This is a genomic window from Jatrophihabitans sp. sgz311053, from assembly GCF_056135305.1.
In genome coordinates this window covers 394925-450385 of the sequence record NZ_JBWAXP010000003.1, presented here as the reverse complement: position 1 = coordinate 450385, position 55461 = coordinate 394925, and the positions used below count along the sequence as shown (strand labels likewise).

Here is a 55461-nt window from a genome sequence, read left to right as displayed (position 1 = left end):
CCGCCTGGCGACCTCGCCCAGCGTGCGGCTCATGCTGACGGCATCGCGAAGCTCGGACTCGGTCCAGCGCGTCGGGCGGGGCACACTCGCAACTTAATGAGCTCCTCCGACAGTCCTGTCGGACTCTGTCGGACCCGGACCCTCGACCCCGTCCGACCCGTGATCAAGAGGCGGTTTCGGTCGGGCGGAGCGACCAGAACGGCCTGTTGATCATGAGGGTGAGGCCGGGGGTTCGGGACAGCGCGGGTGCCGAGGTCAGACGGACTCGGCCTCGGATTCGTGGTGTCCCGAGTGCGGCCGGGCCGACTCCGGGTCGTGGGGGACGGCGGGCTCGGCACCGGGCAGCGGCTCACCCTCGGGGGCGCAGCGCAGGTCGTGGCCGACCGAGGTGAGGCACTTGCCGGTGGCGAGCTTCCACTTCCACCCGTGCAGCTGGCAGGTCATCACGCCGTCCTCGACGACGCCGAAGCGCGACAGGTCCGCCTTGAGGTGCGGGCAGCGGCGCTGCATCTCCCAGCCGCCCAGCGTGATCGTCTCGTTGGCCGAGGCCTCGTTCTGCTCCAGGAACCAGCCCTCGGCGTAGTTGAGCCGCTCCTCGGAGAGGCACTTGAAGAAGACGTAGACGAACTCGTTGTACGGGCCGATGCGCTGGGCGGAGAACCGGCAGGAGAGGAACAGCGAGTTCACCCAGTCGATCTCGTGCTCGGCGATGAGCTGCTCGACATAGGCCCGGCGGGTCCGGAACCGGTAGCGGACCTTCTCGTCGGTGTACTCGCGGACCTCGCGTCCGACGAAGTCGATGAGCAGGTCGACGTCACCGCGGTCGGCGTCCTCGAGGGTGAACCGCACTCCCCCGTCGATGCCCTTGGCGATGTGCACCGATTCGGTCAGCAGCGGCGTGAACCACTGCTGCAGCTCAGCGAGGATGTCGATCTCCGGATGCGCCCACGTCGCCTTCGCCGCCTCGACCTCGGGCTGGCGCCGGGCCTGCATGTCGCGCAGGTAGGCGGCCTTGGTCTCGTTCGAGGCGTAGATCGTCTCCGGCTCGTAGGGGTGAACGACCGGGCAGCCGGGCTCGTCGACCGAGGCCACCGAGCCGGGGAGCAGCAGGCGTCCCTCGTCGTGGCCCTTGGACTGCATCCAGTCCAGGTAGACGGTCTGGTCGGGGAAGATGTTCGACTCGTCGCCGAAGATGTCGTTGAAGCCCCAGAGCTCCTCGTCGAGGAAACAGGGCGGCCCGGCTGTCGGGAAGACGTACTTCGCGTCCAGCTCCTCGATGTAGCGCAGCGTGCGGTCGAACTGCCGCTCCCGCTTGGTCTGCCCCATCGCGGCCTTCGCCCGCTGCGGCAGCTCGTAGACCATCGGAAACCAGATCGCGCCGCTGAACTGAATCAGATACGCGTCGACCGGGCCGAGCTCGCGGAACTCCGACAGCTCCGAGGGGCGGGCATCGTTCTGGTTCAGGACCCGGTACTGCCCGTCGTAGAGCCACAGCGACGAGTCGCCGATCGGACCGTCGGTGGGCGAGGTCAGCGCCTGGATCATGACCTGCAGGCCGTCGAGATCCACCACGTCGCCGGAGGCCGGCTTCACGAACGAGGTGAAGCCGCAGTCGCGCAGCGCATCCTCGAGTTCGGAGGTCGGGTATTCCGGCAGCAGCACCGTCGTCTTCTTGCTGATGTGTTTGCGCAGGTGCTCGGGATCGAAGTGATCGCGGTGCAGGTGCGAGACGAAGAGGTAGTCGGCGTTGCCGAGCGTGTCCCAGTCCAGCCCCGAGTTGTCGGGGAAGGGGAACCAGGAGCCGAAGTACGCGGGGTTCACCCACGGGTCGGTGAGGACGCTGCCGTGCGCGGTCTCGATGAGGACGCTGGCGTGGCCGGTACCGGTGATGCGCATGCGATCACGGTAGCGATCCGGCGGGGTGCCAGAATGGACCCCGTCCCGGTAAGGCCGTCCCGACAGGAGCACGAGCGTGGCCCTTAAGCCCGGCAGCGAGCAGCGCGACCTCGCCCTGCCCGACGACTACAGGCACGACCACCCCACCGAGCACCCCGAGGACTGGGGCTGGCACGGCGAGTGGGGCCGCGGCGCCCGTATCGGCGGCTGGGTCACCATCGTCATCCTGCTGCTGATGATGACCTCCACGCACTACAACCTGCAGGGCGTGCTCTTCCTCGGGCTCTCGGCCATCGGGCTGTTCATCATGCTGCTGTGGGACCGCAACCGCCGCAAGAACGCCTGGCGGAAGTAGCCGAACCCCGCCGGGTCACGCGGGCCGCGTCCGTCAGGAGCCCGGCAGCAGCACCGTGCGGCGGAACGGCCCCGATTCACGCGCGGCGTGCCGGACGGCGTCGTTCACCTCGTCCAGGCCGAAGCACGTCACCGTCTCGCGCGACAGGTCCAGCAGCCCGGCACGGACGAGGGCGATCAGCGGTGCGCCCGCCTGCGGTTCACCCATCCACTGCCCCCGCACGGTGACGCCGTTGCGCATCAGCCACGGGTAGGGCAGCGCCAGGTCGTCGCCGCCGAGCATGCCGACCCCGCCCATCAGCACGGCGCGGCCACCCGGTCGGACGGCCATCACCGCCGCGCGAGCCGCGGCCGCGGGCGCCTCGGGCGGCAGCAGGTCGAGGGCGACGTCCACCGGCCCGGCCGCGGCCACCATCGCCGCCGTGTCGGCCTCGGCGTCACCGGACAGCGGCACCGGCCGCACCCGGTCACCGAACCGGTCGTGCAGCTCGGCGAGCACCGCCCGGTTCCGGCCGGGGGTCACCACGGCGGCCGCCCCCATCGCGAGGGCGACGGCGACGCCGGTACCGCCGAAGTTGCCGGTGGCCCCGCTGATCAGCACGGTCTCGCCGGCGTGCAGCCCGGCCGCCCGCAGCCCGCTGTACGGCACGAGCGCGACGGTCAGCGCGGCCCACGGGGCCGGGCCGGTCGGCGCGAGGTCCGCCGACCCGAGCGGGACGAGGTTCTCCGGCGGGACGGCCATCCGCTCGGCGAACGAGCCGTCGTGGAAATGGCGTGACAGCCGCAGGCCGCCCTCGCCCCGCGAGCTCCAGCCCTGCAGCGTGATGTCGGGGGTGGGGCCGCCGTCGCGCGAGCTGACCGTCGGGTCGCACCACACCAGCTGGCCCGGCTGCAGCGAGGTGGTGTCGGGCCCCGACCCCAGCACACGGCCGATCGCACCGACGCCGGGGACGACCGGGAGTTCCAGTGGGTAGCGGCGGCTGCCGTCGAAGACCTCGGCCGCGTAGGGCAGGACGCAGGCGGCCAGGACCTCCACGACCGCCCGGCCCGGCCCCGGCTCGGGGTCGGGCAGCTCACGGATCTCCAGCAGGTGTCCGAACCCGGTCAGGACGGCGGCGCGCACGGTCGTTCTCCTCTGCGTGGGTGACGTGTTCGCCCTCGACGCTACGAACGCAGTTGTCATGCGGCCAACGAGACAACCGCATCTCTGCTATGCGTTATAGGCATGGACCTCACGCTGTCGTCGCTGCGCGTCCTGCGCGAGATCGCCGACCGGGGCAGTTTCACCGCGGCGGCGGGGGCACTCGGCTACACGCAGTCGGCGGTGTCCCGGCAGATCGCCGCGCTGGAGCGTGATGCCGGCGCGCAGTTGCTGCAGCGCCGACCGGACGGCGCACGACTGACCGGCGCGGGCGTCGTCCTGCTCCGGCACGGGCGCACCGTGCTGGACGCCCTCGACGCCGCCGACCGGGAGCTGCACGCGGCGGGCGACGACGCCGTACCCGTGCGGCTCGGTGTCTACGTCAGCGCGGGCGCGGCACTGCTGCCCGCGGTCGTCCACACGGTCCGGCGCCACCATCCCGGCATCGACCTGCGGACCCGCGAGGGCACGACACCGTCGCTGGTGCGGGCCGTCCGGACCGGCACCCTAGATCTCGCGGTCGTGACGTCCCGGCCGCCCCACCCGCCACCGGACGACGAGCTGCCCCGCCTCGCCGTCCGGCAGCTGGACGAGAACGAGCTGCTGGTCGCCGTCCCCGGTCGCGGCCCACTCGGCGACCGGGCCGAGGTCACCAGTGCGCAGCTGCGCGACCTGGACTGGATCGCGAGCCCCGGGACCGGCGGTGATCCCCTTCTCGGGGTGTGGCCGGGGACGCCCCGCCCGCGGGTCGCGCACGTCGCCCGGGACTGGTTGACCAAGCTGCGCCTCGTCGCCGCGGGTGCGGGGGCGACCACGATCCCGCCCAACCTGGCCCCGCTCGTCCCGGTGGGCGTCACCGTCGTCCGGGTCAGTGACGCCGGCCCCGAGCACCGGCGGGCGCTGCGTCTCGTCCGGCTGCCCGACCGCGCGGACCCGGCGGTCGAGGTCGTCGCCCGCGCCGTCCGGGCCGCGGCCCTGCGCCGCCCCGACCCAGCCGGTTGAGTGGGCAGTTCACCCGGTGAGTGGGCGGCTACAACTGCCCACTCAGCGGGCGAAGTGCCCACTCGACACCGGTCAGGGAGCGAGTTCCTGCTGTCCCCAGGGTGAGCCGTACTCGCCGGCGAGCAGGTCGAGGAACGGCACGGCGTCGAGGGCCTCGGGGCCGAGGACGCCGGCGCCGCTCCAGACCCCGGTCGCGATGAGTTCCAGGGCGACGACCGGGTTGACGGCGGTCTGCCAGACGACGGCCTGCGAGCCGTACTCACGCATCGACCACTCGTTGTCGACCACGTGGTACAGGTACGTGGAGCGGGGGTTGCCGTCCTTGCCGGTGCCGGTCACCCAGAGCCCGGCACAGGTCTTGCCCGTCATCTTCTCCCCCAGCGTGGCGGGGTCGGGCAGGCAGGCGGCGACGACGTCACGCGGGCTCACGGTGACGTCCACGACGCCGTCGACACCGGTGACCGCGTCGTCCACGACACGGCCGTCCACCAGCACCGGCGAGGTGCGGTCCAGGCCGAGCTTGCGCAGTGTCTTGAGCACCTCGATGAACTCGTCACCCAGGCCGTACTTGAAGGTGACCCGCTTGGCGTCGACCCAGCGGGGCATGAGCAGCACCTCCTCGTGCTCGACGTTGACGCACTCGACCGGGCCGATGCCCTCGGGGAAGTCGAAGACCTCCGGCTCGCTGAACGGAGCCGTGGTGTACCAGCCGCGGTCCTTCTCGTAGATGACGGGCGGGTTGAGGCACTCCTCGAGCGTCGTCCAGATCGAGAAGGACGGCGCGAACTCGTACCCGGAGACCTCCAGGTTCGCGCCGTCACGGACGCCGAGCTCGTCGATCTCGCTGAAGAGGTGGTCGGCGGCGTAGCGGGCGAAGACGTCGGAGAGCCCGGGCTCCACGCCGATGCCGACGAGCGCCAGCTTGCCGGCGGCCTCCCAGTCGGCGGCGAGGGCGAACTGCTCGTCGCCGAGCTTCACCCCGGTCTTGGCGTGCGGCTCGTCCGGGTGCGGGACCGACAGCGACATCGCCATGTCCAGGTAGTGGATCTTCTCGGCAAGCGCCGCCCGGAAGATGGGCATCGTGAAGCGCGGGTCGGTGGCGCCGAGGACGACCTCGACCTTCGTCTCGCGGATGAGCGCGCGGATCGCCTCCTCGTCCGAGGCGTCGACCTCGGCTGCGGTGAAGCGCTCGTCGGCGAGCTTGGCCACCACCTGCTCGGCGCGCGGGCGGTCGTAGTCGGCGAGGACGACGGCGGTGGCGAACGGGCGACGGGTCAGGATGCCGGCAGCGGCCGAACCGACCCCGCCCGCGCCGAGGATGAGGATGCGCATGGACGGACCCTAACCACAGATCCGCGACGAAATCCACGCCTCGAAGCGAAGTTACGCGCCGGAAACCCTTGCCGATCAGACTGTGAGCTGCGATAAACGCACCACCGCCGAATCACGAGCACCCTGGGGGACGATGTGACGCTGCTGGACAAGCAGGACCCGAACGGGCCCCCCGGCAAGGGGCTGAAGACCGGCGCGCTCGGGCTCGTGTCGAGCGTGGTCATCGGGGTGGCTTCCACGGCGCCGGCCTACAGCCTGGCCGCGACCCTCGGGCTGATCGTCGTCTTCGTCGGCAACCAGTCGCCGATCATCGTCATCCTCGCCTTCGTGCCGATGTTCTTCGTCGCCATCGGCTACCAGGAGCTCAACAAGGCCGACCCGGACTGCGGCACCACCTTCACCTGGGCCACCAGGGCCTTCGGGCCGAAGACCGGATGGATGGGCGGCTGGGGCATCGTCGCCGCCGACCTGCTCGTCATGGCGAGCCTGGCGCAGGTCGCCGGCCAGTACCTCTTCCTGCTCTTCAACGCCGAGGGTATCGGCGGCGATCCGACCAGCCCCTGGGTGCTGCTCGTCGGAATCACCTGGCTCATCGTCATGACGACGATCTGCTACATCGGCGTGGAGCTGTCGGCGTGGCTGCAGAAGATCTTCCTCGCCCTCGAGGTCATCGTGCTGATCATCTTCGCCGTGACCGCCCTGGTGAAGGTCGCTAACAACTCCGCGGGGCCGCAGGCGACGCACGTGTCGCTGTCCTGGTTCAACCCGTTCGAGGTCACGGACGTGTCGGCCTTCATCCGCGGCCTGGTGCTGATGCTCTTCATCTACTGGGGCTGGGACAGCGCGGTCGCCGTCAACGAGGAGACCGCGGACCCGGAGAAGACGCCGGGGCGCGCCGCCGTTCTGTCGACACTGCTGCTGCTGGTGACCTACACGCTGCTGACCGTGAGCAGCCAGGCCTTCGCCGGCACCGGCGACAAGGGCATCGGCCTCGCCAACGGGACCGGCGACATCTTCGACTCCCTGGGGCGCGCCGTCTTCGGAGACAGTGCCTACGGCAGCACCATGGTGCACCTGCTGCTCTTCCTCGTGCTGACCTCGGCCGCGGCGTCGACGCAGACGACCATCCTGCCGACCGCGCGCACAACGCTGTCGATGGCGGTCTACAAGGCGATCCCAAAGTCCTTCGCCAAGGTTCATCCACGGTTCATGACGCCCACCGTCTCCACCGTGACGTTCGGCGCCGCCTCCGTGGTGCTCTATCTCGGCACGAACTTCCTCAGCACGAACGGCTACATCATCTCCGACTGCGTGACGGCCTGCGGCATGTTCATCGCCTTCTACTACGGCATGACCGGCTTCACCTGCGCCTGGTACTACCGCCGCAACCTCACCAGCAGCCCGCGCAACTTCGTCTTCCAGGGGCTCTTCCCCTTCCTCGGCGGGGTGATCCTGTTCTTCGCGCTGATCTGGAGCGTGAAGGACGCATGGCTGGCGCCTAGCGACGTCAGTGCGAGCTTCGCCGGGTGGACGCTGCCGTTCCCGCCGCACTGGCACATCGGTGCGGTCTTCTTCATCGGGGTCGGTGCCTTCGTGATCGGACTCGTCCTCATGGCGGTGGCCCGGCGGGGGCTGCCCGCCTTCTTCCGCGGCGAGACCCTCAACGCGTCGACCCCGACGATGGTGCCGGATCCGGATGTCCAGAACACGAAATCCGTCGCCTGATAGCATCTCGACAACGAATTTCGAATTCTGGAGGGTGAATCGGTGACTTCAGCGCAGCAGCCACCGCTCGACGACATCTCCCGCGCGATCATCGAACAGCTGCAGCAGGACGGCCGGCGCCCCTACGCCACCATCGGCAAGGCAGTGGGGCTCTCCGAGGCGGCCGTGCGGCAGCGGGTGCAGAAGCTGGTCGACGCCGGTGTCATGCAGATCGTCGCGGTGACCGATCCGGCCATGACCGGCTTCGCCCGCGAGGCCATGATCACGGTGAAGGTCGCCGGCGACATCCAGAAGGTCGCCAAGGCCCTCGCCGACTTCGACGAGGTCGTCTACATCGTGATCACCGCGGGCTCGTTCGACCTGCTCGCCGAGGTCGTCGTCCGCAACGACGACCACCTGCTGGAACTGCTCAACGAGCGCATCCGGCCCGTCAAGGGCGTGGTCTCGACCGAGTGCCACGTCTACCTCAAGATGATCAAGCAGACGTACAACTGGGGAGCGAGATGACCACCACCCCGATCGACACCGCCGGCGTCGCCCATGACGAGAGCGATCTATCGGCCAAGGCGCGCGAGCACCTCTGGCTGCACTTCACCCGGATGTCGTCCTACGCGCAGGCCCCGGTGCCCACCATCGTCCGGGGTGAGGGCGCCCGCGTCTTCGACAGCTCCGGACGCAGCTACCTCGACGGCCTGGCCGGGCTCTTCGTCGTCCAGGCCGGTCACGGCCGCGAGGAGCTGGCCCGCGCCGCCTACGACCAGGCCCGCGAGCTCTCCTTCTTCCCGCTCTGGTCCTACGCGCACCCGCCGGCGATCGAGCTCGCCGACCGGCTCGCCTCCTACGCGCCCGGCGACCTGAACAAGGTCTTCTTCACCACCGGCGGTGGCGAGGCGGTCGAGACGGCGTGGAAGCTGGCCAAGCAGTACTTCAAGCTCACCGGCAAGCCGATGAAGCACAAGGTCATCAGCCGGTCCATCGCCTATCACGGCACCCCGCAGGGCGCGCTGTCGATCACCGGCATCCCGGACGCCAAGAAGTTCTTCGAGCCACTGGTCCCTGGCGCCCACAAGGCCGCCAACACCAACTTCTACCGGGCGCCGGAGCACGGCGACGACCTCGAGGCCTTCAGCCGGTGGGCCGCCGACGACATCGAGCGCGCCATCCTCATGGAGGGAGCGGACACCGTCGCCGCCGTCTTCGTCGAGCCGGTGCAGAACTCCGGAGGCTGCTTCCCGCCGCCGCCAGGGTATTTTGAGCGGGTCCGCGCAATCTGCGACCGGCACGACGTGCTCATGGTCTCCGACGAGGTCATCTGTGCCTTCGGCCGGCTCGGCACCATGTTCGCCTGCGACAAGTTCGGCTACGTGCCCGACATCATCACCTGCGCCAAGGGCATGACGAGCGGGTACTCCCCCATCGGCGCCGCGGTGATCAGCGACCGCATCGCCGAGCCCTTCTTCACCGGCGACGCGACCTTCCCGCACGGCTTCACCTTCGGTGGGCACCCGGTCTCGGCCGCGGTGGCCATGAAGAACCTCGACATCTTCGAGCGCGAGGGTCTGAACCAGCACGTGCTGCAGCATGAGGGCGCCTTCCGCGCCACGCTGGAGAAGCTGCTCGACCTCCCCATCGTCGGCGACGTCCGCGGGGACGGGTTCTTCTACGGCATCGAGATGGTCAAGGACAAGCAGACCAAGGAGATGTTCACCGCCGAGGAGTCCGAGCGGCTGCTGCGCGGATTCCTGTCACGAGCCCTCTTCGAGGCGGGCCTGTACTGCCGCGCCGACGATCGTGGCGAGCCGGTCATCCAGCTCTCGCCGCCGCTAACCATCGGCCAGTCGGAGTTCGACGAGATCGAGCAGATCCTGCGCTCGGTGCTCACGGAGGCGTGGGCGCGGCTCTGACGGCGGCGACGCTGACCGCGGGGGCCGGCGGTGGCTCTGACGGCGGGGGGCCGGCGGGTCAGCCGGCCTCGACGATCCGCTTGATCGCGGCCAGCGTCGCCGGGATGCCGTCGTGCGCTGCCCGGACGCGGTTGTCGATCTGCGCCTGCGCCTCGTCACCGTAGAGCTCGGCGAAGCGCTCCAGGCCGACTTGCGTGAAGTCCCAGTGCTCGGTCAACCGGGTGCCGCCCTCGGCCGGCTCCAGGGTGTAACGCCAGTGGACCCAGCCTGCACCGACGGTCCAGGCGAACTCGCGAGGGGGTTCGGCGGCGGTCACCTGCGACCGCGTCGACCACTCGCGATCCGGCGTGCGGTTGTGTCCGGTGAAGTGGTCGCCCACCGCGCCGGTGGCCCCCTCGTCCCATTCGCACCCGACGCAGACGGGGCTCCACTCCCCGGTCCGCGTGACGTCCGAGACGACGGCGTAGACGGCCTCCGGCGGGGCGGCGATGTGGATGTCGTCGTGGTGCGAGTACGTCACGTGCGGTCCTCCGTCGGGTGCGGGTGCGGCATCTACTGTGAGGCCATGTCTACACGGGTCGCGGTGGTCGGAGCCGGGATGGCGGGTGCGGCCTGTGCTCGCGCGCTGGTCGACGCGGGGGTCGAGGTGACGGTGCTGGACCGCGGTCGCGCCCCCGGCGGTCGGATGTCCTCGCCGCGGGTGCACGAGCGTCGCGTCGACCTGGGCGCCGGCTACTTCACCGTCGCCGACGACGACTTCGCCGACGTCACTGCGAGCTGGATCGCGCGGGGGCTGGCGCGCGAGTGGACCGACACCTTCGCGGTGCTGGGCGGCGACTCCGCCGAGAAGACCACCGGTCCGATGCGCTACGGCGCCCCCGACGGCCTGCGCGCCCTCGTCCGGGATGTGCTGCCGGCCGAGGCCGTGGTCACGCCGGACCACCGGGTGGAGACGCTGGGCTCACTGGATCACGACTACGCCGCCGTCGTGCTGGCCATGCCCGACCCGCAGGCGGCCCGCCTGGCCCCTGACGCGGTCGAGTGGGTCGAGTACGAACCGGTGATCGCGGTGGCCGCGGGATGGTCGCAGCGCTGCTGGGACGACTTCGACGGGGCCTTTGTCAACGACGACCCGGACCTGACCTTCCTCGCCGACGACGGGTCGCGGCGCGGTGACGGGGCGGCCGTGCTCGTCGCGCACAGCTCCGCCGAGCGAGCCTGGGAGCACCTCGACGACCCGCAGCAGGCGCGGCGACCGGTGCATCGGGCACTGCAGCGGGTGCTCCGGCTGAGCGACGACCCGGACTGGCTGCACGCCCACCGCTGGACCTTCGCCAAGCCGACCGGCACGCACGGTGACGAGCCCTTCGGCCTGCTCGACTACCGGGGCCGGCCGCTGGGACTCTGCACCGACTCCTGGTGCCCCGAGGGAAAGCCGCGGGTCGAGTCGGCATGGCTCTCGGGCCGCGCCCTCGGCCGGGCGCTGGGTGAGCAGCTGCGGTGAGGGCTCACCGGCCGCCGTCGGCCTGATCGCCGCCGCTCCGATCACCCTGGTCGTTGCCGTCGCCCTGATCGTCCTCGTCGCCACGGTTGTCGCCACGGTTGTCGCCGCGGTTGCCACGGGCATCGTCGTCGTCGCTGTCGTCGGGGGCATGCCGGCCGTCCCCGTCCGACGGCCCGTCGGCGTCGGCTCGGGCGCCGTCCGGAGCCACGGTCCGAGTGGGCCGGGTCGTCGCCGACGTCGGCCGCGGCGCAGGTGCACCCGACGAGCTCACGGTCGGCGCAGGCCTCCCGGTCGTGGCGGACGCCCGTGCCGACCGGGAGGCGGTGCCAGAGGCCGCCGACGACCCCACCGAGGGGGACGACCTCGGGCTCGGGGCAGCGGTCGGCGCCGAGGTCGTAGCCGGGGTCGAGGCCGAGGTCGAGACCGGCGACGAAGCAGTCCCGGAGCCTTCGCTCGGGGCCGGACGAGACGGCCGATCGCTCGGCTGGCCCGACGGCGCAGTCACCGAGGGGGCCGGCCGCGGCGGCGAGTCATGCCGCGAGACGGCGGTGACGGTGGCGGCTGCCGCAGCCGCCGCGAGGCCGAGCGCGATGAGCTTGGTGGCCAGCGTCGTGGCCAGGGCCCGACGCCAGACCGCGGCCGCGCGGCGACGCGGCGCCGGCACGGGAGCGGCCGAGCGGAACGCGGCCAGGACCTCGGCGGGTGCCTCCGGCGCGGGGGCAGGTCGGCTCGCGGCGTCGATCAGGCGGGCGACGGCGGGATCGGTCACCGGCAGCTCGGCATCACCCGGGCCGGCCGTGCGTCTGTCGGGGCTCATGACGGGGCCTCCTCGACGCTGTCCTCGGCGAGCAGCACGGCGAGGGCCTTGAGTCCGCGGTGCGCGCTCACCCGCACCGCGGCTGCGCTCTTGCCGAGCACCTGGCCCGCGCGGCGCGCGTCCAGCCCGACGACCGCGCGCAGCATCACCGCCTCGGCCTGCTCGCGGGGCAGCGACGCGATCATCGCCACCGCTCGTTCCGTGGTGAGTGCCTCGATCGCCGCCGCCGCCACGTCGTCGCCTCCGGCCACATCCGGGACGGCGAGGACGCTGCTGTCGTGGCGGGCCCGCCGGGACGAGCGCCGCAGGTGGTCCATGGCCCGGTTGCGGACGATCCGTGCCGTCCAACCGCGGAAGGCGTCGAGGTCGCCACTGAAGCGACTGGTGTCCCGCGCGATCTGCAGCCACGCCTCGGCACAGACGTCGTCGGCGTCCTGGCCGACCAGGCTCGTCGCGTAGCGCAGCAGGCGCGGCTGGAGGTCGCCGTAGAGGAGACCGAAGGCGTCGGCGTCACCGGTCGCGGCGCGCTCGACGTCATCGTTCGATGGTGCCCGATTGGTCCGGTTCGCCGCTGCGTCGATCGTCTCCTCCTGACCCTCCACCACGTCAGCGTCCGGGCCTCGCGAAACGTTACGCGTCTTCTCGTTCGTCGTCCGCGCGACGGTGTGAAAAGCGAAGGAATCGGGGGCATGACGGCACCACCTCCGGGCGACAGCGCCCGGCCCGAGAAGGAGATCGTCATGCGTATCGGAGCCAGCCTCTTCCTCATCGCCGCAGGTGCGATCCTGGCCTTCGCGGTCAAGGACTCGATCCAGGCTGTCGACCTCCGGACGGTCGGCATCGTCCTCATGATCGTCGGCGCGGGCGGCCTGCTCGCCGAGCTGGTCTACCAGTCGACCCGGCGCCGGTCCACGCACGCCGTCCACGACGATGCCGCGCCGGTCGTCGAGGAGCGCGTCGTCCGCGGGCGGCGCATCTGACCGCCGTCACGGCCGCCCCGACGGCGGTCGCGCAGTCGCCGCGGACGGTGGGTGACGGTCGCTACCGCCTCGAGACCTACGTCGGTCGCGGTCCGGCCTCCACCGTCTACACGGCGCACGATGTCCGGCTGCGGCGGGACGTGGCGGTCCGGGTCTTCGACCATCCGGTCGACAACGAGCGGGTGGCAGCGGCGGCGCAGGTGTGGACGGCGGGCCTGAGCCGCATCCTCGACGCCGGCACCGACGGCACGGTCGCAACCGATGGGCCAGTCGGCACCGACCGAACCGGGGCCGGGGCGCGCCACGACTTCGTGGTGCGCGAGGTGGTCCATGGCCTGTCGCTGCTGCGGTTGACCGGCGCCGTCGAGTGTCGTCCCACGACGATCGCCGCGGTGGGGGCGAGCGTCGCCGCGACGCTGGCGGCGCTGCACGCCCGCGGCACGGCGCACGGCGGCCTGCACCCGGGCAACATTTTCCTGCGCGATTTCGCCAACTCGGCCGACTGGGGTCGTGACGCCGAAGACGGCACCGTGCTCACCGATTTCGGTGTCGGAAGCCGTTGCTCCGGTCGTCCCGACCCGGCCGACGACATCCGTGCCCTCGGCGCGAGCCTGCTCGGCGTGCTGACCCGTCGGGCCGTGACGGGCTCACGCACGGCGGGTACGGCCCTGACGCGACTGCGGCGGCATTCCGGCCTGACCGTGGCGCAGCGGGTGACCTGGCACGACCTGCTCGCTGCCCTGATCGACCCCGACCCCACGCGGCGACCGGACGCCGTCGAGGCGGTCGGATCCCTGCGCCGACTTCGGGCAGAACAGCCGCGATGAAGAAATGACAAAGCGGGTAGACCGCGTCCATACGGCACCGACGCGGTGACCACGAGAACAACCGGTTCCCACCGGTCGCGCGTTCGCCGGACGCGCAGCCCCTACGAAAGGACCACATCATGCTCGGACTCATCATCAGCCTCATCGTCATCGGCCTCATCGCCGGTGCCGTCGCCCGCCTGCTCGTGCCGGGCAAGCAGGACATCTCGATCCCGATGACCATCCTCATCGGCATCATCGGCTCGTTCGTCGGCGGCTTCCTGGGCTACCTGATCTTCCACAAGGACTCCAGCGACGGCTTCTTCCAGCCCTCGGGCATCATCGGCTCGATCATCGGCGCCGTCATCGTGCTGCTCATCTGGATGCGCGTCGGGGGTCGCCGCACCGTCCGCGGCTGACCGTCTGCGGCTGAGCGATCGCGACTGATTATCTGCGGCTGAGCGGTCGCGCCCGATCGTCGTCGACGACCGCAGCCGATCCGCTTTTCCGGCCCCGTGTTCTGCACCCGTATTCGGGTGCAGAACACGGGGCCGCTTTTCGTCGTTGTCCGGGACAACAGCGAGGAGGCGCCACGGCCGCACGTCGACGGGACGGCGCGCGCGTCGCTGCTGCGGAACCGGTGCCGGCGATACAGCGAGGTGTCAGCGCGCGGGCCGAACCAGGATCGAGACGGTGGTGGAGGTCGTCGGGTGGTCCACGCGCGTGGTGTCGACGGCCAGGTACTCGCCGTCGTCCTGCTGACCGTTCGGCAGCGTCTTGGCGTGCAGCGCGAACGGTGGGGTGGGCGCGGTGCCGTCGGGGCCCGGCTGCACGCCGTCGATGCCGAAGTCGTTGTCGTTGGCGATGACCAGGGTGCGGCCCCGGTCGGTGGTGGCGACGCCCTCGATCTTGTCGTGGCCGAAGAAGCCACCAGTGGGATCGAGTGAGGTCACCAGACCGGCGACGTCCAGGTCGAGGGCCTTCGCCGCGACGACGATCCCGGCGGCGGCGAGCGTCCGCTGCGCGGTGGCGGTGTCGGCCTTGCCGACGAGCGCCTCGATGGTCTTGCCGCCGATCAGCAGCCCGCCCTTGCCGGCGTCGTAGCGGGCACCGCTGACGGCGGCCGCCGGACCGACGTCCGTCGCGCCGGCGAGTTCGATCTTGTAGATCTTCTTGTTGGCGTTCGGCTCGACCTTGCCGTCGCGCTCGTCGACGAGGAACTCGTGGTCGGAGATCGCGGTGATCTCGCTGACCGCGGTGCCGGTGCTGTCCGGGTTGTCGAGCAGGTACAGGTACTCGTGCGTCACGAAGGTGCGCAGGTCGACGGTGACGATGCGCAACGGCGCGACGTTCTTGGCGTTCTTGGTGAGGTCGGGCTGCTGCAGCGCCGACTGCATGATCCCGACGAGGGTGCGGCCGTCCGGGGTGACGGTGAGCCCCTCCATGCCCCGGTTCGGCACCCGGTTGGCGAGCTCGCGCGGCAGCGAGTGGTCGAAGGGGCTCAGCCGCCCGATCTGCCGGCCGGTGCGGTCGAAGTGAGTGATGAAGGGGCCGTACTCGTCGGAGACCCAGAACGTGCCGTCGCGCAGGGCGACGAGCCCTTCGGGGTCGTAGCCGGTGTCGGTGCACGGCAGCGTGTTGCCCTGCAGATCGAGGATGGTCTCGCCCGTGCTCGCCGCGCAGTTGACCTGGCCGTTGTAGGGCGTGCCGTCGCCGGCGCGCAGCGGGATGTGCTGCAGCAGCTCGGCCTTGCCGCGGACGAGACGGAACCTGCCGATGCCGGGCGTGAAGTCCGGGATGGCCTCGACCTTGGTCCCGTTCGGGCCGTCGACATTGGGCCCACGGTCGGTGAGGCCGTAGAACTGGTCGCGGTGACCCGGCACGGGTGCCAGCGACGAGCCATAGGCACCGCCGGTGATCTTCACCCCGCCGATCGTGGCCAGCGGGGGCAGCTCGGTCCGGTACAGGTGGACGGCGTCGGTGGTGGTGTAGCGGAACGTGTCGGTCCCGGTGAAGCCGTCCTCGGGGACGTAGGAGAACGAGCCGTCGGGGTTCAGCGAGAGGGTCCCGTGCTCAGGTGCGGTGTGGTCGACGACGGTGGTGAGGTCGCCCCGGTCGTTGCGGAGCACGCCGTCACCGCCGACCCGCAGCTCGGCGCCGGCACGGACGGAGTAGACGTCGGGGCGGGCCTGCGCGGCCGAACCACGAGATTCGGGGGTGGCGACGCTCGCCGGGGCGGTCGCGGCGACGGCGGCGAGGACGCCGGCCGTCGCGGCAGCGGTGGTCAGGGACGCGAGGAGGGTGCGGGATGCGGGCACACCCGGACGCTCCACCCGAAAGGTGACCGTCACGCCACCATCGGGTGAACGGCGGCGGTCGTCAGCGGCCCCAGACCGCGCGCGCACCGGAGTCGCCGATACGCAGCAGCTGGATGGTGGTGACGATCGCGACCAGGACCGCCAGCACGCGGACCGCGACGACGAGGGCGACCGGGACGGTCGTCGTCCGGACGGCGGTGGCCGTCCCACCGCCGGCGACCGGTTCGACCGTCGCCGCGTCGGTGCGGCGTCCGATCCACCAGACCGCCGCGGAGAGGACGAACAGGCCGACGGCGAACCACAGGAAGGTGTCACCGAGGTCGGCGTGCTTCTCGATCTTCTCGGCGAAGGGGCTGTTCTGCTGCCCCTGCGTCACCCGGTCCTCCAACCACTCCCCCGCCTCGGTGGTGATCGGCGTCAGGATCACCACCACGAGACAGGTCAGCGGCGAGATGAAGCCGAGCTTGCGGCGGGCGGCGGGCCACACCGCGGAGAGGATCGTGAAGAGGGCACCCAGCGGGCCCAGCACCACGATGGCGTGGATGAGCAGGACGTGGGCGGGCAGGCCGCCGATCGTGTCGATCACATTGGCTCACTACGGCTACGAGCGCGCTTCGGTTCAACCGCTGCGCTTCGGCGGCGCACCGCAGGGCTCACTAGGGTCGGTCCGTGCCCTCCGAACTCGCTGCCGGCGAAGCCGCCCGCCACCACCGCGCCCTGGACTCGCTGCACGCGGCCATCTATTTCGCGCCCGAAGCCGGCGAGGAGTTCACCGCCGCCGGTCTCGACCGGGCCCGGTACCACTACTTCGCCGGCCGAGCCGCGCCGATGGGGCCGGTGGCGGCCGAGGTTGTCACCGCGACCTTCTACAACTTCAGCCCCGCGGCGGTCGGCCGGGCGATCCCCCGGGCGTGGGAGCTCGCCTCCTGCGATGCGCTCGTCGCAGCCCGGCTCCGCGCCGTCGACCGGGCGTGGCGGCGGTTGCTCGGTGACGACGTGGTCGCCGGGCCCGAGGTGGCCGAGGCCGCCGAGCTCGCCCGGGCCGCGACGGCGGGGCTGCCGGTCGACGGCCGACCGCTCTTCGCCGGGCACGCCTCGTTGCCGTGGCCGGAACAGCCGCATCTGGTGCTGTGGCACGCGATCACGCTGCTGCGGGAGTTCCGCGGCGACGGTCACGTCGCCGCGCTGCTCAGCGCCGGCCTGACCGGGCTCGAGGCGCTGGTGACCCACACCGCGACCGGTCGCGGTGTCACGGTGACCGCTGCCAAGACGACCCGCGGTTGGAGCGACGAGCAGTGGCAGGCGGCGGTCGCGGTGCTGGCCGAGCGTGGCCTGCTCACCGCCGCCGGCGATCTCACCGAGACCGGCCGGGCCCTGCGCGCCGAGGTCGAGACGGTCACGGACCGACGGTCCGAGACGCCGTGGCTCACGCTCGGCGAGGCGGCAGCCCTGCGGCTGCGTGAACTCGGTAAGCAGCTGACGCGTCAGATCGTCGCGGCGGGGGCCTTCCCCGCCGAGGTCTTCGCGGCGCCGAAGGCCTGAGCCCGGCCGGGCGAGCTGTCGCCCGACCGGCCGGGACACGGACTCCGTCAGTCCCCGTCGCTGTGGCTGGGGACGTAGGCGCCCGGTACCTCGTCCGGCGCAAAGATCCTCGCGTCGCCCGGGTAGGGCCGGCGCCACTCGTGCGCCTGATACCAGGTGTAGCGGTTCATCTGCTCGGGATTGGCATAGTCCGGGACCGCCGTCGCGCCCGAGAAGCGCTGGTGTGATCGCCAAGCCTGCCACTGCCGCGCGATCTGCTGCTGCGCCGCCGGAACCTCGAGCATCGTCGCCTGTTGCCGCCGCAGCGCCGTCGCGGCCCTGCCGGTGCGACCCAGGGTGTCGACCCCGCAGGCCGGCGGGACGGCGACGCCCTCGGTGAGCGGCACCTGGTTCGGCACGGCGGTGAAGGGCGTGAGGTCGGGCTTGCGGGTGAAGGCCGAGGTCATCGGGGTCGCCGCCGCGAGCTTCTGGTTCAGCGGCTGGGCGCCGAGGATCTGCTCGATGGTGCGGACCATGGTCAGCTGCGTGTAGTACGTGTCGTCGACGGCGTGGTGCTGCGCCCACGGGCTGATGATCTGGATCGGTGCCCGGTGACCGTCGACATGGTCGGCACCGTCCTGGCTGTCGTCCTCGACGACGAAGATCGCCGAGCTCTTCCAGTAGGACGAGTGCGAGATCGTGTCGACGATCTTGCCGACCGCGAGGTCGCCGTCGGCCACCTGCGCCCGCGGGTCCGGGGTGCCGCCGGTGTGGTCGCTGGAGAGCCAGAGCATGTTCAGGTTCGCCGGGCCGTTCTTCTCGAAATCCTGCTTCCAGATGCCGTAGCGGTACAGGTCCGGGATGGCGGTGTCGAACTTCGGGTACTCGTGGACGGTGATCGCGTTGAGCGACGGGATGGGCGACTCGGTGTCCTGCTGCAGCGACGGATCGGTCAGCTGGGCCGGGTCGCCGCCGGCGTCCACGCTGCGGGCCGCGCAGTAGTACTTCTGCCACGTCGCGCCGGCGGGCTTGGTCTCGAACTGGGTGAACTCACCGAAGTTGCGCGCGCTGTTGCCGGCGCTCTGCGCCGCCGTCCAGAGGAAACCCGAACGCTGATGGCCCAGGACGTCGTCCTCGGTGTCGTAGCTGCGCTCGTACTCGCCGGCCGAGGACTCCGTGTACTCCGGGTTGTCGCCCTGCATCAGCCAGTTGTGACCCTCGGCGGAGTTGGTGCCGATGTCGTAGGTGTTGTCGTAGAGCCCGAACTGGGTGGCGAGCGCGTGCTGGTTCGGCGTCACGTTTGCGCCGAACTGCGCCAATGACGCGTCGCCGTTGCCGCGCGTCATGTCGCCGTAGACCTGGTCGTAGGTGCGGTTCTCCTTGACGAGCAGGAAGACGTGCTTGATCACCGACGGGTCCCCCAGGCGTCTCGGCACGGGCACCGGCGCCACGGGCCGGCCATGGGTCTCCCGGACGTCCTGCCTGCCCCAGCCGTTCTGGCGGAAGACCGTCGCGGTGTCTCGGGCGATCTCCCGGTCGCCGGGGAGGCGGAAGCGGGTCAGTGACGCGGTGGTGCCATGGGTGCCGTGGCCGGTCGCCGGGACCGTCCCGGCGCCCTTGGCGAAGGTCAGCTCGGGCCCGCGGGCGTCGATGCCCCGAGTGTTGGTGACGACGACGCGACCGTCGGCGGTGATCACGTCGGCCGGGTAGTAGTCGGTCGGCAGCAGACCGAGCAGGCTCACCGGCTGCTGCGGCGAGCCGTAGTAGCGGTACACCGCGACGGCGTTGGCCCGGCCGAGCGTGACCAGCAACCGGCCGTCGTCGGTGAGGGCGACGCCGGTGGGCTCGTAGCCGACCGCCGACGCCGCCCAGGGCCGCGTGGCGATCGTCTGGACGACCCGGTCGCTGCGGGTGTCGATGACCGAGACCGAGTCGTCCGTGGTGTTGGTGACGAAGAGCGCCCGCCCGGCCGAGAAGAGCGCCGTGGGGTGCAGCCCCACCGGCACCGACCGGACCTCGGCATCCGGCCGCGACGGATCGATCACGCTGACGGTGCCCGTGGTCGAGGTCCCGAGGTACGGGTCGGCCGGCACCTCGGTGCCGTAGGAGTTGATCGTGGTGTCGCCCGGCAGCGCGCGGCGACCGCCCTCGTCGCTGACGTACAGCGTCCCGCCGACCAGCGCGACCTCCCGCGGCGCGATCCCCACCTGCCAGCTCTGCCGGACTGCGCCGGTCGCGGTGTCGAGCGCCACGACCGTGTTCTGTCCGTTGAGGGGCGCGTAGAGGGTGGCACCGTCCGGCGAGAACGCCGCCTTGCCGGGGAGGGCGGCGGTCGTCCCGGCCGAGGCGAGCGGCACCGAGGTCGCGGTACCGAGGGTCCCGTCGGCGTTGACGGCGAAGCGGGTGAAGCCCTTCCGCTGCGGCAGCCAGAGGAACTTCCCGTCCGGCGAGTAGACCGGCGCACCCTGCCCCACGGTGGTGTCGGAGAGCTTCTGGTTGACGAAGGTCGCGGTGCCGACGGTCCAGATCAGCTGGTAGCTGCGTAGATCGAAGATCTGCAGCGTCACCGACTTGTCGGTGCTGCTCGCGGCGAGGTAGCGGCCGTCGCTGCTGACCGACGACGCCATGATCTTGCCGAACTTGGTGACGAGGCGCTGGCCGATCGGGGCGAGGATCTGGTCGCTGCTGATCTGCAGGCCGTCACGGGTCTGCGCACCCACGAGGTTGTCGCCGAAACGCGTCGTGTCGGCGGCCGCGACCGCGCCACCGGCGAGGACGAGGGCGGCGGCGCCCGCGGTGATCAGCCGGCCGTAGCGACGGCGGGTGCGGGACCGGCGGCGGCGGACGACCTGGACGGGGCGCTGAACGGGCATGCGTCTTCCTTCGACAGGGAGTCAGGACTGCGACAGCAGGTCGACGAGGCCGTCGAACTGCCAGAGCGGGTTGGGGACGTCACCGGTGTCGGTGCGCACCGGGAAGAAGCCGTTGACCGACTGCGGACCGTCGCCGTCGGCGACGTAGCGGCCGTCCGGGGTGAGGTCGAGCTGGTAGATCGCCGAGCCGGTCGCCCGGGCGCCGGGGATGTGCCAGCTGACCACGCAGCGCCAGTCGTTGCCGGGCCCGGAGTCGGCGACGAGCGAGCCGCCCTTGTCACAGCTCGCCCGGCTGCGCAGCTGCGCTTCGGTGACGTCGGGACGGCGCAGCTCGCGCGCCTGCAGCCGGTACAGGTGGCCGAAGCTGGTGGCGACCGAGCTCTCCACCCCGCGACGGCCGAGACCCGAGCCGGCGGCGGGCGTCGCCGCGGTCAGCACCCCGATCGTCACCGCGAGCAGCGCCACCAGCGTGGCGGAGGCCGCGACGAGGCCACGCCGACCGACACCGTCATGGGCCACGCCGGTGAAGTCGCGCCGGACGAAGACGGCGTACGCGACGGCGGTCGCGACGGCGGTCCAGACCAGGCTCACCCCGACGCCGATCAGCAGCGGCTGGGTCTGTGCGGGGGCGGTGAACAGGCCACGCCAGCCGATGAAGGCGTAGCCGGGCAGGGCGATCCGGACAGCAGCCGGCAGCGGCACCAGCTGCGCCACGTTGAGGGCGACGGCCAGCAGCGCGGGCGTGACCAGACCCATCGGCGAGCGGCCGAAGAGCACGGAGCCGAGCAGGCCGATGGCGGCGAAGGCGAGGGTGGGCGCCAGCGCGCAGAGCCAGGCCAGCAGCACGGCGCCGGCGGCCTCGGCCGGGGCGAGCAGGTGGCCGTCCAGGCCGACGAGCGGCTGATCACCGACAGCGAGCAGGCCGCCGGCGATGCTGGACGCGGCGATTATCACCACCAGCACGACGATCGTGCCGAGGCTGGCCAGCGCCTTGGCCGCGAAGATGCGGCGCGGTGACCGGACCGCCACGAGCAGATGCCGCCAGGTGCCGAGGCGATCCTCGCCGGCGAAGATGTCTCCGGCCACCAGCGAGGTGAGCAGCGGGAGCGCCCAGCTGCCGCCGAAGGCGAGCACGACCAGCGGACCGGCCCAGCCGCTCTGACCCATCCAGCGGCCGAAGACGGTGTCGGCCGGCAGCGAGCTCTGCTGCGCCACGACCGCGACGAAGCCCGCCGGAGCGAGCACGCAGAGCGCGACGACGAGCCGCAGCCGCCACTGCGAGGCCAGCTTGACGATCTCGAAGCGCAGCGCGTGCCGCAGCGCAGCTGGTGCCGGCACGGCCCGGTCGGAGCTGGACGGGCGGGACAGCGTGGCGGTCATCGCCCACCTCCGGTCGGGGAGCTCGGCGTCAGCGAGTCCTGCGTGAGGGCCAGGAACGCCGCCTCCAGCGGCGAGATCACCGGGGCGAACTCGCGGACGGCGACCTGCTCGGCCACCAGCCGCGCCACCAGGTCGTCCAGGGTGGTGACGGCGCCCCGGACCAGCAGTGCCTCCTGATCGCGGCGCTGCAGCAGCTCGTCGTCCGGGAGCACCAGCAGGCCGCCCACGGCGGCGGCGACGCGACGGGCGGCGGCGATGTCGGAGGTACGCAGCCGGTAGTCCAGCTCGCCGATCTCGGCGGCGAGCTTGCCGACCGGACCGGTGAAGACGACGCGTCCGGCACAGAGCACGGTGACGTCACTGCAGAGCGAGGCCAAGTCGTCCATGCGGTGGCCGGAGAGCACGACGGCCGTCCCCTCGCCCGCCAGCCGCGTCAGCACCCGGTACACGCTGCGGGTGCCGGCGGGATCGAGGCCGTTGGCCGGCTCGTCGAGCACCAGCAGTCGGGGCGAGGCGAGCAGCGCGGCGGCGAGCCCCAGCCGCTGCCGCATGCCGAGCGAGAAGCCGCGCACCCGATCGTCGGCGACCTCGGCCAGCCCCACCTCGACCAGGGCACGGGTGACGGCCGCGCGGTCGGGACGCGCGCCGCGCAGCCGGACGGCGGTGTCGAGGTTCTGTCGCGCGGTCAGTGACGGGTAGAGGCCGGGTCCGTCCACGAAGCCCGCGACACCGGCGGGAAGGTCGAGGGTGCGGCTCGCGGGCTGGCCCAGGATCTGCAGCGTCCCGCTGTCCGGCTGCACCAGGTGCAACAGCAGACCGAGCAGCGTCGTCTTGCCCGCGCCGTTGGGTCCGATCAGGCCGTGGACGCTGCCGGCGGGGATGTCGAGGTCGACCCCGTCGAGCGCGACGACGTCGCCGAAGCACTTGCCGATCCCCCGCGCCCGGACGGCGACACCGTCCGAGCCGTCCCCTGCAGCCACGTCGGCGAAGCTACGGAGACACAGCCAACTCCCGGGTCAGCGTGCTTTGAACCGGCGATGAACGCGAAACGTCCATCTCGGACATCCGCCGCGCGAGCGGACGAACCGCTCAGTGGGTCAGCCCGGCCCGGACGTGCTCGAAGATCAGGTTGGTCTCGGTGAGCGCCACGTCGGGGTTGCCGCTGAGGTTCACCACGACGAAGTCCCGCAGGTTCTCGCTGCTGCGCGCGGCGATGTGGACGTGGAAGTCGTCGGCGCCGCCGAGGAAGAAGACGTTGATGACCTCCGGCAGCTCGGCGATGCGGGCCATGAAGTCGGGGATGTGACCGCGGGCGCCGGCCTGCAGCCGGACCGCGATCATGGCCTGGATCGGCCGGCCCAGCGCGGCGGGGTCGATGTCGGCGTGATAGCCACGGATCACCCCTCGCTCCCGCAGGGCGCGTATCCGTCCCAGGCAGGTGGAGGGGGCGATGCCGGCCCGAGCCGCCAGCGCGTTGTTCGGCATCCGGGCGTCGGCGGCGAGCAGTCGCAGCAGCCGCCGGTCGGTGTCGTCGAGGGGCACCGGGTCACGTTCGGCCCGAAGGATGTTCGGAGCATCTGCCGCGAGACCCGGCCGTGGAGAACGATCGACGCTCATTGATGCAGATTACAGAATCTTCGTCATGCCTCTGGTCGAGTCACCGCGCATCCTTCATCCTCGTCGCATGCTGGTCGGCGTTCCTCGCGAGGTCAAAAACAACGAGTTCCGGGTGGCCATCACCCCGGCGGGCGTGCACGAGCTCGTCCGGCACGGCCATCAGGTCGTGATCGAAGAGGGCGCCGGTGTCGGCTCCTCGATCCCCGACGACGTCTACGTCGCCGCGGGCGCGCGCATCCTCCCCACCGCCGACGAGGTGTGGGGCAGCGCGGACATGGTGCTCAAGGTCAAGGAGCCCATCGCCGAGGAGTACCCGCGGATGCAGCTGCGCGGCAAGGACCAGGTGCTCTTCACCTACCTGCACCTCGCCGCCGACAAGCCCTGCACCGACGCGCTGCTGGCCGCCGGGACCACCGGCATCGCCTACGAGACGGTGCAACTGGCGGACAACTCGCTGCCGCTGCTCGCGCCGATGTCCGAGGTCGCGGGACGTATCGCACCGCAGGTCGGCGCGTACCACCTGATGCGCCAGGGCGGTGGCCGCGGCACCCTCATGGGCGGCGTCCCCGGCGTCTACGCCGCGAAGGTCGTCGTCATCGGCGCCGGCGTCTCGGGTCAGAACGCCGCCGCCATCGCCCTCGGCATGCAGGCCGAGGTCGTGCTGCTGGACAAGAACGTCGCGCGGCTGCGGCAGATGGACGCCATCTACCAGGGCCACTGCCAGACCGTCGCCTCGAACGCCTACGAGGTCGAGAAGGCCGTCCTGGACGCCGATCTGGTCATCGGCGCCGTGCTCGTTCCGGGCGCCAAGGCGCCGACGATCGTCAGCAACGAGCTGGTGTCGCGGATGAAGCCCGGCTCGGTGCTGGTCGACATCTCCATCGACCAGGGCGGCTGCTTCGAGGACTCGCGCCCCACCACCCACGCCGAGCCCACCTACCGGGTGCACGACTCGGTCTTCTACTGCGTGGCCAACATGCCCGGCGCGGTGCCGCACACCTCCACCTACGCGCTCACCAACGTGACACTGCCCTACGCCGTCGAGCTGGCCAACCGCGGCTGGCGCGACGCGCTGCGCTCGGATCCCGCGTTGGCCCTCGGCCTCAACACGCACGAGGGGCAGCTCACCAACGCCCCGGTCGCCGAGGCGCACGGTTACGACGCGGTGGCACTCGCCGACGTCCTCGGCTGAACCGGGGCGGCGTCAGCCCCGCGACGTAGCGCCGCAGCGTGGTGATCGAGAGGGCAGCGTGGTCGTCATGACGACCACCTCGCCCTCGTGATCACCTGCCGGCCTGCGGTCACCCCGCACCGCGGCTGAAGTCGCACGCCCGGACGAGGTCCTCGGGCGGGTCGCTGTCGCGCCACCGGTCGTCGGCGACGCAGGCGCGCGAAGCCTGCTGCTCGCACCGCGACTCGACGCCACCGTCGGCCCGGCAGCGCTGGTAGGTCGTGGCGTACGTGGCCCGGATGACGTCGGCCTTGGAACGGTCGTGCTTGTCCAGCTCGCGGGAGAGCACCAGGGTTCCGAGCACGGCCACGACGACGATCACGACAGCGCCCAGGACGCAGCCGATGACGAGCGCGCGGACCCGACGGCGGCGAGCGGGATCGGTGAGCTCCCCGGCGGAGGTATCGGCAGTATCGGCACTGTCAGCGCCGTCACGGGCGTCGTCCGAGTCGCGGTCCGGATCGTCGTCGGGGTCCTCGGCCACCGGCTCCCACTGGAACAGCCCCGACATGACTCCACAGTAGGCAGCGCCGGGGCACCTTCCGGAGCCGGCCCGACTGGGTTAGGGTTGCCTAACCTAACGAGGAGGCGCCGTGCCGGTCAGCAGGAGCAGTGTTCGCGGGCTGAGCCGTGAGCTCAGCATCGATCTCGGTCTCGACATCGCCCCGGACGAGTCGTGCGAGCGCATGATGCGCCGGGTCGACCGCGCCGAGGTGGCAGCGGTCTGCCGACACCTCGTCGGCGATGTCGCCCGTCGCGCCGGGATGGCCGAGTCGCTCGTGGCCCGGAGCGCAGGATGACCGGCATCGGCACCGCGCGCTCCCGCGACCACGCGCTGCTCGCCCGGGAGATCCTCGCGCTGGCCGAGGGCGGGACGCTGCACGTGCGCGGACTGGCCGACGCCGCCGCGTCACTGCAGGACGCCACCTTCTTCGACGACGGCGGCCGTCCGACCTTCGTGGTCCCGGCCGACACCGCGCTGGTGGACGCCGCCCGGGCCCGGCAGGGGGCCGTGCTCGCCGTCCCCGCCGGTGCGCACACGGGGTGGACCCAGCTCGTCCTCGGCGGCCACCTGGCCGTCCTGGCCGCACCCGACCCCGAGGTGGACCCGGCCGAGGGCGTCGTCGCCGTGGGACTGCTGGTGCACACGGTCGTCCTCGAGCACGATCAGCCCGACGGCCGCCCGGTCGGTTACCGGACCGTCCCCCTCGACGCCTGGACGGCGGCGGTCCCCGACCCGATGCGGCCCACGGCGCAGCGGATCCTGCGGCACACCAACGCCAGTCACGGCTCGCAGCTGCGAGACTTCGTCGCGGGCCTGCGGGGCATCGCCCCCGACGAGATCATCGCCGCCGAGCTGGCGGAGTTGGACGCCACCGGGGTCGACGTCCGCTGGGTGGACCTCCGCGGCGCCCACCGGGCCCGGATCCGGTTCGCGCGACGCGCCGGCTGCCCGGGTGAGTTGGCGGCGCAGCTGAGCGCCACCCTGCACAGCTGACCCGAGCGGCGGCGCTCAGGGGTCAGCTCGGGCTCAGCGCGCGGTCGGCACCCCGTACCGCAGGCCGTCCAGCAGCAGCTCGACGATCCGCGTCGTGGCGGCGTTGCCGCCACTGGGATCGGCAGCCATGCAGATCCCGGAGAGCGCGCGCATGAGATCCAGCGGCTCGACGTCGCCACGCACCTGACCGGCGGCGACGGCGTCACCGACGAGCGCGTCCAGCGCCTCACGGATCCGGGCGTGGCTGTCGGCGAAGAGGGTGTTCTCCGGACCGAGAGCGGACTTGAGAGCTTGCGCCATGCCCCGCTTGCGGGCCACGTAGACGACGAACTGTCGCATCCACTGCGCGAGCGCCTCGACAGGCTCATGCTTCTCACGCAGCTGCTGCACGCCGTCGCAGAGCGTCTCCACCTCGCGCCGGTACACCGCCTCGAGCAGCGCGTCCCGCGTCGGGAAGTGCCGGTAGAGCGTGCCGATACCGACTCCGGCGCGCTTGGCGATCTCCTCCAGCGGGGCCTCCGCGCCACGCTCCTCGAAGGCCTGCGCGGCCGTGGCGATCAGCAGCTCACGGTTGCGCGCGGCATCCGCACGCAACGGCTTGGCCGCCTTGCCCTCCCCCGTGTCGGGGGCTGCCGCCGCCTGCTCCACCGCGGGCTCCACTGCCTGCGACACGCCGACCTCCAGAAATGGACTTGCGGAAACGGAGGGGCCCTCCGTATCGTTTGTCGTACCGGAGGATCCATCCGTTTCCTGATGCTACTACCTGATGTCGAGGTTCGCTCGTGACCACATCCATCGAGACATCGACCCCAACCACTCCTGACGTACGACCCGCCCTCACCCGGGGCTACCCCGTCCGCCGCCTGCCCCGGCTCACCCGCCGCTCGGCCGGCCCGCGCGGCGCGGCGAGCAACGCCGTCGTCCTCGCCGTCATCCTGGTCTGCCAGCTGATGGTGGTGCTGGACGCCACGATCGTGAACATCGCCCTGCCGGACATCCGCACCGACCTCGGCTTCTCCGCGGCCGGCCTCTCCTGGGTGATCAACGCCTACACCCTCACCTTCGGCGGACTGCTGCTGCTCGGCGCCCGCGCCGGCGACATCCTCGGCCGCCGCCAGGTCTTCCTCACCGGTATCGGGCTCTTCACCGCCGCCTCGCTGGCCGGCGGCTTCGCCCAGACGGCCGGACAGCTCCTCGTGGCCCGTGCCATCCAGGGCATCGGTGGGGCCCTCGCCTCGCCGGCTGCCCTCGCCCTGCTGATGACCATGTTCACCGGCGCCCGCGAGCGCACCCGCGCCCTCGGCTGGTACACCGCCGTCTCCATCGGCGGGGCCGCCATCGGGCTCGTCGCCGGCGGCATGCTCAGCGAGTGGGCGTCCTGGCGCTGGGTGCTCTTCGTGAACGTCCCGATCGGCGCCGTCCTGCTCGTCGCCGCGCTCCCGGTGCTGCCGCGGACCGCCCGCACCCCCGGCCGTTTCGACGTCACCGGCGCCGTCACCTCCACCCTCGGCATGGGTGCGCTCGTCTACGGCTTCGTCCACGCGGCCTCCGACGGCTGGGGCAATGCGCTGACGATCGCCTCCTTCGCCGCAGGGCTCGTGCTGCTCGCCGGCTTCGTGGTGACCGAGCGTCGCGCCGCGTCGCCGATCACCCCGCTGCGGCTCTTCGCCGACCGGGTGCGGGCCAGCGCCTACGTCGGCCGGCTGCTGCTGGTCGCCGGGATGATGGGGATGTTTTTCTTCCTCACGCAGTTCCTGCACGGGGTGCTCGGCTACAGCGACCTCAAGACCGGCTTCGCCTTCCTGCCGATGCCCATCTCGGTCTTCGTCGCCTCGCAGCTCGCGGCGCGGTTCCTCGTCGAACGCTTCGGCGGCCGTCGGCTCATGCTCGTGGGGCTCACCTTCTCCACGCTCGGCATGGTGTGGCTGACCCAGCTCGACGCGACCAGCGGCTACGGCTCGCTGCTCGGCCCGCTGACCGTCTTCGCCCTCGGCAACGGGCTCGCCTTCGTCCCGCTGACCTCGGCAGCGCTGGAGGGTGTCGACGCCAAGGACTCCGGCGCCGCCTCCGGCCTGGTCAACGTCATGCAGCAGGTCGGCGGATCGCTCGGGCTGGCGGTGCTCGTCACCGTCTTCGGCGCCGCCACCAGCAGCTTCGACGTGCCGGCCGGGACGGCGGCCGCCGACGCGGCGCGGCTCACCTTCGTCCACGGCGCGGACACCGCGTTCTGGACGGCGGCGGCCTTCCTCGCCGTGACCCTCGCCCTCATCGCCGTGGTGATGCGTCCCCGCAAGGCGGCCGCGCATGTCTGACGATCAGAGCAGGGACGACGGCTCCCAGTGGCGCCCCAGCACCCGCTGGCCGCAGAAGCCGAGCACCACGTCGTACCAGATCTCGGCGTTCGCCGGCGAGAGGACCCAGTGGTTCTCCCCCGTCAGCTGCAGGAAGCGGTGAGGCAGCTCGTCGGGTTCGCCGTCCCAGGAGCTGACGAGATCCCACCACAGGCGTAGCGCCTCGCTCACCGGCACCCGGTAGTCCCGGTTGCCGTGAACGATCAACATCGGCGTGACGATCTCGTCGAGGAAGTGGTGCGGCGAGTAGTCCGCATACCAACCGGGGTGTTCGGCCACGCGGCCGAACACCCCGGTCTTGAAATCGGCGGCGTCGGTGGTGGCGTGCTGCTGGTCCAGCGCCCAGAGCCCGGCGTGCGTCACGATGGCGGCGAAGCGGTCGGTGTGGCCGGCGATCCAGTTGGTCATGAAACCGCCGAAAGACGCCCCCAGCAGGGCGGTGCGGCTCTCGTCCAGCTCGGGACGGGCGAGCAGGTGGTCCAGGACCGACTCAACCTCACCCCACACCCGGTCCGCCCGGTAGGGCCAGGCACGGTCCAGGCAGTCGTTGCCGTAGCCGGTCGACAGCGCCGGGTCCGGCAGGATCACCGCCCAGCCGTGCGCCACCGCCACCCACGGGTTCCACCGCCACGACCAGGTGTTGAACGACGCGAGCGGGCCACCGTGGATCCACTGCATCACCGGGTGCGGACCGTCGCCGTCCGGCGTGACGAGCCAGGCGTGGACGCCGGCGTGCCAGACCTCCTCGACCCGGCCGGGACGTGGCGGCACCGGAGCAGGGGTGGTCAACGGCTGCCACCGCCCGCTCGCCACCTCCAGCCTGCCGGGGCGCGGGGGCTCGGCCACCGTGGAGCGCAGCGCGTAGAGCGCGGTGCCGTCCGGCGTCGGCGCGAGGTCGGTGTAGACGGCGTCGTCGACCAGTGTCCGGGCGGCACCGGTCGCCGGGTCCACGGCCATCACGGCGCCGCGACCGTGCAGGTCGCCGGTGGCGTAGAGGACCTCGCTGTCGGCCGACCAGACCGGGGTGGCGGGGCCGAGATCGCCCAGCTCGGCGACGACGATGTCGCCGCCGTCGCCGCCGTCGACGGTGTGGACCTCGAGCAGCCAGCGCGGCGACACCTCGAAGCGCGGCGTCCGTCCCCGGACCACCGCGATGCGACGGCCGTCCGGAGAGACGACCGGTGCGTCGTAATCGTGACCCTCGGGCGGGTCGACGACGCGCTGCTGTCCGGTGGTGAGGTCCAGGACGGCGTAGGAGCGCCGGCGGGTGCCCCGGGGTCCGCGCGGATGCCAGGTCGTCGCCAGCGTCGCGCCGTCGGCGCTGATCGAACAGGCGGCGTTGACCAGCTCGGTAGTGGCCTGCGGCAGGAGGTCCGTCAGCTCGCCGTCGGCGCCCACCCGGAACAGCCGCGGCGACTCGTCGCCGAGCTCGTGGTCCCAGTACCGGATCGGCATGCCGTCGTGCAGGATCGCGGTGATGCGGCGCTCCTTGCGGGTGGCGCGGCGCTGCGCGTCGTCCGCATCGTCGCGGGTGTGGGTCAGCCGGCTGCCGGCGACGATCACCGTACCGGCGGCGCGGGCCACGACGGCTCCGCCGAGGCCACCGGCCCGGCGTGCGAGGCGCGTCGGCTCCCCCACCGGGCCCAGCGACCAGAGTCCCGGCTCGTCGTCGCTCTCCGGGGCCGGCCGGGCCGAGGTGAAGAGCAGGTCACCGGACGGGGTGAAGGCCGGCGCCGACTCGCCCTTCTCCGAGCGGGTCAGCCGCACCGGCTCGCCGCCGTCCAGCGGGACCTGCCACAGCGCGGAGACGTAGCGCGCCCCGTCGGCGTCCGGTTCCTGCCTGGTGACCACGAGGCGGGTGCCGTCCGGGCTCAGCGCGAGACCGGTGAGGCGCGGCAGCGCCGCGAAGGCGGCGAGGTCTGCCCAGGGACTGTCGAGGGAGGTGTCAGGTTCCGGAGCCATCCTGCGACGGTATCCGGGCCGGCTCGCCTGACTCACCGAGCAGTCGCCGCATCTCGGCTGCCAGCGTGTCGAGGCTGTTGGTGATCCGGTCCGTGGCATCGGTGAGCGCGGTGGCGAGCTCGGTGCCGCCGACCGCCTCCGGAGCGGCGTCCAGCCGCTCGGCGAGCTCGTGCTGCCGCGCGCGCAGGCGTGGCAGGGCGCCGGGCGGCGTGCCGGACTCCAGCGCCTCGACGAGCCGGTCCATGGCGGTGTCGACGTCGGCGGTGAACTCCGCCAGCAGCGGAAGCCCGCCGGCTTCGCGGACCTGGCGCCGGACGGCGTCGACGATGAGCGCGGCGTGGACGAAGCGATGCGAGTGGGCCAGCACGGCTCGGCCCAGCTCGACCTGCGCCCGGGCCGGGACCGGCTCGGCGGCGGCACGATCGACCGAGGCCTGGGCGTTGGTCCGGGCCAGCCGGCTCGCGGCACGGGTGGCGGCCAGCCGGGCCCGGTCGGCGGCACGGTCCCGCTCGGGCCGGACGATGGCGTCGAGGTAGCTCCGGTAGGCGCGGAGCACGTCGGCGAGGCGAGTCGGCACGAACTGCCGCTCCCAGGCCGGCAGCGCCAGCGCCGCCACCACGGCCAGCGCACCGCCGACGAGGGTGGCCAGACCACGGTCGACGACGGTCTCCCGCGCCGGGAAACCCTCGATCTGCAGCAGCACCACCACCAGTGCCGAGAGGCTGACCGCGGTGAGGCCGACGTTGCCGGGGCCGGCGAAGCGCATGCCGAAGGCGAAGGCGACGACGAGGGCGACGTGCCACCAGTCGCCGCCCGGCACCCAGTGGACCAGCTCGGTGGCCAGCAGCAGCCCCACGATCGTCCCCAGCGTGCGCATCACCGAGCGCTGCAGCGTCGCACCGAAGTCGGGGCGCATCACCACCAGCAGCGTCAGCGAGACCCAGTAGCCGCGCTCCAGGCCGAGCAGGCGGACGACGGCATCCGAGCCGGCGAGCAGCAGGGCGAGGCGCACGGCGTGGCGGGTGACGGCCGAGTCGGGGGTGAGATTGGCCCGGACGATGGCGATCGGATCGTGCAGCAGTCGACGGACGGCGGCCTCCTCGGCCCGCGACGAGCCGTCCCGGCCGTCGGTGTCGGCCTCGCTGCGGCCCTCGCTGGCGCCGGCCCGGGAGCTCTCGACGACGGCGCGCAGCTGTCCCGACAGCGCCCGCAGCCGCGCCGCCGCGGCCCGCCGCGTCACCTCACCGGGGGCGTGGACGCTCTGCTCGAGCCGGTCGACGGTGTGGCCGAGGGTCCGGCGGGCGCGGACCAGCACCTCCTCGTCCACCTGCCGGCCGGCCAGCAGGGCAGCGGCGACGTCGTCGAGGACCGAACCTGCCGAGGTGAGCGAGCCGCGCACCAGTCCGGCGAGGATCGGGTTGCCCTGCTCGGCGAGCCGTTCGGCGAAGGCCGTGGCCGCGAGCAGCTCCCGACGGATCCGTTCGGCCTCGTCGAGCAGCACCCGGTAGGCCTCGACGCTGCGGCCGTGGTCGTGCCCCAGGCCGTAGAGCGTGGCGCGGGCGCCGCCGAGCGCGTCGCCGGCGGGCGGCCCCACCGCTGCCCCGTGCTGCGCCCGGGCGGCGACTGCGAGCTCCCGGTACAGCGCGGCGAGGGCGGCTCGTTCGGGACGGTGCCGGCCGAGCGGCCAGGCCGCCACCGCCAGCAGCGTCTGACCGGCCCCGCCGGCGAGGACGAGCAGCCCGACGTGCAGCGCATGGGACGGCGACTGCGGGATGTGTCCCAGCACGAGCGCCGCGGCTGTCGCGGCGATGCCGAACTGGGTGGCGCTGGGGCCGGCGGTGAGCAGGAGTCCGGCGCCGAGACCGAGCACGCCGAGCAGCAGGACGGAGAGGACGGGCTGCTCGGAGGTGGCGACCGCCAGCGCGCTCGTGCTGGCTGCGGCCACGGCGACGCCGAGCATTCGCAGGATGCGCAGCCGGTACGGTCCGGGCCGGTCGGCGAAGCCGGTCTGCAGCGCGCCGATGGTGGCGGCGAGCCCCAGCGCCGGGCTGCCCGTCGCCGTCCCGATGACCAGCGGCGCCCCGACCCCGACCGCGTTGCGCAGCGAGACCAGCGGGTCGGACTGGGTGCGGTCGAGCTTCGCCGCGCTGCGCAGCAGGCCGCCGAGCGAGGCCCGGACGCCGGCGCCCGCTGTCGTCGTCGGCCCGCTCAGCTGGCGCCGCCGACGGGTTGCGCCGCCAGCTGGCCGCAGGCGCCGTCGATGTCCCGGCCACGGGTATCCCGGACGGTCACCGAGACGCCCCGGTCGGTGAGCAGGTCGACGAACTCGCGCTCGACGGCCTTGGGCGAGGCATCCCACTGCGAGCCGGGCGTCGGGTTCAGGGGGATCAGGTTGACGTGGGCCAGCCGGCTCGACAGCAGATCACCGAGCAGCTCGGCCCGCCAGGGCTGGTCGTTGACGTCACGGATCATGGCGTACTCGATGGAGTACCGCCGGCCGGTGCGGCGGGCGTAGTCGTCCGCGGCGGCCAGCACCTCGGCCACCTTCCACCGGGTGTTGACCGGGACGAGGGTGTCGCGCAGCTCGTCGTCCGGGGCGTGCAGTGACACCGCGAGGGTGACGTCGAGATCGGCGTCGGCGAGCTTGCCGATGGCCGGGACCACCCCGACCGTCGAGACCGTGATGGACCGGCGGGAGAGCCCGAAACCGTTCGGGGCGGGGTCGATGAGCCGGTGCAGCGCCGCGAGCACGCGGTTGGCGTTGGCCAGCGGCTCCCCCATGCCCATGAAGACCACGTTGGACAGTCGCCCCGGCTCGCCACCGGTGAGCTCGCCGTCGGCCGCGGTGCGGGCGGCGACCCGGACCTGCTCGACGATCTCGGCTGTCGACAGGTTGCGGGTGAGGCCGCCCTGCCCGGTGGCGCAGAACGGGCAGGCCATGCCGCAGCCGGCCTGGCTGCTGATGCAGACGGTGATCCGCTCCCGGCTGCCGTTGCGGGCCGGATACCTCATCAGCACCGACTCGACCAGCGCCCCGTCGTGCAGCCGCCACAGCGTCTTGCGGGTGTTGCCGTCGTCGGTCTCGACGCGGTTCACCTCGGTGAGCAACCGCGGCAGCAGCGTGGCGGCCACCTGGTCACGGACCGCCGCGGGGAGATCCGACATCCGCGCCGGGTCGCTCTCGAAGCGGGTGTAGTACTGGCGGGCGAGCTGGTCGGCACGGAAGGCCGGCAGGCCGAGATCGGTCACCGCGGCGCGACGGCCGGCGGCGTTGAGGTCGGCGAGATGGGTGGGCGGCAGACCCCGGCGCGGGGCCTCGAAGACGAGCGGGAGGGCAGTCATGGCACCTCGATTCTCTCACCCGATCGTGGACCGACACGCCGAACAGTTCGTCACGTCGGTCCACGATCGCCTGCGACGACGAGGTCCACGCGTTCCCACGGCCGCTCGCGGTCGGCGTAGGCCTGCTCGGTGACCATCCAGTCGTCCAGCCAGCGCGACAGCATCGCCTCGCCGTCGCGCTGGAGGGCTCGCGCCAGCCGCACGGCTCGGGGTGTGTCGACCCAGACCGTGAGATCCCACGGCACGCGCACCTCGCGCCGGGTGGCCGAGACGCCCTCGACCACCACGATGCGTCCCGGCGGGACCACCACCCACTCACCGCCGACATCGCTGCGCCAGTCCCAGCACTGGTAGCGAGCCGGCGTCCCGGACCGCAGCGGCGCGGCGAGCTGGGCCTCGAAGCGGTCCCAGTCCCACTCCCGGACGCCGGGCGCCGAGAAGTCGTCGACGTGGACCACGGTCACGCGGGTGTCGAGCTGTGCCAGGCCCGCCGCCAGCGTGGACTTGCCGGCCCCGCCGAAGCCGTCGATGCCGACCCAGCGGGTGCCCGGTCCCAGTGCCCGCACCGCGGCGCCGACCTCGGGCAGCGTGCTCACACGGGGGCGAAGAGCGACAGCAGCAGGTAGGCGACGGCGGCGCACGGCAGCAACGAGTCCAGCCGGTCCATCAGCCCGCCGTGGCCGGGCAGCAGCGTGCCCATGTCCTTGATCTTGAGGTCCCGCTTGATCATGGACTCGCCGAGGTCCCCGAGGGTCGCGGTGACGACGATCGCGAGCCCGAAGAGCAACCCCTTCCACCACTGCTCGTGGAAGGTGAACATCATGATCAGGATGCCGGCCGCCGAGCAGGCGAGCACCGATCCGGCGAAGCCCTCCCAGGTCTTGGCCTTGCTCACCACGGGGGCCAGCGGGTGTCGGCCGAAGAGGACGCCAGCCGCGTAGCCGCCGGTGTCGCTGCAGACGACGGTGGCCACGAAGAACACGACCCGGGCCGCACCGTCGTCGGGATGGGCGAGCAGCAGCGCGAAGCCGGCCAGGACGGGCACGTACAGCAGCACCAGGGTCGAGGCCGCCGCGTCTCGGGTGTAGCCGTGGGCGCCGTCGCCGATGCGCCACACCAGCACGCCGAGCGCGGTGACGAGCGCGGCGACGACGAGACCGTTGGTTCCTTTGAGCCACGCCGCGGCGAGCAGGGCAGCGCCGCCGACGAGCAGCGGGGTCAGCGTCAGCCGGATGGTCGCCGGGCGGAGCGCGCGCGAGAGCTCCCAGGTGCCGTAGAGGGCCGCCGCGGCGACGACGTAGGCGAAGCTGGGCCGGTAGAGGAAGAGCGTGGCGATGATGAGCGCGCCGAGCGCGACGCCGACCCCGATGGCGGCAGGAAGATTGCGCCCGGCCTTGGAACTGGGCGCCTGCTCGGGTTCGGCGGTGCGGGCCGTCTCGGCGGCGGGCTCGTCGTCCTGCCAGCGGACGGCCGGTGGCCGGGCCTCCGCCAGCACCCGTCCACCGGGGGCAGGGCGACGGCCGGGCGCCGGCGTCACGGCCTTGCGAGCCCGCTGCGCGGGTGTCGGCGCGCCGCCGTCACCGGTGCTCTCTGGCATGGTGGCGGCTCAGACCTCGAGCAGTTCGGTTTCCTTGGCCTTGACCACGTCGTCGACCGTCGACGTGTACTTGGCCGTCAGCTTGTCGAGCTCGCCCTCGGCGCGGTGGACGTCGTCCTCGCCGGAGTCGCCGTCCTTCACGAGCTTGTCCAGCGCGTCCTTGGCGTGACGGCGGACCGAGCGCAGCGAGACCTTGGCGTCCTCGCCCTTGCTCTTGGCGACCTTGACGAGTTCCCGGCGGCGCTCCTCGGTGAGCTGCGGGAAGACCACGCGGATGAGCTGACCGTCGTTCGTCGGGTTGACGCCCAGGTCGCTGTCGCGGATGGCCCGTTCGATGGCGTTCATCTGGCTGGCGTCGTAAGGCTTGATGACGGCCATCCGCGCCTCGGGGATGGTGACCGAGGCCATCTGCGGGATGGGGGTGGGGGCGCCGTAGTAGTCGACGACCAGGCGCGAGAAGGCGTTGGCGTTGGCCCGGCCGGTGCGGACGCCGGCGAGGTCGTCGCGCACGACGTGCACGGCCTTCTCCATCTTCTCCTCGGCCTCGAAGAGGATCTCGTCGATCACCGCGCGTCCTTCCTGCTGGTGGGGTTGTCGCTCATCATGCTCACGGGCCGACCCGGGTGCCGATCGGCTCGCCGCGCACGGCACGCGCGATGTTGCCGTCGGCAAGGCTGAAGACGACGATCGGGAGCGCGTTGTCCTTGCACATGGTGAAGGCGGTCGAGTCGGCCACCTGCAGCCCACGGCGCAGCACCTCGTCGTAGCTGATCTCGTCGAACTTCGTCGCCGTCGGAACCCGCCGGGGGTCGGCGTCGTAGACGCCGTCCACGCCGTTCTTGCCCATCAGCAGCACCTCGCAGCTGATCTCCAGGGCGCGCTGGGCGGCGACGGTGTCGGTGGAGAAGTACGGCATCCCGGCGCCGGCACCGAAGATCACCACGCGCCCCTTCTCCAGGTGCCGCTCGGCGCGCCGCGGGATGTAGGGCTCGGCGACCTGGCCCATCTCGATGGCGGTCTGCACCCGGGTGGGGACGCCGGCCTTCTCGAGGAAGTCCTGCAGGGCCAGGCAGTTCATGACGGTGCCGAGCATGCCCATGTAGTCCGCGCGGTCGCGGTCCATGCCACGCTGGCTGAGTTCGGCGCCGCGGAAGAAGTTGCCGCCACCGACCACGATCGCGACCTGCGTGCCACCGGCGACCACCTCGGCGATCTGCGAGGCGATGGAGGCGACGACATCGGGGTCCACGCCGATGGCCCCGCCGCCGAAGAGCTCACCGGAGAGCTTGAGCAGCACCCGGCGGTACCAGCCGCGGGGCGGCTGATCGACCTGGTGGTTCACCCCGGACGGGTCCGGGGACGGCGAAGGGGCCGCCTCGACGTCGGTCATGTGGCGGCCCCTTCGGTCGTACGGATGTGCTGGGTGGTCCTCGGCGAGAACCCTACTTCGCGGGGACGCCGGTCAGGCGCCGACCTCGAAGTGGACGAACCCGGTCAGCGTCACGCCCGACTCGTCGAGCACGGCCTTGACCGTCTTCTTGGCCTCGCGCACCGACTCCTGCTCGAGCAGGACGTTGTCGGCGTAGAAGGCGTTGAGGCGACCCTCGACGATCTTGGCGATCGCCTGCTCCGGCTTGCCCTCGGACCGGGTCTTCTCCTCCAGGACGCGGCGCTCGGCCTCGACGTCCTCGGCCGGCACGTCCTCACGGGTGAGGTAACGGGCACGCAGCGCCGCCACCTGCATCGCGGCACCGCGGGCGGCCTCGGCGGCGGCGTCGCCGTCACCGGTGTACTGCACCAGCACGCCCACCTGCGGCGGCAGGTCGGAGGCCTTGCGGTGCAGGTAGGTCGCCACCTGGCCGTCGAGCTTGGCCGCACGGCGCAGCTCGAGCTTCTCGCCGATGACGGCGGCCAGACCCTCGACGGCCTCGCCGGCGGTCTTGCCGTCGGCCAGCGTCACCTCGCGCAGCGAGTCGACGTCGGTGGCCGAGCTGCTCGCGAAGGCCTCGACGACATCGGTCGCGAGCTTCTGGAACTGCTCGTTCTTGGCCACGAAGTCGGTCTCGGAGGCGATCTCCACCAGGGCACCGCCGGAGGCGGCGACCAGACCGTTGCTGGCGGTGCGCTCGGCACCCCGCTTGGCGGCCTTCGCCTCGCCCTTGACCCGCAGCACCTCGACGGCGCGCTCGTAGTCGCCGTCAGCCTCGTCCAGGGCCTTCTTGCAGTCCATCATCCCCGCGCCGGTGGCGTCGCGGAGCTTCTTCACATCTGCGGCGGAGTAGTTCGCCATGGTGTCTTTTCCAGATCCGTTCGTCGTTGGGGGTCAGGCAGACGGGGCGGCGTCACCGCTGGGAGCGGCCTCCGCGGCCGGCGCGGCAGCCTCGCCACCGGTGGCCGGCTGCAGCAGCTCGCGCTCCCACTCGGCCAGCGGCTCGCCGTCACCGACGGTGGCGGCGGCAGCCTCGGGCTTCTCGTCCCGACCAGCGTTGGCGGCGGCGGCCGAACGGGCCATGAGGCCCTCGGCGACCGCGTCGGCGACCACGCGGGTCAGCAGCGCGGCGCTGCGGATGGCGTCGTCGTTGCCGGGGATCTTGTAGTCGACCTCGTCGGGGTCGCAGTTGGTGTCGAGGATCGCGACGACCGGGATGCCGAGCTTGCGGGCCTCGCCGACGGCGATGTGCTCCTTCTTGGTGTCGACGATCCACACCGCACTGGGCACCTTGGTCATCTCGCGGATGCCGCCGAGCGAGCGGTCCAGCTTGGCCATCTCGCGGGTGAGGAGCAGCTGCTCCTTCTTGGTGGCCACGCCTTCCCAGCCACCCTGCTCCTGCGCCTCGAGCTCCTTGAGGCGCTGCAGCCGCTTGTAGACGGTGCTGAAGTTGGTGAGCATGCCGCCCAGCCAGCGCTGGTTGACGTAGGGCATGCCGACGCGGGTGGCCTGCTCGGCGATGGACTCCTGAGCCTGCTTCTTCGTGCCGACGAAGAGCACGGTGCCGCCGTGGGCGACCGTCTCCTTGACGAACTCGAAGGCGCGGTCCACGTAGGAGAGCGTCTGCTGCAGGTCGATGATGTACAGGCCGTTGCGCTCGGTGAGGATGAATCGCTTCATCTTCGGGTTCCAACGGCGGGTCTGGTGACCGAAGTGGACGCCCGACTCGAGCATCTCCTTCATGGTGACGACGGCCATGCCGGCGTCCCTCCTGCTTCTTTTCGTGCGCGCGGCGGTGCACACCGTCGCAGCGCGGCCTCGGTTGTCGCGGACGGGTCGGGTGACCCGTTCGCCCTGGTGCCCGGTGTCGCGGACGCAGAGGCCGTCCGGCTGGGCCGGAGCGGACCGAGGCTGGCCGCCGATCCCCCTGTTGCGATCGGGAGAAGGACACGCGAAGTCAGCCCTTCGCAGGGCTGCGTGGATCAGTCTAGCCCGTCCGGGGGACGGCGCCGACCACGGTCGCCGCGCGCGGTCGTCGGCACAGGTCAGGTGGTCGTCACCGGCAGCCTCGCGGCGGCGCCGGCGGCGCGGCATTGCGGCGCGGCGGCATCGCGGCGGAGCGGCGGAGCGGCGGAGCGGCATCGCGGCGGAGCGGCATCGCGGCGGAGCGGCATCGCGGCGGAGCGGCGGAGCGGCGGAGCGGCGGAGCGGCGGAGCGGCATCGCGGCGGAGCGGCGGAGCGGCGGAGCGGCATCGCGGCATCGCGGCGGAGCGGCATCGCGGCATCGCGGCGGAGCGGCGGAGCGGCGGAGCGGCGGAGCGGCGGAGCGGCATCGCGGCGCGGCGGCGCATTAGCCGATGACGCCTGGTCGCGGGCAGCGATCGTGCCGACTGTGGACGACGGGCGGGGTTGTCCCCAGCTCGCCTCGACCTCACCTGGCGAGGGCGGAGCGCTGGCACGGTGAGCAGATGTCACGCTCCTCCGCACCGATGACCGGAGTCGGGTCTCGTCTCGCCCGCCGCGGTGCCGTCGTGGCGGCCTCGGTGATGCTGCTGCTGACCGGATCCGGCGACGATGGCCGAGGTCAACCGGGCAACGCGGTCACCGCCGCGAACCTCGTCGCCGCTGGCGGCGCGACACCCGAGAACCTGGTGCTCGCCGGCCGTGCGGCACTCGCGACCGGCACGGCGCCCGTCTCGTACTCCGCGCCGGTCAGCGGTCGGGTGCTCCGGCGATTCGAACCGCCAGCCGACCCTTACGGTCCGGGGCACCGCGGTGTCGACCTCGCCGCCACACCGGGGGACGTGGTGCGGGCGGCCGCCGACGCGACGGTGACCTTCGCCGGGGACGTCGCCGGCCGGGGGGTCATGGTCCTCGCCCACGCCGACGGGATCCGCACCGAGTACGAACCGCTGCGGGTCACCGTGCGGGCGGGGACAACGGTGCGTCGGGGCGAGCGCATCGGGGTGCTCGCCGGTCGCCACGCCTCGTGCGCGCCCGCGTCATGCCTGCACTGGGGTGCCCGCCGCGGCGAGAGGTACCTCGATCCGCTGGCGTTGTTGCGGCCACTCGGGCCGGTGCGACTGCTGCCGTGGCCGCGGCACGGATGAGACAGTCGGCGGACTACGCCCGCGGGTGAGCCTGGCGGTAGGTGCGGCGAAGACGCTCGACCGAGACGTGGGTGTAGAGCTGAGTGGTGGCCAGGTCCGCGTGACCCAGCACCTCCTGGACCGAGCGCAGGTCGGCGCCGCCGTCGAGCAGGTGGGTGGCGGCAGTGTGCCGAAGCCCGTGCGGGGCCAGCTCGGGTGCTCCCGCCACCCGCGCCGTCCGGTCGTGGACGATCCGGCGCACCGTCCGCGCGTCGATGCGTCCACCGCGAGCTCCGAGCAGCAGCGCCGGTCCGGAGGCCGGCGTGACGAGGTCGGGACGGCCGCCGGTCAGCCACGCCTCGAGGGCGTCGTCGGCGGCCACGCCGTAGGGCACGGTCCGCTGCTTGTCTCCCTTGCCCAGCACCCGCAGCACGCGCCGCCGCCGGTCGATGTCGTCGACGTCCAGGCCGACGAGTTCGGAGACCCGGATGCCGCTGGCGTAGAGCAACTCGACCACCAGGCGGTCGCGCCGCCGCAGCGCCTCAGGCTGACCTTCGCGGTCGGCGGTCATCACCGCGGCAGCCTCGCCCGCTGCCAGGACGGCGGGCAGCGTGCGTCGAGCCTTGGGGCTGGCGAGCAGCTGTCCGGGGTCGTCGGCGACGAGGCCATCGCGCCGGGCCCAGGCGCTGAAGGTCCGCAGCGCCGCCGAGCGCCGCGCCGTGCTCGACGGTGAGGCGCCGGCCGCGCGCTGGCGGGCCAACCAGCTGCGCAGCGAGCGCAGGTCCATGTCGCGCACCGAGCGACCGCCGAGCCGCTGCAGGTGGTCCAGATAGGAGGTCACGTCCGCGACGTAGGCGCGGACGGTGTGCGGCGACCGATTGCGCTCCAGGCGCAGATGCTGCTCGAAGTCGTCCAGTGCCCCGGCGAGCTCCTTCGCCAGCACCGACCGGAGCGCGGCGAGATCGGGCCTGCCCTCGGTGGTCACGCCCCGCACCGTCCGCGACCGGTGGCCCTGCGTCAAGTCGCCACGCGGCCCGCGGAACGACCCCGTGGCCGGGTCGGGTCGGGGTGGGGTTCGACCGGACCCGGCCACGGGTGCTCGAGGGCGGGGGTGTGCAGCTGTTCGGTACGCGATCGGGGCCGAATCGGACCCCGCGATGTCCGTTTTGTGCGCTTGATAGTGATTGAAGCACAGCAGAGCCGTCCGCGGGGACCCTCTGCCCCACTTCCTGCCTGCCGTTCACAGCCCGACCCTGATCCGGAAGCCGTCACGGTCCTGCTCGATGAGGCCGATGCTCTCCAGTGCGGGCAGGGACCGCAGCACCTCGCTCGCACTCAGCCCCGAGGCCACGACGAGGTCGTCGGCGACGACCACCCGTCCTGCCGGGAAGGCGTCGAAGACCTCCCGCTCCCGATCGCCGAGGCCGTCCAGCAGTCGCTGCACCCGCCGTCGGCGCAGGACGGCCGCCGACACCGGAGGCGCGGCGGCCCGGGTTCCGGCGCCCTCGGTGGCGGGGTCGGCCGGCAGGTCGCCCATGTCGCCGACGACGGCCAGCACGTCGGCCGCGGAGGTGACCAGGGTGCTCGCCCACTCCTCCCGACGCAGCGCCTGGTGACAGCCGGCCGACATCGACGAGGTGACCGGCCCGGGCACCACCATCAGCGGGCGGCCGATCTCGATGCAGTGCCGGGCGGTGTTGAGCGCGCCCGATCGCTCCGCTGCCTCGACCAGGACCGTCCCGGTGCCGAGGCTGGCGATCAGTCGGTTGCGGCTCAGGAAGCGCCGCCGTCGGGGCGCCTCCCCCGGCGGGGACTCCGACAGCAGCAGGCCGCTCTCGCGCACTCTGGCGTAGAGGTGCTCGTGGGCCGGCGGGTAGACCTGGTCGAGCCCACCGGCTGAGACGAGCACGGTCTCACCGCCGGCGCGCAGCGCTCCCTCGTGAGCGGCGCGGTCTATCCCGAAGGCGCCACCGGAGACGACGGTGACGCCCGCCTCGGCCAGCTCCCCGGCAATCGACCGGGCGACGAACTCGCCGTAGGTCGACGAGGTCCGGGCACCCACGATGGCGACGCTGCGCCACCCCAGCCCCGAGGCGTCCAGTGGCCCGGCCGCCCAGAGCGCGACGGGCGGGACCGGTTCACCGCAATCGGCGAACTCGTGGCGCGACGTGTCGAAGGTCGCCGCGCGGCGCGCGCCCGCGTGCTCCAACGGCACCAGGCCGACCGTCGGCCACTCCCGGCCCTCGGGCACGAGCAGGCGGATGCCGTGGCGCTCCGCCGCCGCGAGGTCGGCATCGACGTCCACGCTCGCGTGCCGCGACGACGTGGCGCGACGGGTCGGGTCATCCAACGACGAGGACTGTCGCCGGATCAGGGCTGCCGCCTCGACCGGGCCCACCGCGGCGACCAACCGCCACACCGGCACCGAGGCGGGTCCGCCGACACGGCTGAGATAGACACGGGCACGACGGATCTCATCACTCACGCTGCCCACGAGGCGGCCTCCCCGTTGCGCAGGGAGAGCGCCTCCCCCAGCGTCGCCGCGTCCGGTGTGTTCAGGCCGGCGAGATCGCAGAGCGTCCACGCCACCCGGAGCACCCGGTCGAAGCCGCGAGCCGTGAGCCGACCGTCGGCGAGACGCTGCTCCAGGTCGGCCGTCGCCCGCCGACTGGGCAGCCACTCCCCCGACCGCAGCACGGCGCCCGGCACGTCGCCGTTACGCCGCCAGGGCATCCCGGCCCACCGCTCGGCGGCACGGTGCCGCGCCGCCGCGACCCGGGCGGCCACCTCGGCGCTCGTCTCGCGGCGGCCGGCATCGTGCAGCAGGTCACCGTGGGTCACCGGCCTGAGCCTCACCCGCAGGTCGATGCGGTCCATGAGCGGTCCGGAGAGCCGCTGCTGGTGCCGCCGCCGAGCCGCGGCGCTGCACTGGCAGCGGTCCTCGGCCAGGGCGCAGCCGCAGGGGTTGGCGGCGAGGACCAGTTGGAAGCGGGCGGGATAGCTCACCGCCCCGCCGCTGCGCAGCAGCACCACCCGACCGGCCTCCAGCGGCAGCCGCAGCGCGTCCAGGGTGGCCGCGGCGAACTCCGGCGCCTCGTCGAGGAAGAGGACGCCGTGGTGGGCCAGCGAGATGGCGCCGGGGCGCGCGATGCCGCTGCCGCCGCCCACCAGTGCCGCCATCGACGCCGTGTGGTGGGGAGCCCGGATCGGCGGCCGGCGCAGCAGCGTGGCTCCCTCGCCGAGACCGCCGACGATCGAGTGGACCGCCGTCACCTCCAGCGCGGCGGCGTCGTCCAGGGGTGGCAGCAGGCCGGGCAACCGCTCGGCGAGCATCGTCTTGCCCGCACCGGGACTGCCGACCAGGTACAGGTGATGGCCGCCGGCGGCGGCGACCTCCAGCGCGCGCTTGCCGACCTCCTGGCCGGCGACATCGGCCAGGTCGGGCCCCGCGAGCGGGTCCGCCGGCGCGCCCGGATCGGGATGCGGCAGGGGCGGACCGTCCCCGCGCAACCACCGCACGATCTCCCCCAGGTCATCGGCGACGCGGACGTCCACCCCGGTCACCAGGGCCGCTTCGGCTCCGTTGGCCCGCGCCACCACCACCCGCACCACCCCGTGGTCGCGGGCCGCCAGGACCGACGGCAGCACGCCCGGCACCGGCCGCAGCGCCCCGTTGAGCCCCAGCTCGGCGATCCAGGCAGCGTCGGCGACGCCGCCGGCGGGGACCTGGCCGTCGGCGGCGAGCACCGCCAGCCCCACCGCCAGGTCGAAGCGGGAGCCGGTCTTCGGAGTGTCGGCCGGCAGCAGCGCCACCGTGATCTTGCGGTTGGGCCACTGCGCGCCGGAGTTGTTCACCGCGGCGCGCAGCCGGTCGCGCGACTCCACCACCGAGGCTCCGGCGCGGCCGGTGAAGTAGGTGCCGGGCAGCCCGGCGGAGATGTCGCACTCGACCTCGACCAGATGACCGTCGATGCCGTTCAGCCCGACGGCACGAGACGTCGCCAACCCCATCAGAACTCCCCCATCAGAACGCGCCGGCCAGATGGTCGACCTGCACCCCGGCCCGACCGCGGACGACGGCGACCACGTCGAAGCGGATGGCGTGCCAGTCCGTCCGGGGGTGCTCGGCCAGCCAACGCAGGGTCAGCGACCTGATGCGCTGCGCCTTGGCCGGACTCACGGCTTGCGCCGGGACCCCGAAGGCCGTCGACGACCGGGTCTTCACCTCGACGACGACCAGGTCCCGGCCGTCAGTGGCGACGATGTCGAGCTCCCCCTCGCGGCAGCGCCAGTTGCGCTCGATGATTTGCAACCCGGCGGCCTCGAGGTGGCGGGCGGCGACCTGCTCTCCGAACCTGCCGACGGCGTCCTTGACTCGCATGGGGTAACCCTCGCCGCTCCGCGGCGACCGCGACCGCCGTCACCGCCCGCTGTGGACGACGCGCCGGCCGGGTGAGCTGACGGAACACAGGTACAGGCCAACGCCCGTCAGCGGTAGTCCGCGCTGGGACCTTCCCGAAGCTGATGCCGGTCCGGCCGGGCGCGCCGGACCGCGGTGACCGCGTCGTGATCCAGCGAGAGCACCAGCCGCAGTGCCTCGTCCGCGTCGTCGCCGCGACGGACCCCTGCCGCGGTGAGCCGGGCGCGGAGCAGCCGCACGGTCGGCGGCGTCAGCCCGAGGGAGCGCGCCACGGCTCGGACCGGCGCCGGCTCGCCGCTGACCAGGTCCGCCACCACCGCCAGCCAGGCCGCTGGCGCCACGCGGCTGCCCGCCAGCATCGTCCCGGCGAGCACGGAGAACCTGCAGCGGCAGGCAGCGCAGTGCCACACCCGCCGCTGCCCCATGGCCCCCGGCAGGAGCCGGCACTGCCCGGCCGTCCGGCAGCGGATGCAGCGGCTGGGCGCGCCGTCCCAGCGCAACCGCTCCAGCTCCAGCCAGGCGTCCACTGCGGCGGCCGGGACCTCAGCGGGTGAAGCCGTCCTTGTTCGGCAGCTCCAGGTCGGGCTTGTCCAGCTCCTCGATGTTGACGTCCTTGAACGTCACCACCCGCACCGTCTTGACGAACCGCGCCGGGCGGTACATGTCCCACACCCAGGCATCGCGCATCGTCAGCTCGAAGTACACCTCGCCGTCGGTGTTGCGCGGCTGCAGGTCGACGTCGTTGGTGAGGTAGAAGCGGCGCTCGGTCTCGACGACGTAGCTGAACTGCGCGGCGATGTCCTTGTACTCGCGGTAGAGCTGCAGCTCCATGTCGGTCTCGTAGTTCTCGAGATCCTCGGCGCTCATCGTTCGTCTCTCCTCACCGTCACGCGATGTCCGCGGTCAGGTCGTCGATCGCGTCGGACCCATTCTGTCCCATGGCGCGGCGGACGTTCACGTAGCGGCGGCGATGCTGTGGACAGGGGCCCAGTCGCTGGAGCGCCGCGGCGTGCACCGGCGTGATGTAGCCCTTGTGCTTGGCGAAGTCGTACTCGGGCCAGTCCTCGTGCATCTCGGTCATGATCCGGTCCCGGGTGACCTTGGCCAGGATCGAGGCCGCGGCGATGCAGGCCACCGTCGCGTCGCCCTTCCAGACGGCGGTCGCGGGGACGGCCAGCCCCGGCACGGCGAAGCCGTCGGTCAACGCGTACTGCGCGGCGGGGACGAGCGTGCCGAGCGCGCGCCGCATGCCGGCGAGGTTGGCGACGTGCAGGCCGTAGGCGTCGATCTCGACGGCCGGGACGATGACGACCGAGTATGCGAGGGCCCGCCGGACGACCTTGGCGTAGAGCGCCTCTCGGGTCGCGGCGGTGAGGACCTTGGAGTCGTCCAGGCCGTCGATCCGGCCCGCCCGTCCGGCCGGCAGGATGCAGGCCGCGACCACCAGCGGTCCCGCGCAGGCCCCGCGCCCGGCCTCGTCGGCGCCGGCGACATGGGTGAACCCGGCCCGCTGCAGCGCCGATTCGTAGCCACCCAACGGACCGTCCCGGCGTACGACCAACCGCGGCGGCCGGAAGGCCAGTCCGGACGGGCGGCTCCTGCGGGTCTGACGTGTCATCGCGGACCGGCTCAGCGGCGTCGCCGGCGCCGTAGCAGGAACACAGGCACAACCACGGCGAGCGAGGCCACCCCCGGCAGCGCCGGCCCGGCTGCCGCGGCCGCGTTCTCGAAGGTCGACGGGGTCCCCAACGTCGTCCAGCGCGACGGCGGCCAGGCGATGACGAACGCCTTGCCGATGACCTTGTCGTCGGGGACGGTGCTCGTGTACGGGTCGCAGTCGTTGTCGTTCTGGGTGCTCTCGCCCCCGTCGCGGGTGCAGTGGAAGCGGGAGTCGGCCGAGGCGGTGCGATGGTCGCCCATCACCCACAATCGCCCCTTCGGCACGGTGACGGGGCCGAAGTCGGGGTCCTCGCCGTCGCCCCGGGCGCGGTAGACGTAGGGCTCGTCCAGCGTGCGGTACGGACCGTTCTTGCCGTGCGTACTGATCATGATCACGGTCTTGCGGTCCATGCCGGTGCGCTGCTTCTCGGCGGCGCTCATCGGCAGCGAGACGCCCTTCACCGTCTGACCTCCGACGGCGATCACCCGCTTGACGAGGACCTCGCCGTCGGGCGGGACGAAGCCGATGAGCTGCCCGAAGCCGCGGACGGCGCGGACGACCGGATTGCTCGGCGGCTCGGTCGCGGCCTCGCGATCCCAGCCGCGCGGCGCGTCGAAGACCACGATGTCACCGGGCTCGGGATCGCGCAGCACACTGTAGATCGGCTTGTTGACCAGGATGCGGTCGCCGGAGCAGCCGGTACAGCCGTGCAGCGTCTTCTCCATCGACTCCGACGGGATGTAGAACGGCTGCACGATGAAGGTCTTGACGAGGATGGCCACGCCGACGGCGACGATCACCAGGACCGGCAGCTCCCACCACGGCGCCTTACGACGCGGCGTTGCTGCCTTCTCTCGCCGGCGCCGTTGCCGACGCGTCTCGTCGGCCGGGACGTCGTCCTCGGCGGCGGCAGCCGGTGCGGTGGCCGCGGACTCGACAGTTCCGTCTGTGCCGTCTTCGCTCGTCTGGTGCCCCGGCGGGACAGCGTCGGAGCGCTCCACCGTCGTCGGCTGAGTCTCATCGGACGGCCGCGGCTCCCCCGGCGACGGCGGCGTGCCGGCTTCCTGCTCGGAACTCACGGCGCCATCGTGCCGCGCGGCGGCTGTGGAGCCGTCCTCGGGGTCCGCGGAGTGGTCGTCGGAAGAACGGTGTCGGTCACTCACCGGGACGCAGCTGCGAGTCGGGTCAGCGCGCGACGGGCTCGCGCTTCTCCTTGATCTTGGCGGCCTTGCCGCGCAGGTCGCGCAGGTAGTACAGCTTGGCCCGGCGGACGTCGCCGCGGGTCAGCAGCTCGATCTTCTCGATGACCGGGGTGTGCACCGGGAAGGTGCGCTCGACGCCGACGCCGAAGCTGACCTTGCGGACGGTGAAGGTCTCGCGGATGCCACCGCCCTGGCGGCGGATGACGACGCCCTGGAAGACCTGCACGCGGGAGCGGTTGCCCTCGATGACCCGCACGTGCACCTTCAGGGTGTCGCCGGGACGGAAGTCCGGGACGTCGCTGCGCAGGGACGCGGCATCGAGGGTGTCGAGCGTGTTCATATCGAAAGTTCGCTTCCTGATCGGATTCTCGGCCTCTGTGCCCCGGGGCGCCGAGTGACGCGCACGCGCTGGGCAACCCCACGATGATGCCACAGCGGGCGGACCGATCCGAAATCGCCTACCGGCTCAGCCGTCCGCCGGTGGCGGCAGCAGGTCAGGGCGCCGCTCCGCCGTCCGCGCCAGGCTCTGCTCGCGGCGCCAGGCGGCGATGGCGGCGTGATGCCCGGAGAGCAGCACCTCCGGTACCTCCAGACCGCGCCAGGACGCTGGCTTGGTGTACGCCGGCGCCTCCAGCAGCCCGTCGGGGCCGGCGGCGAAGGAGTCGTCGACGGCCGACGCGGCATTGCCCAGCACGCCGGGCAGCAGCCGTCCGATCGCCTCGACCATGACGAGCACGGCCACCTCGCCCCCGGCCAGCACGTAGTCGCCGAGCGAGAGCTCCTCGACGGCCATCCGCTGGCCGGCGTACTCGGCGACGCGGGCGTCGATGCCCTCGTAGCGGCCGCAGGCGAAGAGCAGCCAGGGCTCGGCGGCGAGCCGCTGGGCATCGGCCTGGGTGAAACGACGTCCCGCCGGGGAGGGGACGATCAGCCGCGGCTGCGGCCCCTCCGGCGGGGCGATGTAGTCCAGCGCCTGCCCCCATGGCTCGGGGGCCATCACCATGCCGGGACCACCGCCGTACGGCGTGTCGTCGACGCTGCGGTGGACGTCGGTGGTCCAGGTCCGCAGGTCGTGGACCCCGAGCTGCACCTGCCCGCGTGCGACCGCGCGACCGATGAGCGACTGGTGCAGCGGGGCCAGGTAGTCGGGGAAGATCGTGACGACGTCGACCCGTAGCCCGTCGGTCACAGGTCGAACAACCCCTCCGGCGGGTCGACGACGACGACACCCGCCGCGATGTCGACCTCCGGCACGATCTCGCTGACGAACGGCACCAGCCGTTCGGTGCCCGCGACGTCCAGGACGAGGTAGTCGGCCCCGGCGATGTCGATGACGTCGCGGACCGGGCCGAGCTCGTCGCCCGTCGTGGTGCGCGCGACCGTGCCGATGAGGTCGGACGCGTAGAACTCGTCCGGGTCGTCCAGCGCCGGACGCTCCTCGGCGGCGATGACGAGGCGGACGCCGCGTAGCGCCTCAGCGGCCTCGCGGGTCTCGACCCCGGCGAAACGCAGCGCCATCTTCGCGCCGCTGAGGTTGAGGCTCTCCACCGTCAGCGGACCGGCGGCGGTGGGTTCGGTAACCAGCACCGAACCCACCGCGAACCGTTCTTCCGGCGCATCGGTGAAGGGTTGGACGAACAGTTCGCCGCGCACGCCCCTGGCGGGGCCGATGCGGCCGATGGTGATGAGTTCGTCCGACACGAAAACTGCGGTCTAGCGGTCCACGTCGACGACGTCGACGCGAATCCCCTTGCCGCCGACACCGGTGATGACCTGGCGCAGCGCCTTGGCGGTGCGCCCGTTGCGGCCGATCACCCGGCCGAGGTCCTCGGGGTTGACGCGGATCTCCAGGCGCCGACCCCGCCGGTTGTCGACGAGGTCGACCTGGACGTCGTCCGGGTGGTCGACGATGCCTCGGACGAGGTGCTCGAGGGCCTCCTCGAGCACGTCAGCTCGCGTCCGCGGACGGCGCCTCGGCCGGGGCCTCGGCGACCGGGGCCGGAGCGTCGGCGCTGGGCTCGTCGGCGGACTTCTTGGCCGCCTTCTTCTTCGGCGTGGTGGCAGCGCCACCGGCCTCGGTGGTGTCACCGCCGGCCTCGGCGAGGGCGGCGTTGAAGAGCGCCTGCTTGTCGGGCTTCTCGGCCGCCAGCTTCATCGGCTCCGGGGCGGGCTCGCCCTTGAACTTCTGCCAGTCGCCGGTGACCTTGAGGATCGCGCGGACGGCGTCGGTCGGCTGCGCGCCGACACCCAGCCAGTACGCCGCGCGCTCGCCGTCGACCTTGATGACGGACGGGTCGTTCTTCGGGTGGTACTCGCCGATGGTCTCGATGGACCGGCCGTCGCGCTTGTTGCGCGAGTCGGCGACGACGATGCGGTAGTGCGGCTCGCGCATCTTTCCGATGCGGGTGAGCTTGATCTTGGTGGCCACGGTTGTGGGAACTCCTGAGGTGACGATCGGGTGGGCCTGCGCGTGGCGGGTGGGGTCACACCGCCGGCACCGGCCCGGATGGACAGACCGGGACGTGGTGAGAGGGTCCGCGAACCGGTCGGTACTCAACGGGCCATTGTGCCAGACCCGGCCGACCTCACCCGCCGGGGCGGCCCTCACCGAGCGTGCCGGTGGTCCGGAGGTCGAAGCGACGCCGCACCACGCGGACCGGCACCTGCTCCCCCACCGCCTGCCGCCGCAGCGACGAGGCGCGGACCCGCAGCCACCAGACCACGATCCGGAAGAGGCCGAAACCCTGGACCGCGATGGCGACGAGCAGCGCCCACCGCATCGACTGCGCCGTCGTGCCACCCTGCAGGCTCAGCGCCGCGCCGATGCCCAGCGCGATGAGGACGGTGGCGACGAAGCCGCCGACGTTGACCACGCCCGAGGCCGTGCCCAGCGTCCGGGCGTGGTTGTAGTCGCGGGCCAGGGCAAAGGCTGCCATCGAGGTCGGTCCCCCCAGCGTCGCCAGGATGAAGACGGCGATGACGACCCCGGCGGGCGGATGGTTGCCGAAGACGCTCACCAGCACCACGAGACCGGTGACGACGCTGCCGGTGACCCCGATGCCGATCGGCACCCGCGAGGACGGCCACCGGCCGATGACCCAGCCGAAGCAGGGTGAGGCGAGGGCCGCGACGATGACGCCGGCCATCAGGACCCCGCCCGCCGCCGCCGAGCTGAAGCCGAGCACCGTCACCAGGTACGGCGCGCCCCAGAGGACGCCCAGCGCCGTCCCGGTGGACATGTTCGCGAAGTGGGTCCAGAAGCCGAGGCGGGTGCCGGGCAGCGCCCAGGCGCGCCGCACCCGGCCGGTGATCGAGAGGGCGCCGGTGCGCAGCTCCGCCGTCGTCCGCACCGCCCGCGGCGTCGGGGTGGAGTCCGGCAGCAGCAGCGCGACGGCGGCCCCGGCGACCAGCGACAGCGTCCCCGCCAGCAGGAAGCTCGGCGTCCAGCCCGCGTGGCGCAGCAGTACCGCCAGCGGCAACGTGGCGGCGATGTTGCCGACCGTGCCCGTCATGGCGGTGAGGGCGACGAGCACCGGGTAGCGCCGCGGGGTGAAGTGGGTGGCGGCGAAACGCAGCACGCTGACGAAGGTGAGGGCGTCGCCGCAGCCGAGCGCGGCCCGGGCCAGCAGTGCCACCGGGAAGATGTCGACGAGGGCGAAGACGAGCTGGGCAACCCCCATGATGAGCGCGGCGGCCACCAGCACCCGGCGCGGGCCGTAGCGGTCCACGAGCACGCCGGTCGGTACCTGCATCGCGGCGTAGACGCCGATCTGCAGGAAGACGAAGAGGCTCAGCTGGGCGGGGCTGATGTCGAACCGGGCTTCGGCGATGAGGCCGGCGACGCCGAGCGAGGTGCGGTGCAGCACCGCCAGCAGGTACACCGCGGCCGCCAGGCCCCACCCGGCCACGGCAGCGCGCGACGTCGTCATCTCGTCGCCCAGCCTACGGCGCGACCGGCGTCAGCGGGCGGCGACGACCGAGCCGCGCAGGATGGTCAGCACCGGGGCGTGGATCGCCGACAGGTCGCTGCGGGGATCGGTCTCGTAGACGACCAGGTCCGCCGGCGCGCCCTCGACCGCGCCCGGCATGCCGAGCCACTCGCGGGCCCGCCAGGAGGCCTGCGCGATGACGTCGGCCTGCGGGATGCCCGCCCCCACCAGGGCACGGATCTCGTCGCGCACCAGGCCGTGCGGCAGTGAGCCTCCGGCGTCGGTCCCGGTGTAGACAGGGACGCCGGCCTCCCAGGCCGACCGGATCCGTTCCCGCGAGCTGCCGTAGAGGGCCCGCATGTGGGCGGCGTACGCCGGGAACTTCGCCGCGCCGCCGAGCGCGATCTGCGGGAAGTTGTCGATGTTGATGAGGGTCGGGACGACGGCGGACCCGGCGGCCTTCGCGGCCGCTATGAGGTCGTCGGTGAGCCCGGTGCCGTGCTCGATGGAGTCGATGCCCGCGGCGATGAGACCGGTCAGCGCCTCCTCGCCGAAGACATGGGCGGCGACGCGGGCTCCGAGCTCGTGGGCGCGGGCGATGCCGGCGGCCAGCGCGTCGTCCGGGAAGGTCGGGGCGAGATCGCCGCGGTCCCGGTCGATCCAGTCCGCGGCGATCTTGACCCAGCTGCCGTCGCCGTAGGCGACCTGCCGCTCCACCTCGGCGACGAGATCACCGGGCTCGACCTCGACACCGAGGCCGCGGATGTAGCGCTTGGTCCGCGCGATGTGGTGCCCGGCGCGGATGAGGCGGGGCAGGTCGTCGCGCTGCTGCACCGAAGTGTTGTCCACCGGGGAACCGGCATCGCGCAGCAGCAGCGCCCCCGCGTCCCGGTTGCGGCGGGCCTGCTCGGCCTGGACCTCGGGTTCGGGATGGTGCCCGCTCGGCGCCAGCCCGATGTGGCAGTGGGCGTCGACGAAGCCGGGGGTGATCCAGCCGCGGTCGGCGACGGTCTGCCACTGCCCCGTCGGCCGGTCGAACGTCAGCCGACCGGCCAGGACCCAGGCGTCCCGCTCGGTCTCGTCAGGCAGGAACACGCCCCGCAGATGCAGCACCATGCGCCGGACGCTACTCAGCTCCAGGCGGCGGCCAGCTGCTCCCGGGCCTCGGAGAGCAGCTGCGGCAGTACCCGGGTGTGACCGACGATCGGCATGAAGTTGGTGTCGCCGCCCCAGCGCGGCACGACGTGCTGGTGCAGGTGGGCCGCGATGCCGGCACCGGCGACATTGCCCTGGTTGATGCCCAGGTTGAAGCCGTGCGGGGCCATGACCTTCCGGATCACGGTCATCGCGCGCTGCGTGAACTGCGCCAGCTCGACGGTCTCCTCGGCCGTCAGCTCGGGATAGTCGGCGACGTGGCGGTACGGCACCGACATCAGGTGTCCGGAGTTGTACGGGTACAGGTTCAGGACGGCGTAGACGTGCTCGCCGCGGGCGACGATCAGGCCGTCGGCGTCCGAGCGCGTCGGCGCGGTGCAGAACGGGCACTCGTCGCCGGCGTCGCCGTGGCTGGGCTTGTTCTCGCCCTTGATGTAGGCCATCCGGTGCGGCGTCCAGAGCCGGCCGAAGTTGTCGGGCTCACCGGCGAAGGCGTCCGCATCCTCGACCTCAGGCTGCTCGTCAGGCATAGAACGACGCGTCCGGCGAGGTGTTGATTCGCCGTGCGACGAACTGGGAGATCTCCTCGCCGGCCTGCGAGATCGGGATGCCGTTGCGCTGGCTGCCGTCCCGGTAGCGGAAGGAGACCGCCCCGGCCTCGGCGTCGGTGCCGCCGGCGATGAGCATGAACGGCACCTTCTGCTTCTGCGCGGTCCGGATCTTCTTCTGCATGCGGTCGTCGGAGTCGTCGACCTCGACCCGCAGCCCCATCCGCTTGAGGTCCCGCGCGATGCCGTACAGGTAGTCGACCTGCTCGTTCGACACCGGGATGCAGACCACCTGCACCGGCGCGAGCCACGCCGGGAAGGCACCCGCGTAGTGCTCGGTGAGCACGCCGATGAAGCGCTCGATGGAGCCGAACTTGGCCGAGTGGATCATGACCGGACGCTGCCGGGTGCCGTCGGCGGCTTGGTATTCCAGCTCGAAGCCGCGGGGCTGGTTGAAGTCGTACTGGATGGTCGCGAGCTGCCAGGTGCGGCCGATCGCGTCCTTGGCCTGGACGCTGATCTTGGGGCCGTAGTACGCGGCGCCGCCGGGATCCGGGACGAGCTCCAGGCCCGACGCGACGGCGACCGACCGCAGCACCTCGGTGGCGTTCTCCCACTCGTCGAGGTCGCCGACGAACTTGTCGGCGTTGGCCTCGTCGCGGGTGGAGAGCTCGAGGTAGAAGTCGTCGAGGCCGAAGTCGCGGAACAGCGAGAGGACGAAGTTGAGCAGGTGCTCGATCTCGGCCGGCGCCTGCTCCGGGGTGACGTAGCTGTGCGAGTCGTCCTGGGCGAACCCGCGCACCCGGGTGAGGCCGTGGATGACACCGGACTTCTCGTAGCGGTAGACGTGCCCGAATTCGAAGAGCCGCAGCGGTAATTCGCGGTACGACCGCCCCCGCGACCGGAAGATCAGGTTGTGCATGGGGCAGTTCATGGCCTTGAGGTAGTAGTTCGCGCCCTCGAACTCCATGGGCGGGAACATCCCGTCGGCGTAGTACGGCAGGTGCCCCGAGAGGTGGAACGTGCCTTCCTTGCTGATGTGCGGGGTGCCGACGTACTCGAAACCCTCCTCGATGTGCCGGCGGCGGACGTAGTCCTCCATCTCACGCTTGATCACGCCACCCTTGGGGTGGAAGACGGGCAGGCCGGAGCCGATCTCGTCGGGGAAGCTGAAGAGGTCCAGCTCGGTGCCGAGCTTGCGGTGGTCGCGCTTGGCGGCCTCCTCGAGGCGCTGCAGGTACACCTTGAGGTCGTCGCGCGTGGCCCAGGCGGTGCCGTAGATCCGCTGCAGCTGCGGGTTCTTCTCGCTGCCGCGCCAGTACGCCGCCGCGCTGCGCATCAGCTTGAAGGCCGGGATGCGGCGGGTGGTGGGCAGGTGCGGACCCCGGCAGAGGTCGGTCCAGACCCGCTCGCCGGTCTTGGCGTCGAGGTTGTCGTACATGGTCAGCCCGCCGGCACCGACCTCGGTCGCCTCCTCGCCGGACGCGTTCGACTTCAACCCGATGAGTTCGAGCTTGAACTTCTCGTGGGCGAGTTCGGCGCGGGCGTCGTCGTCGGCGATCTCGCGGCGCGAGAAGCGCTGGTTCGCCTTGACGATCTCCTGCATCTTCTTCTCGATGGCGGCCAGATCGTCCGGGGTGAAGGGCCGCTCGGGCAGGAAGTCGTAGTAGAAGCCGTCCTCGATGGGCGGGCCGATGCCGAGCAGGGTGCCGGGGAAGAGTTCCTGCACGGCCTGCGCGGCAACGTGGGCGGCGGAGTGGCGCAGCACGGCCAGGCCGTCCGGCGAGTCGGCCGCGACGGCTTCGACCTCGGTGTCGAGCTCGGGGGTCCAGTCCAGGTCGCGCAGGGCGCCGTCGGCGTCCCGGACCACCACCGCGCCCCGGGGCCCGGTCAGTTCGACCCCGGCCTCGCGCAGCGCGTCGAAGGCCGTCGTGCCCGCGGCCACCGGGACGGGGGCGGGGGCGGCGGACGGGCTGGCGCTGACGGACAACGGGACTCCTGGCAACGTAGGGGCGCGTACGCGTCTGACTCTATCGAGGGGCCTGCATGAACATCTTCGAGTACGAGGGGGTCGCCCCCACCATCGCCGACGACGCCTGGATCGCACCCACCGCGACGGTCATCGGCGACGTGACGATCGAGTCCGGGGCGTCGGTCTGGTACGGCGCGACGATCCGCGGCGACGACGGTCCGGTCGTGATCCGGGCGCGGGCCAACATCCAGGACAACGCGGTGGTCCACACCACGCCGGACACCCTCACCGAGATCGGTGCCGGCGCCACCGTCGCCCACCTGTGCCTGGTGCACGGTGCGGTGATCGAGGAGGAGGCGCTGATCGGCAACGGCAGCATCGTCCTGGACGGCGCCCGCGTGGGATCGCGGTCCATGATCGCCGCGGCGTCGCTGGTGCCGCCGGGCAAGCAGATCCCGCCGGGGGTGCTGGCGATGGGGTCGCCGGTCCAGATCAAGGGCGACCTCGCCGGGACGCCGGCGGAGTTCTGGGTGCAGATGAACCCCACCTGGTACCCGGCACTGGCCGAGAAGCACCGGGCCGGGATCCGCCGCCACTCCTGACCTCCCGGTTTTGGCGGCTGCCGCTCGGATACGAGCGTGTGCCGCCACAACCGGCCGGGGTAGCGCCGCCTCACGGTTGTGGCGGCGGGACTTGGGATACCAAGTCAGGCCGCCACAACCGGCCGGGGTGGCGTGGACGCCCTAAGCTCTCGCTCATGACGCAGTCGCAGACCCCGCCCGGCTGGTACGCCGACCCCGCCGGCAAGCACGAGCAGCGCTACTTCGACGGCCAGCAGTGGACCGAGCACGTCCACTCCCACGGTCGGCAGGCGATCGACCCCCTCGGCGGCCCGAGCCACGTCC

Annotated in this window: 57 protein-coding genes and 1 pseudogene (2 of these 58 only partly in view); 17 read left to right on the top strand and 41 right to left on the bottom strand. The window is 72.2% G+C overall.

What is annotated here, in order from left to right; translation table 11 throughout:
- Nucleotides 1–33, bottom strand: the start of a protein-coding gene (locus AC0NZQ_RS20120) for an HNH endonuclease (protein WP_474531864.1). 594 nt of this gene lie to the left of the window's left edge; 33 of the gene's 627 nt are visible here — the first part of the coding sequence; it begins with the start codon at nt 31–33; the stop codon falls past the left edge of the window.
- A gap of 297 nt (nt 34–330) precedes the next feature.
- Nucleotides 331–1896, bottom strand: a pseudogene (locus tag AC0NZQ_RS20115) (Rieske 2Fe-2S domain-containing protein); the annotation flags it as partial.
- Nucleotides 1897–1972: 76 nt separating this feature from the next.
- On the opposite strand from AC0NZQ_RS20115, the gene AC0NZQ_RS20110 reads away from it, so the two are divergent.
- On the top strand, nt 1973–2251 hold the full coding sequence (locus AC0NZQ_RS20110; RefSeq protein WP_474531863.1) for a DUF2631 domain-containing protein: 279 nt from the start codon (nt 1973–1975) through the stop codon (nt 2249–2251).
- Nucleotides 2252–2284: 33 nt separating this feature from the next.
- On the opposite strand, the gene AC0NZQ_RS20105 is transcribed toward AC0NZQ_RS20110, so the two are convergent.
- On the bottom strand, nt 2285–3373 hold the full coding sequence (locus AC0NZQ_RS20105; protein WP_474531862.1) for an alcohol dehydrogenase catalytic domain-containing protein: 1089 nt from the start codon (nt 3371–3373) through the stop codon (nt 2285–2287).
- Between the two features lie 102 nt (nt 3374–3475).
- Here AC0NZQ_RS20105 and AC0NZQ_RS20100 point away from each other — a divergent pair, with 102 nt between their 5' ends.
- Nucleotides 3476–4393, top strand: coding sequence for a LysR family transcriptional regulator (locus AC0NZQ_RS20100; RefSeq protein WP_474531861.1), 918 nt, complete (start codon nt 3476–3478; stop codon nt 4391–4393).
- Nucleotides 4394–4465: 72 nt separating this feature from the next.
- Here AC0NZQ_RS20100 and AC0NZQ_RS20095 read toward each other — a convergent pair whose 3' ends face one another.
- Nucleotides 4466–5725, bottom strand: coding sequence for a saccharopine dehydrogenase family protein (locus AC0NZQ_RS20095; protein ID WP_474531860.1), 1260 nt, complete (start codon nt 5723–5725; stop codon nt 4466–4468).
- 135 nt (nt 5726–5860) lie between these two features.
- Between AC0NZQ_RS20095 and AC0NZQ_RS20090 the strand changes: the two genes are divergently transcribed.
- The 3 genes from AC0NZQ_RS20090 to AC0NZQ_RS20080 are packed head-to-tail and all read left to right on the top strand — an operon-like array spanning nt 5861 to nt 9354.
- Nucleotides 5861–7450 carry an APC family permease gene (locus AC0NZQ_RS20090; protein WP_474531859.1) on the top strand — a complete coding sequence of 530 codons (1590 nt, stop codon included), beginning with the start codon at nt 5861–5863 and terminating at the stop codon, nt 7448–7450.
- Between the two features lie 42 nt (nt 7451–7492).
- The gene (locus AC0NZQ_RS20085) at nt 7493–7957 is read left to right on the top strand and encodes an Lrp/AsnC family transcriptional regulator (RefSeq protein WP_474531858.1); all 465 of its coding nucleotides are present in this window, start codon (nt 7493–7495) and stop codon (nt 7955–7957) included.
- Entirely contained in the window at nt 7954–9354 is a 1401-nt protein-coding gene (locus AC0NZQ_RS20080) for an aspartate aminotransferase family protein (RefSeq protein ID WP_474531857.1), read from the top strand. The genes AC0NZQ_RS20085 and AC0NZQ_RS20080 overlap by 4 nt, the downstream gene beginning before the upstream one ends.
- Before the next feature lie 58 nt (nt 9355–9412).
- Here AC0NZQ_RS20080 and AC0NZQ_RS20075 read toward each other — a convergent pair whose 3' ends face one another.
- Nucleotides 9413–9874 carry an SRPBCC family protein gene (locus AC0NZQ_RS20075; protein ID WP_474531856.1) on the bottom strand — a complete coding sequence of 154 codons (462 nt, stop codon included), beginning with the start codon at nt 9872–9874 and terminating at the stop codon, nt 9413–9415.
- A 45-nt stretch (nt 9875–9919) separates the two neighbouring features.
- Here AC0NZQ_RS20075 and AC0NZQ_RS20070 point away from each other — a divergent pair, with 45 nt between their 5' ends.
- Entirely contained in the window at nt 9920–10858 is a 939-nt protein-coding gene (locus tag AC0NZQ_RS20070) for an NAD(P)/FAD-dependent oxidoreductase (RefSeq protein WP_474531855.1), read from the top strand.
- Nucleotides 10859–10862: 4 nt separating this feature from the next.
- On the opposite strand, the gene AC0NZQ_RS20065 is transcribed toward AC0NZQ_RS20070, so the two are convergent.
- The gene (locus tag AC0NZQ_RS20065; protein ID WP_474531854.1) at nt 10863–11675 is read right to left on the bottom strand and encodes a hypothetical protein; all 813 of its coding nucleotides are present in this window, start codon (nt 11673–11675) and stop codon (nt 10863–10865) included.
- Entirely contained in the window at nt 11672–12277 is a 606-nt protein-coding gene (locus AC0NZQ_RS20060; protein ID WP_474531853.1) for an RNA polymerase sigma factor, read from the bottom strand. The genes AC0NZQ_RS20065 and AC0NZQ_RS20060 overlap by 4 nt, the downstream gene beginning before the upstream one ends.
- An 87-nt stretch (nt 12278–12364) precedes the next feature.
- Here AC0NZQ_RS20060 and AC0NZQ_RS20055 point away from each other — a divergent pair, with 87 nt between their 5' ends.
- The 3 genes from AC0NZQ_RS20055 (at nt 12365) to AC0NZQ_RS20045 (ending at nt 13880) form a co-directional block, all read left to right on the top strand.
- Entirely contained in the window at nt 12365–12655 is a 291-nt protein-coding gene (locus AC0NZQ_RS20055) for a DUF6458 family protein (protein ID WP_474531852.1), read from the top strand.
- 47 nt (nt 12656–12702) lie between these two features.
- Nucleotides 12703–13482: a protein kinase family protein gene (locus AC0NZQ_RS20050; protein ID WP_474531851.1), complete on the top strand. Its 780-nt coding sequence runs from the start codon at nt 12703–12705 to the stop codon at nt 13480–13482.
- Nucleotides 13483–13601: 119 nt separating this feature from the next.
- Nucleotides 13602–13880, top strand: coding sequence for a GlsB/YeaQ/YmgE family stress response membrane protein (locus AC0NZQ_RS20045; RefSeq protein WP_474531850.1), 279 nt, complete (start codon nt 13602–13604; stop codon nt 13878–13880).
- Between the two features lie 243 nt (nt 13881–14123).
- On the opposite strand, the gene AC0NZQ_RS20040 is transcribed toward AC0NZQ_RS20045, so the two are convergent.
- Nucleotides 14124–15779 (bottom strand): esterase-like activity of phytase family protein, encoded by a 1656-nt coding sequence (locus AC0NZQ_RS20040; protein ID WP_474531849.1) that lies wholly within the window; start codon nt 15777–15779, stop codon nt 14124–14126.
- A gap of 61 nt (nt 15780–15840) precedes the next feature.
- Complete coding sequence (locus AC0NZQ_RS20035; RefSeq protein ID WP_474531848.1) at nt 15841–16365, bottom strand: DUF2231 domain-containing protein; 525 nt, start codon at nt 16363–16365, stop codon at nt 15841–15843.
- Between the two features lie 83 nt (nt 16366–16448).
- On the opposite strand from AC0NZQ_RS20035, the gene AC0NZQ_RS20030 reads away from it, so the two are divergent.
- Nucleotides 16449–17321: an SCO6745 family protein gene (locus AC0NZQ_RS20030; protein ID WP_474531847.1), complete on the top strand. Its 873-nt coding sequence runs from the start codon at nt 16449–16451 to the stop codon at nt 17319–17321.
- A gap of 47 nt (nt 17322–17368) precedes the next feature.
- On the opposite strand, the gene AC0NZQ_RS20025 is transcribed toward AC0NZQ_RS20030, so the two are convergent.
- From AC0NZQ_RS20025 to AC0NZQ_RS20010, 4 genes are all read right to left on the bottom strand, one after another.
- Nucleotides 17369–20173 carry a bifunctional YncE family protein/alkaline phosphatase family protein gene (locus AC0NZQ_RS20025; protein ID WP_474531846.1) on the bottom strand — a complete coding sequence of 935 codons (2805 nt, stop codon included), beginning with the start codon at nt 20171–20173 and terminating at the stop codon, nt 17369–17371.
- 21 nt (nt 20174–20194) lie between these two features.
- On the bottom strand, nt 20195–21553 hold the full coding sequence (locus AC0NZQ_RS20020) for an ABC transporter permease (RefSeq protein WP_474531845.1): 1359 nt from the start codon (nt 21551–21553) through the stop codon (nt 20195–20197).
- Nucleotides 21550–22533, bottom strand: a complete 984-nt coding sequence (locus tag AC0NZQ_RS20015) for an ABC transporter ATP-binding protein (protein WP_474531844.1) — start codon at nt 22531–22533, stop codon at nt 21550–21552. The genes AC0NZQ_RS20020 and AC0NZQ_RS20015 overlap by 4 nt, the downstream gene beginning before the upstream one ends.
- 109 nt (nt 22534–22642) lie before the next feature.
- Nucleotides 22643–23170, bottom strand: coding sequence for an Lrp/AsnC family transcriptional regulator (locus AC0NZQ_RS20010; protein WP_474531843.1), 528 nt, complete (start codon nt 23168–23170; stop codon nt 22643–22645).
- Nucleotides 23171–23237: 67 nt separating this feature from the next.
- Here AC0NZQ_RS20010 and ald point away from each other — a divergent pair, with 67 nt between their 5' ends.
- Nucleotides 23238–24362 carry an alanine dehydrogenase gene (ald, locus tag AC0NZQ_RS20005; protein ID WP_474532040.1) on the top strand — a complete coding sequence of 375 codons (1125 nt, stop codon included), beginning with the start codon at nt 23238–23240 and terminating at the stop codon, nt 24360–24362.
- 109 nt (nt 24363–24471) lie between these two features.
- Here ald and AC0NZQ_RS20000 read toward each other — a convergent pair whose 3' ends face one another.
- Nucleotides 24472–24912 carry a hypothetical protein gene (locus tag AC0NZQ_RS20000; RefSeq protein ID WP_474531842.1) on the bottom strand — a complete coding sequence of 147 codons (441 nt, stop codon included), beginning with the start codon at nt 24910–24912 and terminating at the stop codon, nt 24472–24474.
- An 82-nt stretch (nt 24913–24994) separates the two neighbouring features.
- Between AC0NZQ_RS20000 and AC0NZQ_RS19995 the strand changes: the two genes are divergently transcribed.
- Nucleotides 24995–25201, top strand: coding sequence for a hypothetical protein (locus tag AC0NZQ_RS19995; RefSeq protein WP_474531840.1), 207 nt, complete (start codon nt 24995–24997; stop codon nt 25199–25201).
- Entirely contained in the window at nt 25198–25899 is a 702-nt protein-coding gene (locus AC0NZQ_RS19990; protein ID WP_474531839.1) for a DUF2470 domain-containing protein, read from the top strand. The genes AC0NZQ_RS19995 and AC0NZQ_RS19990 overlap by 4 nt, the downstream gene beginning before the upstream one ends.
- 33 nt (nt 25900–25932) lie before the next feature.
- Here the strand turns inward: AC0NZQ_RS19990 and AC0NZQ_RS19985 are convergent, their stop codons facing one another.
- The gene (locus tag AC0NZQ_RS19985; protein ID WP_474531838.1) at nt 25933–26571 is read right to left on the bottom strand and encodes a TetR/AcrR family transcriptional regulator; all 639 of its coding nucleotides are present in this window, start codon (nt 26569–26571) and stop codon (nt 25933–25935) included.
- 110 nt (nt 26572–26681) lie between these two features.
- Here AC0NZQ_RS19985 and AC0NZQ_RS19980 point away from each other — a divergent pair, with 110 nt between their 5' ends.
- A complete protein-coding gene (locus tag AC0NZQ_RS19980) occupies nt 26682–28211 on the top strand; it encodes an MFS transporter (RefSeq protein ID WP_474531837.1) in 1530 nt (509 codons plus the stop codon).
- A 3-nt stretch (nt 28212–28214) separates the two neighbouring features.
- Here AC0NZQ_RS19980 and AC0NZQ_RS19975 read toward each other — a convergent pair whose 3' ends face one another.
- The 9 genes from AC0NZQ_RS19975 to rpsB form a co-directional block, all read right to left on the bottom strand.
- Complete coding sequence (locus tag AC0NZQ_RS19975) at nt 28215–30212, bottom strand: S9 family peptidase (protein WP_474531836.1); 1998 nt, start codon at nt 30210–30212, stop codon at nt 28215–28217.
- The gene (locus AC0NZQ_RS19970; RefSeq protein WP_474532039.1) at nt 30196–32172 is read right to left on the bottom strand and encodes an FUSC family protein; all 1977 of its coding nucleotides are present in this window, start codon (nt 32170–32172) and stop codon (nt 30196–30198) included. Before AC0NZQ_RS19970 ends, AC0NZQ_RS19975 begins: the two co-directional genes overlap by 17 nt.
- Before the next feature lie 248 nt (nt 32173–32420).
- Nucleotides 32421–33554: a dual-specificity RNA methyltransferase RlmN gene (gene rlmN, locus AC0NZQ_RS19965; RefSeq protein WP_474531835.1), complete on the bottom strand. Its 1134-nt coding sequence runs from the start codon at nt 33552–33554 to the stop codon at nt 32421–32423.
- 50 nt (nt 33555–33604) lie between these two features.
- On the bottom strand, nt 33605–34150 hold the full coding sequence (locus tag AC0NZQ_RS19960; protein ID WP_474531834.1) for a uridine kinase family protein: 546 nt from the start codon (nt 34148–34150) through the stop codon (nt 33605–33607).
- Nucleotides 34147–35151, bottom strand: coding sequence for a phosphatidate cytidylyltransferase (locus AC0NZQ_RS19955; RefSeq protein WP_474531833.1), 1005 nt, complete (start codon nt 35149–35151; stop codon nt 34147–34149). The genes AC0NZQ_RS19960 and AC0NZQ_RS19955 overlap by 4 nt, the downstream gene beginning before the upstream one ends.
- A 9-nt stretch (nt 35152–35160) precedes the next feature.
- Nucleotides 35161–35718 carry a ribosome recycling factor gene (gene frr, locus AC0NZQ_RS19950; protein ID WP_474531832.1) on the bottom strand — a complete coding sequence of 186 codons (558 nt, stop codon included), beginning with the start codon at nt 35716–35718 and terminating at the stop codon, nt 35161–35163.
- Nucleotides 35719–35758: 40 nt separating this feature from the next.
- Complete coding sequence (gene pyrH, locus AC0NZQ_RS19945; RefSeq protein WP_474531831.1) at nt 35759–36541, bottom strand: UMP kinase; 783 nt, start codon at nt 36539–36541, stop codon at nt 35759–35761.
- A gap of 72 nt (nt 36542–36613) precedes the next feature.
- Nucleotides 36614–37441: a translation elongation factor Ts gene (gene tsf, locus AC0NZQ_RS19940; protein WP_474531830.1), complete on the bottom strand. Its 828-nt coding sequence runs from the start codon at nt 37439–37441 to the stop codon at nt 36614–36616.
- A gap of 33 nt (nt 37442–37474) precedes the next feature.
- Complete coding sequence (gene rpsB, locus AC0NZQ_RS19935) at nt 37475–38338, bottom strand: 30S ribosomal protein S2 (RefSeq protein WP_474531829.1); 864 nt, start codon at nt 38336–38338, stop codon at nt 37475–37477.
- A gap of 711 nt (nt 38339–39049) precedes the next feature.
- Here rpsB and AC0NZQ_RS19930 point away from each other — a divergent pair.
- Entirely contained in the window at nt 39050–39691 is a 642-nt protein-coding gene (locus tag AC0NZQ_RS19930) for a murein hydrolase activator EnvC family protein (protein ID WP_474531828.1), read from the top strand.
- 13 nt (nt 39692–39704) lie between these two features.
- On the opposite strand, the gene AC0NZQ_RS19925 is transcribed toward AC0NZQ_RS19930, so the two are convergent.
- The 17 genes from AC0NZQ_RS19925 to thrS all read right to left on the bottom strand — a co-directional run bounded on the left by AC0NZQ_RS19925 (nt 39705) and on the right by thrS (nt 54574).
- Nucleotides 39705–40610, bottom strand: coding sequence for a tyrosine recombinase XerC (locus tag AC0NZQ_RS19925; protein ID WP_474532038.1), 906 nt, complete (start codon nt 40608–40610; stop codon nt 39705–39707).
- A 300-nt stretch (nt 40611–40910) separates the two neighbouring features.
- A complete protein-coding gene (locus tag AC0NZQ_RS19920) occupies nt 40911–42155 on the bottom strand; it encodes a DNA-processing protein DprA (RefSeq protein ID WP_474531827.1) in 1245 nt (414 codons plus the stop codon).
- The gene (locus AC0NZQ_RS19915; protein WP_474531826.1) at nt 42152–43681 is read right to left on the bottom strand and encodes a YifB family Mg chelatase-like AAA ATPase; all 1530 of its coding nucleotides are present in this window, start codon (nt 43679–43681) and stop codon (nt 42152–42154) included. The genes AC0NZQ_RS19920 and AC0NZQ_RS19915 overlap by 4 nt, the downstream gene beginning before the upstream one ends.
- 13 nt (nt 43682–43694) lie before the next feature.
- Complete coding sequence (locus tag AC0NZQ_RS19910; RefSeq protein WP_474531825.1) at nt 43695–44051, bottom strand: YraN family protein; 357 nt, start codon at nt 44049–44051, stop codon at nt 43695–43697.
- A gap of 107 nt (nt 44052–44158) precedes the next feature.
- Complete coding sequence (locus AC0NZQ_RS19905) at nt 44159–44617, bottom strand: transposase (RefSeq protein WP_474531824.1); 459 nt, start codon at nt 44615–44617, stop codon at nt 44159–44161.
- Between the two features lie 16 nt (nt 44618–44633).
- On the bottom strand, nt 44634–44957 hold the full coding sequence (locus AC0NZQ_RS19900; RefSeq protein ID WP_474531823.1) for a DUF2469 domain-containing protein: 324 nt from the start codon (nt 44955–44957) through the stop codon (nt 44634–44636).
- Nucleotides 44958–44976: 19 nt separating this feature from the next.
- Nucleotides 44977–45708, bottom strand: coding sequence for a ribonuclease HII (locus AC0NZQ_RS19895; RefSeq protein WP_474531822.1), 732 nt, complete (start codon nt 45706–45708; stop codon nt 44977–44979).
- An 11-nt stretch (nt 45709–45719) separates the two neighbouring features.
- Entirely contained in the window at nt 45720–46829 is a 1110-nt protein-coding gene (lepB, locus tag AC0NZQ_RS19890; protein ID WP_474531821.1) for a signal peptidase I, read from the bottom strand.
- Nucleotides 46830–46935: 106 nt separating this feature from the next.
- On the bottom strand, nt 46936–47292 hold the full coding sequence (gene rplS, locus AC0NZQ_RS19885) for a 50S ribosomal protein L19 (RefSeq protein WP_474531820.1): 357 nt from the start codon (nt 47290–47292) through the stop codon (nt 46936–46938).
- Between the two features lie 126 nt (nt 47293–47418).
- Nucleotides 47419–48141, bottom strand: a complete 723-nt coding sequence (gene trmD / locus AC0NZQ_RS19880) for a tRNA (guanosine(37)-N1)-methyltransferase TrmD (protein ID WP_474531819.1) — start codon at nt 48139–48141, stop codon at nt 47419–47421.
- Nucleotides 48138–48653: a ribosome maturation factor RimM gene (gene rimM, locus AC0NZQ_RS19875; protein ID WP_474531818.1), complete on the bottom strand. Its 516-nt coding sequence runs from the start codon at nt 48651–48653 to the stop codon at nt 48138–48140. The genes trmD and rimM overlap by 4 nt, the downstream gene beginning before the upstream one ends.
- A gap of 12 nt (nt 48654–48665) precedes the next feature.
- Entirely contained in the window at nt 48666–48899 is a 234-nt protein-coding gene (locus AC0NZQ_RS19870; RefSeq protein WP_474531817.1) for an RNA-binding protein, read from the bottom strand.
- Between the two features lies 1 nt (nt 48900).
- Nucleotides 48901–49380, bottom strand: coding sequence for a 30S ribosomal protein S16 (gene rpsP / locus AC0NZQ_RS19865; protein ID WP_474531816.1), 480 nt, complete (start codon nt 49378–49380; stop codon nt 48901–48903).
- Between the two features lie 157 nt (nt 49381–49537).
- Entirely contained in the window at nt 49538–50881 is a 1344-nt protein-coding gene (locus AC0NZQ_RS19860) for an MFS transporter (RefSeq protein ID WP_474531814.1), read from the bottom strand.
- 30 nt (nt 50882–50911) lie between these two features.
- The gene (locus tag AC0NZQ_RS19855) at nt 50912–51997 is read right to left on the bottom strand and encodes an amidohydrolase family protein (protein WP_474531813.1); all 1086 of its coding nucleotides are present in this window, start codon (nt 51995–51997) and stop codon (nt 50912–50914) included.
- A 14-nt stretch (nt 51998–52011) separates the two neighbouring features.
- Nucleotides 52012–52566, bottom strand: a complete 555-nt coding sequence (locus AC0NZQ_RS19850) for an HIT family protein (protein WP_474531812.1) — start codon at nt 52564–52566, stop codon at nt 52012–52014.
- A complete protein-coding gene (gene thrS, locus AC0NZQ_RS19845; protein ID WP_474531811.1) occupies nt 52559–54574 on the bottom strand; it encodes a threonine--tRNA ligase in 2016 nt (671 codons plus the stop codon). Before thrS ends, AC0NZQ_RS19850 begins: the two co-directional genes overlap by 8 nt.
- 56 nt (nt 54575–54630) lie before the next feature.
- Between thrS and AC0NZQ_RS19840 the strand changes: the two genes are divergently transcribed.
- Complete coding sequence (locus AC0NZQ_RS19840; protein WP_474531810.1) at nt 54631–55158, top strand: gamma carbonic anhydrase family protein; 528 nt, start codon at nt 54631–54633, stop codon at nt 55156–55158.
- Between the two features lie 155 nt (nt 55159–55313).
- Nucleotides 55314–55461, top strand: the 5' end (the start) of a protein-coding gene (locus AC0NZQ_RS19835; RefSeq protein WP_474531809.1) for an LURP-one-related family protein. It continues 683 nt past the right edge of the window; 148 of the gene's 831 nt are visible here — the first part of the coding sequence; the start codon lies at nt 55314–55316; the stop codon falls past the right edge of the window.

Excerpts from the sequence above, each read along its gene's own strand:
- AC0NZQ_RS19895 (WP_474531822.1), bottom strand. The coding sequence starts at position 45,708 with ATGACACGTCAGACCCGCAGGAGCCGCCCGTCCGGACTGGCCTTCCGG.
- rplS (WP_474531820.1), bottom strand. The coding sequence starts at position 47,292 with ATGAACACGCTCGACACCCTCGATGCCGCGTCCCTGCGCAGCGACGTC.
- AC0NZQ_RS20100 (WP_474531861.1), top strand. The coding sequence starts at position 3,476 with ATGGACCTCACGCTGTCGTCGCTGCGCGTCCTGCGCGAGATCGCCGAC.
- AC0NZQ_RS19915 (WP_474531826.1), bottom strand. The coding sequence starts at position 43,681 with ATGGGGTTGGCGACGTCTCGTGCCGTCGGGCTGAACGGCATCGACGGT.
- AC0NZQ_RS20095 (WP_474531860.1), bottom strand. The coding sequence starts at position 5,725 with ATGCGCATCCTCATCCTCGGCGCGGGCGGGGTCGGTTCGGCCGCTGCC.
- AC0NZQ_RS20070 (WP_474531855.1), top strand. The coding sequence starts at position 9,920 with ATGTCTACACGGGTCGCGGTGGTCGGAGCCGGGATGGCGGGTGCGGCC.
- AC0NZQ_RS20010 (WP_474531843.1), bottom strand. The coding sequence starts at position 23,170 with ATGAGCGTCGATCGTTCTCCACGGCCGGGTCTCGCGGCAGATGCTCCG.
- AC0NZQ_RS20055 (WP_474531852.1), top strand. The coding sequence starts at position 12,365 with ATGACGGCACCACCTCCGGGCGACAGCGCCCGGCCCGAGAAGGAGATC.
- pyrH (WP_474531831.1), bottom strand. The coding sequence starts at position 36,541 with ATGACCGACGTCGAGGCGGCCCCTTCGCCGTCCCCGGACCCGTCCGGG.
- AC0NZQ_RS19850 (WP_474531812.1), bottom strand. The coding sequence starts at position 52,566 with ATGCCTGACGAGCAGCCTGAGGTCGAGGATGCGGACGCCTTCGCCGGT.
- rlmN (WP_474531835.1), bottom strand. The coding sequence starts at position 33,554 with ATGACTGCCCTCCCGCTCGTCTTCGAGGCCCCGCGCCGGGGTCTGCCG.
- AC0NZQ_RS20065 (WP_474531854.1), bottom strand. The coding sequence starts at position 11,675 with ATGAGCCCCGACAGACGCACGGCCGGCCCGGGTGATGCCGAGCTGCCG.
- AC0NZQ_RS19955 (WP_474531833.1), bottom strand. The coding sequence starts at position 35,151 with ATGCCAGAGAGCACCGGTGACGGCGGCGCGCCGACACCCGCGCAGCGG.
- AC0NZQ_RS19990 (WP_474531839.1), top strand. The coding sequence starts at position 25,198 with ATGACCGGCATCGGCACCGCGCGCTCCCGCGACCACGCGCTGCTCGCC.
- AC0NZQ_RS19855 (WP_474531813.1), bottom strand. The coding sequence starts at position 51,997 with ATGGTGCTGCATCTGCGGGGCGTGTTCCTGCCTGACGAGACCGAGCGG.
- AC0NZQ_RS20080 (WP_474531857.1), top strand. The coding sequence starts at position 7,954 with ATGACCACCACCCCGATCGACACCGCCGGCGTCGCCCATGACGAGAGC.
- tsf (WP_474531830.1), bottom strand. The coding sequence starts at position 37,441 with ATGGCGAACTACTCCGCCGCAGATGTGAAGAAGCTCCGCGACGCCACC.
- AC0NZQ_RS19840 (WP_474531810.1), top strand. The coding sequence starts at position 54,631 with ATGAACATCTTCGAGTACGAGGGGGTCGCCCCCACCATCGCCGACGAC.
- AC0NZQ_RS19975 (WP_474531836.1), bottom strand. The coding sequence starts at position 30,212 with ATGGCTCCGGAACCTGACACCTCCCTCGACAGTCCCTGGGCAGACCTC.
- AC0NZQ_RS20025 (WP_474531846.1), bottom strand. The coding sequence starts at position 20,173 with ATGCCCGTTCAGCGCCCCGTCCAGGTCGTCCGCCGCCGCCGGTCCCGC.
- AC0NZQ_RS19900 (WP_474531823.1), bottom strand. The coding sequence starts at position 44,957 with ATGAGCGCCGAGGATCTCGAGAACTACGAGACCGACATGGAGCTGCAG.
- ald (WP_474532040.1), top strand. The coding sequence starts at position 23,238 with ATGCTGGTCGGCGTTCCTCGCGAGGTCAAAAACAACGAGTTCCGGGTG.
- AC0NZQ_RS20020 (WP_474531845.1), bottom strand. The coding sequence starts at position 21,553 with ATGACCGCCACGCTGTCCCGCCCGTCCAGCTCCGACCGGGCCGTGCCG.
- AC0NZQ_RS19910 (WP_474531825.1), bottom strand. The coding sequence starts at position 44,051 with ATGCGAGTCAAGGACGCCGTCGGCAGGTTCGGAGAGCAGGTCGCCGCC.
- AC0NZQ_RS19860 (WP_474531814.1), bottom strand. The coding sequence starts at position 50,881 with ATGACGACGTCGCGCGCTGCCGTGGCCGGGTGGGGCCTGGCGGCCGCG.
- rpsB (WP_474531829.1), bottom strand. The coding sequence starts at position 38,338 with ATGGCCGTCGTCACCATGAAGGAGATGCTCGAGTCGGGCGTCCACTTC.
- AC0NZQ_RS20000 (WP_474531842.1), bottom strand. The coding sequence starts at position 24,912 with ATGTCGGGGCTGTTCCAGTGGGAGCCGGTGGCCGAGGACCCCGACGAC.
- AC0NZQ_RS19930 (WP_474531828.1), top strand. The coding sequence starts at position 39,050 with ATGTCACGCTCCTCCGCACCGATGACCGGAGTCGGGTCTCGTCTCGCC.
- AC0NZQ_RS20045 (WP_474531850.1), top strand. The coding sequence starts at position 13,602 with ATGCTCGGACTCATCATCAGCCTCATCGTCATCGGCCTCATCGCCGGT.
- AC0NZQ_RS19970 (WP_474532039.1), bottom strand. The coding sequence starts at position 32,172 with ATGCTCGGCGTCGCCGTGGCCGCAGCCAGCACGAGCGCGCTGGCGGTC.